Origin of the sequence: Metabacillus dongyingensis (assembly GCF_019933155.2) — a bacterium.
In the GTDB taxonomy this organism is placed as follows: Bacteria; Bacillota; Bacilli; order Bacillales; family Bacillaceae; genus Bacillus_P; species Bacillus_P dongyingensis.
This window is the reverse complement of sequence record NZ_CP082944.1, coordinates 1761962-1819632: the sequence shown is the minus strand read 5'-3', so window position 1 is coordinate 1819632 and position 57671 is coordinate 1761962. Positions and strand designations below refer to the sequence as shown.

The following is a 57671-nucleotide window of genomic DNA, read 5'->3' as shown; positions in this document are numbered from 1 at the left end:
TGTTTTTCACATTGTAAATCAGAATCAAAATGGAATCATCATCAAACAAGCCCTTCCGTATGCAAAAGTAATCGGCGAGAGCTGGCCGCTTACTCTTGACCGCGCCAGAATCGAAAGCAGCGCCCTGCTGAAGCAGGCTGAAGTGGCAAGTGCATATGTGCCAAAGATTTACTACACGGATGAAACTTTAGCGATCACAGCAATGGAGGATCTCTCACATTTGCAGATTGCTAGAGCCGGATTGATAGAAGGCAGAGAATTCCCGCTATTAGGAAGACATATCGGCGAATTTTTAGGAAAGACATTATTCTATAATTCTGATTTTGCACTGAATCCGCAGGCAAAAAAGCAGCTGGTCAAACAATTTTCGAATCCCGAGCTTTGCAAAATAACTGAAGATTTCGTCTTTACCGACCCGTTTTTCGACTCTGATTCAAACAGCTTTGAAGAAGAGCTGAGGCAGGATGCTGAAAACATTTGGAATGATAGTCATTTAAAGCTTGAAGTGGCTAAATTAAAGCATAAATTTCTCACAGAAGCTGAAACGCTTGTTCACGGAGATCTTCATACAGGAAGTATTTTTGCAAGTGAAACGGAAACGAAGGTAATTGACCCTGAATTTGCCTACTATGGTCCGATTGGATTTGATCTTGGACATTTTTTCGCCAATCTTTTAATGAACGCCATTTCCAGAGATGAAGCAAATCAGCAGGTTCTTTTAGATCATATCGAGACCGCATGGGCCGTTTTTGAAGAAGAATTTTCAAAAGCATGGAAGAATGACAGTCTGGAAGCTTTCGCAAAAGTTGACGGCTATCTTTCTTTTATCCTGGAGAAAGCATTTGAAGATGCAATTGGTTTTGCCGGCATTGAAATCATCAGACGCACGATCGGTCTCGCTCATGTAGCGGATCTTGATTCCATCGAGCCTTATGAGCGCAAAATTGAAGCAAAACAGCGTGCGCTTGATTTAGGAAGCAAGCTTGTGAAAAATCGTCAATCGATTAAAACGACTGCCGACCTTGCAGAATCTTTTAAACAAGTACCTGTCAGATAAGGAGAATTCATCATGTCATTTACAAATACAATTATTCCCCGTTCTGTCGAATGGAAAGAAACGTATATCCGCCTGCTTGATCAGCAAAAACTGCCTGCTGTGACAGAGTATATCAAACTTCAGACGATTTCAGACGTTTGGGAAGCGATTAAGGCATTAAAAGTGCGCGGTGCTCCTGCAATCGGAATAACCGCAGCTTTTGGGCTTGCGCTCGCTGCTAAACAGTATGAAACCGAGAATTTAGAGGAATTTCACCTGCTGCTTGACCGCGATCATGATTATCTTGCAAGCTCAAGACCTACTGCTGTTAATTTATTCTGGGCCCTTGGCAGGCTTGTAAAAAGCGTGCAGGGTGCCGTTTCCGTTAACGAAGCGAAAACCGACCTGCTTCATGAGGCCATTCAAATCCAAGTAGAAGACGAAGCAACGTGCCGCAGAATTGGTGAGCATGCCCTCCCGCTTTTTAAAAACGGCGATTCCGTCATGACGATCTGCAATGCTGGATCAATTGCTACTGCACGTTACGGCACGGCTCTCGCTCCCTTCTATCTTGCTAAAGAAAAAAACATCAGTCTATCCGTTTATGCATGTGAAACCCGCCCTGTTTTGCAAGGGGCGCGTCTGACCACATGGGAGCTCCTGCAGGCAGATGTCGATGTGACGCTGATTACGGACAATATGGCTGCACACACGATTTTTTCAAAAGGCATTTCCGCCATCATTGTAGGGGCAGACCGCATTGCGGCAAATGGGGATACTGCCAATAAAATCGGGACGTATAACCTGGCTCTTTTAGCTGGCGCCTTTCAAATCCCGTTTTACGTAGCCGCACCTCTTTCTACTTTTGATACTGAAACGAAAAGCGGTGCAGAAATTCCAATTGAGGAACGGGATCCCAAGGAAATTACGCATTTTGGCGGGCAGCAGATTGCCCCGGATCACGTTAAAGTGTTCAACCCTGCTTTTGACGTAACTCCCCATCATTTGATCACGGGAATCATTACAGAAAAAGGCGTTTTATCCGGTGATTACAGCTCAGAAATTCAGAAAGTATTTAAGGGGGAATTCTAAAGTGAAAGGGTTTAAGCAGGCATTTATTTTACTTACATTGTTTGTCTTTCTTTTAACCGGGTGCACAAGTGAACAGGATGCTGCATCCGATACAGAACCAAAAGCTGCAGAAGAGAAAAAAGAAGAAACGGCTGCGGCTTCCGGCAGCACCGAAGTACCTGAAGCCGTGCAAAAACCGCTGAAAATTGCAGCGATCATGCAGATGTCAATTGGAACATTTTCTTCTCAATACATCTCCGGTGTTCAGGAGCAGGTCAAAAAGTTCGGCGGATCTGTCCAAATTTACAACGCCGATAACGACTTATCAAAAATGGCTACATATGTAGAAACAGCCATCACGCAAAACGTTGATGCTATTTTAATTGACCACGGCCGTGCAGATGCCCTCCAAGGCCCTGTAGAAAAAGCTGCAGCCAAAGGAATCCCTGTAGTAGCCTTTGACAGTGACATCGATGTAGACGGCGTAACTGTCATTGACCAGGACGATTACAGCCTTGCCTGGAAATCACTTAAAACATTAGCTGAAGACTTAAACGGCGAAGGTGAAATCGTTACGGTCTGGGTCGCCGGCTTTACGCCAATGGAAAGACGCCACACCATCTATGAAGCGTTCAAACAGCGTTATCCAAACATTAAAGAAGTGGCTAAATTTGGTACTGCAAGCGCCAATACCGCTTTAGATACTCAAACACAGATGGAAGCCATTTTGAAAAAACATCCTAATAAAGGCGATATTGATGCCGTCTTTGCAGCATGGGATGAATTTGCAAAAGGAGCAACGCGGGCGATCAAGCAAGCCGGCCGTGATGAAATTAAAGTATACGGAATTGACTTAAGTGATGAAGACCTAGAGCTGATGCAGCAGGAAAACAGCCCATGGGCAGCGACTGCTGCCACGGATCCTGCCGAAGTCGGCCGCGTACAGGTTCGCTTTGCTTATCAAAAGATCGCCGGTGAAGAAACACCTAACATTTATTCCTTGGAACCGCATCTTGTTGAAGGATCAGCTCTTCCGGATCAATCTATTAAAATGGACTCTCTCTCAGAATATGTTCCAGGCTGGGGCACTTCAGCGGTAGCCACTTCACCATGGATGAAAACACTTGAAACGAAGGGGGAATAAACATGAGCTCCCTCATCATGGATGACATATACAAATCTTTTGGCGAAGCAACTGTCTTAAAAGGCGTTTCCTTTACTGCCAAAAAAGGCGAGGTTCATGCGCTTCTCGGAATGAATGGCGCAGGCAAAAGCACGCTGATGAAAATCCTGTCCGGTGACTGCAAGCCCGATCATGGAACCATTCTCATAGACGGCAAAGCTTCTGTCTTTCATCATCCTTCTGATGCTAAAAAAGCTGGAATTGGGTTTGTTGTTCAGGAAGTGGACACTGCCCTCTTCCCAACTCTCACAGTCTATGAAAACGTGGCAAACATCCCTGATCAGAAGTCAGCTGCCATTTCTTACAGAAAGCTTAAAGCTGACGCAGAAAACCTGCTGCAGAGGGTTGGCCTCAGCATTAATGTCAGCAAGCTCGTTCAGGAGTGCACTCTGCAGGAAAAGCAGCTGATCTTACTTGCAAAAACCCTTTCTGCATCTGCTGCTTACATCATTTTAGATGAGCCGACAGCTCCTCTCAGCGATACCGAAACCAAGATTCTCTTTAAAATCATCAGGCAGCTGCGCGCAGAAGGTGCAGCGATTATCTATATCTCTCATAAGCTCTCAGAAGTAAAAGAGATCTGCGACAGAGTGACAATTTTACGGGATGGCAGCGTTGTACACAGCGGTGATACCGCTGATATCGAAATTGTAGAGCTCGTAAAGCATATGATTGGCACCGCTTTTCAAATTGAGAAGAAAAAAACTAGAAAAACATTCGATAAACCTTTATTCCATGCAGAAAATATAGTGGTTGAAAAGTTCGGCAGCAAACTAAGCTTCAATGTTCATGAAGGAGAAATTGTAGGAGTAGCAGGTCTTGCAGGAGCTGGAAAAACAGAGCTTGCTGAGGCTTTATATGGCCTAAGCTCCACTAAAGCTTTGATTGAGCTCAGCGGAAAACGGGTTAAAATCACCTCCCCTGCAGCCGCCATTAAATCAGGCATTTGCCTGATTCCTGAAGAGAGAAGAAAACAGGGATTGTTTGTTCATGAACCTGTATCGGTGAATTTGTCGATCCAGTCGCTTCGCTCCATCGCAAGCAGCCTGTGGATTTCAAAGCAAAAGGAACATGCCTTAGCCAACCGGCTGATCAGCAGGTTAAACATTTCTGCAGCATCCCCTTCTATTTCCACAAGTCTGCTGAGCGGAGGAAACCAGCAGAAGGTAGTAATTGGAAAATGGCTTAACACTGATTCTTCTCTCTTTCTTTTCGATGAACCGACAAAAGGGATTGATGTAGGTGCAAAAAAAGAAGTATTTCAGCTGATTCACAAGCTTGCGGCTGAAGGAAAAGGAATTGTCTATTTTTCCGGTGAGTGGGAGGAACTGCTGGAGGTTGCCGACCGCATCATTATTTTAAATAAAGGAAAAGTGGCCAAAGTCCTCACACACGAGGAAGCAACGATTGAAAAGCTCATTTATTATGCATCAGGAGGTGAAGATGATGGAGGAAGCCGTCGTCATCAAGACAAAAAAACAAAGGAGCATTCTGCCCTTTTTGTATAAACACGGCACGATGCTCGTCATTTTAGCAGTTACCATCTACTTCAGCATCGCGGTGGACGAATTTTTAACCTATTCGAATTTCAGTGACATCCTGCGGTCCATTTCAATCGTAACGTTTGTTGCAATCGGCATTACCTTTTCTCTGATTGTTGATGGTTTTGATTTATCTGTGGGCTCCACTGTCAGTCTTGCCACAATTGGAAGTGCGGCTGCTCTCGTATTATTCAGACAGGAATTGCTGGTTGCGCTGATTATCCCAATCGTGATCGGTATCGCAGTTGGATTAATCAATTCTTTTTTAGTCGTAAAAGTAAAGCTTCCGGATCTGCTTGCAACACTTGCAGTCATGTATATAGTAAACGGTATTCACTTGACGTACACAAAGGGGTATTCCATTTATAACAGCATGCCTCTTGAAGGCGGCGGTACTGCAACTGGGAAATTTATTCCGTCCTTTCTGTTCATCGGACAAGGCAGTTTATTTTCCATCCCATTTTCAGCTCTGCTGATGATCATAACTGTCATTCTTGTTCACCTGTTTTTGCAGTATACGAAGCCCGGCCGGCTATTTTATATGACAGGCGGAAACCGGGAAGCTGCAAGACTGTCAGGTATACCTGTTAACCGATATCGTACATATGCCTATGTGCTGAGCGGCGTTTTTGCAGCGATTGCAGGAATTATCCTTGCATCACGTATTGGGACCGGACAGGTTTCTGCCGGTGCCCCGCTTTTAATGGACGGAGTAGCTGCGGCGTTCATCGGCATTTCCGTCTTCGGAGCAGGCAAACCAAATGTCATTGGCACGTTCTTTGGTGCCATCCTAATCGGCATATTGCTGAACGGGTTAACCATGCTGAACGTTCCCTATTATGCTCAGGACATCATTAAAGGAGCAATTTTAGTCGGTGCGCTGGCATTGTCACATTTACAAAAAAAGTAGAGCGAAAACCGCTCTACTTTATTTTTTTCTTATAATGATAGATCGGCCTATTCTCATGCAATCCTTCTTTAAAAGCTGTAAAACCCATCCTCTTCCAGAATGAATTCCCTCGTTCATTATTTGTGAGCACCCCGAGTCTGATTTCACTGAAACCCTCCTCAGCAAGAACTTCTTCTGCCGCTTCATATGCAAGCTTCGCAAGTCCCTTGCCCTGAAAATCACCATGAATGATAAACAAACCAATCCATGGTTTGCCGTCATTCGGATTCAGCGGACAATATTCAATAAGGCCGATGGTTTGCTGATCATGTTTTATCATAAATCGCTTTGCGTTTACTGCTTTTCCTTCTTCACGTTCTTTCTCCAAGTCTTCTTCCGTTACATCCGGTTTTCCGCTTGAAATAATATTAAAATCCGGATTGGAATTCATGATTTCAAGTTCATATTGAAGATGTTCTTTGCCTCTTGGCTCCAGTTTGATCATATTCCCGCTCCTATTCAATTTTCGCCCATAATTCTTTAGGATTAAGTTCATAAATTCCATCTTCCCGGTACATGATGTGATTGATGATAAATTCCCTTCGAAGTGTTGCAAAATCCTCATGAAATCTTTTGATGTATTCATTGATCTCTTTTTCAGGATATTTTTTGCCAGCTTCAAAACCTTTTGCTAAATGATAAAGAACAATAAGCCTTCTTTTCCGCTGAGGCGGAATGGTTTTCAGCTTGCCATCCTTTGTTAAATAATTCCCGAGTATCTTTGTATGCTCCCCTGTTTTTTCTTGATTCATTTCAAGCTCCCCTTTGCCTGTTACGATTTCCATCATGCCGAGTGACAGCTGCTGCAGCAGTTTTTCATTCACTTGAAAATATATGGTATTCTTGACCCTTTTTTCAGATATCAGGCTTATTTCTCTTAGCTTTGTCAAATGATGTGTAATGGTCGGCGGTGTCAGCCCAAGAATACCCGCAAGTGCCTGACCATTTTTAGGACCCTTGGATAAAAGGGCAAGAATTCGGATTCTGGTCGCATCTCCCATGACTTTGTGAAAAGTGACAAGTTTGTTCAGCTGCATTGATTTCCCTCCGATTAGATGTTTATCTAATTAGATGATAATCTAATTGTTAATTAGAAGTCAATCAAATAAGTGGCATTTTTTATATTTTTTCAGACGGATTAAATGGTACAGTTGTGCTGAGCAAAAAGGCAGCAGTAAATGAGGCATTCTTCATGGCTTTTATGTTCCAAATGCAGGCTTGTGAGTTAATTGCCGATTTTTGCGAATAGGATCATATTTTCTGCGAGTTGGAGACTCATTTTTACGAATTGAAACGAGGTTTTTGCAAATTGAACCACTGTATAAGTGTTGGTCCTTATAAATTACAAGTCGTTCACCCTTATTTAACCTGCATATAATAAGTAAATGGCCAAAGGCAGATAGAAATGAGGCATTTTTCATGGCTTTTCTGTTCAAAATGCAGGCTTGTGAGTTAATTGCCGATTTTTGCGAATAGGATCATATTTTCTGCGAGTTGGAGACTCATTTTTACGGATTGAAACGAGGTTTTTGCAAATTGAACCCCTGCATAAGGGTTGGTCTTTATAAATTACAAGACGTTCAGCCTTATTTGACCTGCATATAATAATTAAATGGCCAAAGGCAGATAGAAATGAGGCATTTTTCATGGCTTTTCTGTTCAAAATGCAGGCTTGTGAGTTAATTGCCGATTTTTGCGAATAGGATCATAATTTCTGCGAGTTGGAGACTCATTTTTACGAATTGGAACGAGGTTTTTGCAAATTGAACCACTGTATACGGGCTGGTCCTTATAAATTACAAGTCGTTCACCCTTATTTAACCTGAATATAATAATTAAATGGCCAAAGGCAGATAGAAATGAGGCATTTTTCATGGCATTTCTGTTCCAAATGCAGGCTTGAGTTAATTGCCGATTTTTGCGAATAGGATCATATTTTCTGCGAGTTGGAGACTCATTTTTACGAATTGGAACGAGGTTTTTGCAAATTGAACCACTGTATAAGAGTTGGTCCTTATAAATAACAGGCCATTCACAATCATTTAACCTGCATATAATAATTAAATGGCCAAAGGCAGATAAAAATGAGGCATTTTTCATGGCTTTTCTGTTCAAAATGCAGGCTTGTGAGTTAATTCCCGATTTTTGGCGAGTTGGAGGCTCATTTTTACGAATTGGAACACGGTTTTTGTGAATTGAACCATGATTTCTGCGAATTGGAGCCCCGTGTTTAAACATCGGCAGATGCGAGTCGGATACTCCCTGACTGTGAAACGTTTACTTAATGAAAAATTCCGCCCCGCTTATTAAAAAATGCCCAAATCCAGCTGGAAATGGGCATTTTTTAATCATCTTCAACCTTTACAGCTTCGTCCGTATATCCCAAAGTTCCGGAAAGAATCGGTGATCGAGCACTTTCTTTAAATAGGTGACTCCGGATGATCCGCCTGTTCCTTTTTTGAAGCCAATAATGCGTTCTACTGTTTTCATATGCCTGAAGCGCCATTGCTGCAGCCAGTCTTCGATATCAATCAGTTTTTCTGCAAGTTCGTATAGGTCCCAGTATGCCTCTGGGCTCCGGTACACCTCAAGCCAGGCAGTCTCAACCGCAGCATCACCTTTGTAAGTTACGGTTACATCCCTGTTCAGTGTTTCATTTGGAATGGGCAGGCCTGCTGCTGACAGTGCTTTAATGGAAACGTCATAGATGCTTGGTTTATGGAGAGCTTCCGTCAGCTTGCGGTGCAGGTCTGGATCTTTTTTATAAATTTCCAGGACATGTGTGGTTTTGTACCCCAATGCAAATTCAATCATCCGGTATTGATAAGACTGGAAGCCTGATGCCTGTCCAAGCTTGTCGCGGAACTGGACGTATTCTGATGGTGTTAAGGTAGAAAGAACATCCCAGGCTTCAATAATTTGGGATTGAATTTTTGATACGCGTGCAAGCATTTTAAAAGCCATAGACAATTCCCCTTTTTCAATGGCTTCAATGCTAGCGTTCAATTCATGAAGGATCAGCTTCATCCACAGCTCGCTTACTTGATGGATGATAATGAACAGCATTTCATCATGATGGCCGGATAACCGGTTCTGGCTGCTGAGCAGCGGATCTAAATGAAGATACTCCCCGTATGTCATCCGATTGATAAAATCGGTGTGAATCCCCTTTTCGTCTTTTGGATCTTTCATTTAAACTCCCCTTTTTCAAAATAAAGGAGCTTAAGCTATTGCTTTAACTCCTTTACTTTTTGGTCAAAATCGTCTTTTTTTGATCCTCTGTAATGACATTCATTTTTTGAAATAAATCAGCATAGAATGCGAGTTTATTCGGACGTTTCCACATTCTCATCGTACTCACCCTTTTTGCGCCGAGGCAACTTTTTTAACTATACTAAATAATATGTCGCGCGGGTAAGTATGTGACAAGCAAATTACGCTTGGTAAGAAATTTTTTCAAGATCAAGAAGGACTGCCTTTAGATCTGTTTGTGTGCCTGCATAGCCTGTCAGCATTCCTTTAGCGCCAATCACCCGGTGACATGGGATGAAAATTGGCAGCGAATTTTTCTTGTTTGCCTGTCCGACTGCACGGACTGCTTTTGGTTTGCCGATTCTGACGGCAATATCGAGGTACGTACGGGACTCTCCATATGGAATCTCTTCAAGTGCAGACCAAACATGTTCTTGAAAAGCTGTTCCTGTCTGCTTGAATGGCAGCTGAAAAGAAGTTCTTTTGCCTTCGAAATATTCGGTTAATTGTTTTATTGCATCCTTTAATAAAAGATGATCATCATCTGCTTTCCGTATCGGGTGATTCTGCACATAATCTTCGAATTGTTCCTCTGAGAGAAACAGCCTTGTAATGAAGTGATCATCTGCAGAAATGATCACCTTGCCAATAGGTGTGTGAACTGCTGTATATGAGTGCATAAGGCTTCCTTTCACATGGTTTGTTTGATCGGCAGTGTGATGTGAAACGCCGTCCCATTCCCAACTTTGCTTTCAACCTCCACTTTGCCGCAGTGCTCTTCAATAATTTTATAGCTGACCATTAAACCAAGCCCGGTCCCTCTGTCTTTTGTAGTATAGAATGGTTCCCCCAGCCGCTTGATTTTATCTTCAGGAATCCCGGATCCTTCATCGATAATGGAGATTTTAAGTTCATTTTCATTTTTCAGCATGATATCCACTTGTATGGTGCCTCCGCTTGGCATGACTTCAATCGCATTTTTCAAAATATTAATAAATACTTGTTTTAGCTGGTTTGGCTCACAATAAACAAGCGGAACAGAACCATTATGGTTCAATTGAATCTGGACATTTACCAGGATGGCCTGTGCATTAAGGAGCTCAATCGTTTCCTTCATGATGGTGACCACATCTTTTTCCTGATAGGAAATTGCCTGGGGCTTGGCCAGGATCAGGAATTCAGTAATAATGGATTCAATTCTGCTCAGTTCAGAGGTAATGACATTGAAGTACATTGAGAAATCTTCTTTGACATTCGCTTCAAGAAGCTGAATAAACCCCTTTAAAGCAGTCATTGGATTGCGGATTTCATGGGCAATTCCGGCTGCGAGCTCCCCGACTACACTCAGTGTGTCTGATTTGCGCAAACGTTCTTCCAGTTCTTTCTTTTCCGTGATATCCCGGAAGATCGCGAGATTCATGTTTTCAATAATATTACGCTTTAATGAAAATTCCAGGATTTTTTCTTTATTATTTTGAAGCTTAAACGGGATTTCTTCTGTCGTTTCATCGAGAAAATACATCGAATTCCCTTCTATTTTATCGTAGGAAATCAGTTCATGCAGGTTATATTTGTGAATTTGGTCAAGCGGAATTTCAAGGATATGGCTGGCTGTCGGATTCGCGTCGATAATCGTGTAGCTGTCATTAATCAGCACAATGCCGTCCATTGCACCGTTAAAAATCTTTCTGAACTTCTGCTCGCTTTCTCGAAGCTCTTTTTCCATGCGTTTACGGTCGCTTACATTCCTTAGAATGGTTAAATGATGGCCATCTGTCACGTCCATTTTTGAAGTGAATTCAAGCTGTTTGCATTGGCCGTTTGGCATGTAAAACAATAATTCCTCCCGGATGGCGCCTTTTCGCAAATATTCTTTTTTTGCAGATCTGAACTTCAGATCGCGTAAGTCAATAAAGTCGTAAATACTGCTGCTGATTAAATTCCCGATGGACAATTCAAAAGTTCGGCAGGCTGACTGATTGGCACTGATGATTCTGCCGTCATTGTTCCAGATGATGATGGCATCGATCGCATTTTCAAAGATCTCCCTGAAGCGTTCCTCACTTTTAAAGAGCTTCATTTCCATATTCCGTTTATCGGTAATATCTCTCATAATCGCCATATTGAATCCGCTCAGCACATTTGATGTTGAGGTGAATTCAAATACTTTTTTTCTTCCCGACTGAAGGAGAACAGGCATTTCCCCTTTAGCGCGGCCGCCTTCATTCAGGATCGACCATAGTTTATCGAGTTTAAATTGATTTTCCCCTTCAATAAAATCATCCAGCTTAAACGAACTCAGCATGCTTTTATCGATTTCAAAGTTTGAACAAAATGATCCGTTGGCATCAATAAACTGGCCGCTGCCATCAAAAATGACGATGCCGTCTACAGCCCTGTGAAAAAGATCTTTAAAGAGCTGCTCATTAATCGTCCGTTCCCGCTCAAGCATTTTGTTTGAGGATATATCGCGCATTAATGCTAAATGTTTCGTTCCGAGTGCGTTTTTCTTGATGGAAATCTCGATGAATTTCACTTGTCCATTGTCGAGCTTGATAATCAGTTCATCTGATGTCTGATCATGATCTCTCAGTTCATCCACTTGTTTATGAAGCTGCTGATGAGGAACAAGAGATAAAAAATCACACATTTTCCGCTTCTGCATTTCTTTTTTTGTCAGCTGAAAAAGATGACAGGCTGATTTGTTGCAATCTATAAAATGGAATGTCTCATTAATAATGATGATGGCTTCCATTGCGCTTTCAAAGACTATTTCATGTTGACGGCTGTTTTCCAGAAGGCGTTTATTTTCCATTTCCAGCAGCCTGATCTGCTCCTGCAAAGATGTTATTTCACATTTATTAATAACTTGGCTCATGCTTTTTTCGCTCCTTGCCTCCGGGCAAAATTTCATCCTTTCTAAATTCAACATAAAAATGAATTGTCCTTCATCATTTTCAATTAAGTGTCATTTTTACTCCTAAGGACCTATTCAAAAAGAACGATCAGATAAAAAATGCAAATATTTTAACATTTTACATAATCCTTACATGTTCTTTACAATCCCATTAAAATGGCTTATATTCCATTTTGGCTGTTTTAAACTCTATATAAGATGGGTAAAAGGGTAATTGAGATAGCTTGTGGGGGAAACTAAACTCGGAAGCCTCTTATGACTTCTGTGAAAATGGGTGATTGTATGAAAAATCGTGAGAGCTATTTCGATAATGCGAAGTTTATACTGATCATACTTGTGGTGTTTGGTCATGTCATTCGCTCGTTTATCGATGATAATGAATTTATGCTGAATGTATATAAATTAGTTTATACCTTTCATATGCCGGCTTTTATCTTAATTTCCGGGTTCTTTGCGAAAGGATATAACAAAAAGGGCTATGTGCAGAAAATCTTTAAAAAGCTGATCATTCCTTATTTGATTTTCCAGGGAATTTACTCAGTGTATTACTTCTTAGTAGAATCGGAAAATACGCTTGCAGTTGATCCATTAGATCCTCATTGGTCATTGTGGTTCCTGATGAGTTTGTTCTTTTGGAATCTGTTCTTATTCGCCTATACAAAGCTCGATAAGAGACTTGCGATGGTGATTGCGATCGGTCTCGGCATAGCAATCGGCTATATTGACTCAGCAAGCAATTATTTAAGTGTATCAAGAACATTTGTGTTCTTCCCGCTCTTTTTAGCAGGATTCTACCTGAATAAGTCACATTTCAGGAAATTAACAGCCATAAAGGTTCGTTTAGCATCTATTGCATTATTGCTTGTTACGTTTATTGCTTATTTCTATCTTGACTTTGATTACGAATGGCTGTTTGGCTCTAAACCATATTCTGCTTTTGGTGATGTTGACGCCGCAAATGCATTCATTCGTTTAGGGTTTTACAGTTTGACGTTTGTTCTTTCTTTTAGCTTTCTTTCCCTGATTCCGAAGAGAAACTTTTTCTTCACTCAGTGGGGAACAAGAACATTCTATGTCTATTTGCTGCACGGTTTCATAGTAAGATCGTTCAGAAACAGCGAAGCTCTCGAATGGCTAAAGGATTATCAGAGCATCACACTGATTATTCTTCTGTCCATTCTGTTAACGTTTATCTTATCAACAAATTTTGTCAAAACTGTGACTCAGCCGATCATTGAGCTGAAAGCAACAAACTTGAAGAAATACTTTAAGAACAGAGAAGAGAAGGTTCAATACCGTTAGAAAAAAGGAACCGGCTGTTCAGCGCAGGCAGACAGATAAGGCTCCGCCGTTATAGATGAGGAGCTGGACATCAATGTGAAAAAACCATCACCTGTATCAGGTGATGGTTTTTCCATGTTTTTAACCTCCTTTTTTTATGGGTAAAATATGATAAAATAGATTGATTCAAAAATTAAGATAGAAGTGGTGTTTTAAATGAAAGTTGTACTGAGTACATTAAATGCAAAATATATCCATACAAGTCTTGCCCTCCGCTGTTTAAAAGCACATGCACAGCCTGAATTCGATGTGACTCTTGCTGAGTATACGATTAAGGATCCTGCGATGAATGTCGTAACAGATCTTTTCCGCATGCAGCCTGATGTCGTCGGTTTCAGCTGTTATATATGGAACATAGAAGAAACAATCAAGATTATTAAAATGATGAAAAAAATAAATCCATCTCTCATTATTCTTCTTGGCGGTCCGGAAGTAACGTACGATACAAGAGAATGGATGGAACAGATTCCAGAGGTCGACCACATCGTTATTGGTGAAGGAGAAGAAACATTTAAACAGTTCCTACAGGAGCTGATGGAAGAAAAAAACTTCAAAAACGTTAGCGGGATTGCCTATAGAGAGAACGGCAGCATTATCATTAATCCGCAGCGAAATAAAATCAATCTTGCAGAACTTCCCTCTCCTTTCCGTTTCGAAGAAGATATTCCTCACCTCTCAAAGCGCGTTACTTATATTGAAACGAGCAGAGGCTGTCCGTTCAGCTGCCAATTCTGTCTTTCATCGATTGAAGTAGGCGTCCGTTATTTTGATCGCGAAAAAGTAAAAGATGACATTCGCTACTTGATGAAAAATGGAGCTAAAACGATTAAATTTGTGGATCGCACATTTAATATCAGCAGAAGCTATGCGATGGAAATGTTCCAATTTTTAATTGATGAGCATCTGCCCGGAACCGTGTTTCAGTTTGAAATTACCGCGGACATCATGCGTCCTGAGGTCATTCAATTTTTAAACGATAACGCCCCTAAAGGTTTGTTCCGTTTTGAAATCGGCGTTCAGTCTACAAATGATGCAACAAATGATCTTGTCATGAGACGCCAGAATTTCAGCAAGCTGACACGTACGGTCACAATGGTGAAAGAAGGCGGAAAAATTGACCAGCATCTTGATTTAATTGCTGGTCTTCCCGAGGAAGATTATACTTCTTTCCGCAAAACCTTTAATGACGTTTTTGAAATGCGTCCTGAAGAAATGCAGCTTGGTTTCCTGAAAATGCTGAGGGGAACAGGTTTGCGCCTGAGGGCTGCTGATCATGATTACGTCTATATGGATCACTCTCCATATGAGATTTTGAAAAACAATGTGCTTCCGTTTGAGGACATTGTGAAGATTAAGCAAGTTGAGGATGTATTAGAGAAGTATTGGAACGACCATCGTATGGATGCAACAATTGAATATTTAATTAAAGACGTCTTTGATACACCGTTTGACTTCTTCCAGGCATTTGGAACGTATTGGGACGAACAGGGCTGGGTCCGCATCGGACATCAGCTTGAAGACTTATTTAAACGCCTTTTCACCTTCCTGTCCTCTCATTATAGAGAGCAGGCAGCTATAGCAGAAGGCTTTATGAAGTTTGATTACCTGTCTTCTCAAAAGCATAAACCGCGAAAGCCGTGGTGGGATGATATGCTGTCAAAAACAGAGAGAAGCAAGCTGTATCAAACCATTCTCTCTAATCCAGGCATTCTTGGTGAAGAGTTTGAAAAGAAAGCATTTGCTGAAAAAGATTTATACAAGCACACTGTCCTTGATAAAGTGCCGTTTCAGCTGGATACCTATTTAAAAACAGGCGAGCTGATCATGGGAGAGAGCATTGTGCTTGTGCACTATGATCCAATTACGCTTATAACAACGCCGTATGCAGTTACTGAGCAAGTGCTTGAAGATAAAGTAAGTTAAAACGGAAAGCGAAAAGCGAGAGTTAACACTCTCGCTTTTCGCTTTTTTTAGATTTCTTCGCCTTTTTCTCCGCATAAGCATCGATAAATTTGGCTGAATTGTAATCGCCCATTTCTGTTCCAAACTCTTCTTCAAGAAGACTTGGCTCCATCGGCTTTTTATGCTGCTCGCTGTGTGCGCTTTTGTGTGTGTTTTTTGTCATCTGAATGATCCTCCAGAGCGCCCTTTGCTTCCGTTTTTGCTGTTGCGGTTTGCGCCCTTTGCCGGATTTTCCTGACTGTATGCAGATTCCGCTGCGAACTCGGTATCAGGCAGGCTTTCTTTCGGAGTAAAATTGTTTTTCAGCGCTTGATCTCTTGCAGCTTTTCTTTTCATGAAAATCCCCCTCATCAGAAGTGTGAGAATTTCTCACTGTCTTTAGTGTGAGTCTTTCTCTTCATCTTATGAGAGGGAAAACGAGTCAATTGTGTTCTTGTTTATGCTGATAAGCAATGAGAACGATCTCTTCGCCTGTTTCGGCGCGCAGCTCATTTTCCATTTTCTTCACTTTTTCCAAGTATTCATCCTGAAGCATTGCTACTGGAAATTCCTGATTCATGCTAATCACTCCTTTTTTAGTAGGATAACCAATTCCTGATCAATTCTTTCATATCAAGCACTTTATAAGAACATACTAAAAATGGAGGTGAACAGGATGAGCAAAAAAGATGAGTATTCTTTAGATGAAACCCTTCCCCATCAGGCAGGCGCCCCATCGTGGAAAGGTACAGGCATCAGTATGCAAAAGCCGTTTATAAATGAGCATGGCGTCGTAATTGGCGACAGTTTTTATGAATCCAGACAATCTCCTTTGAATCAGTGGAGCGATGAGGTCGATCCTGCCATCATGTCCGGCGATCAATGGGTTCATCCAACAAACGACATTGGCTGGAATACGAGTGAGAACCGTGAGCTGATTGAAAGCAAAAAAAAGCCCGGGGGCTTCCCATTTATGCATCCCGATAAAGATGCAGGATATGGACAGGACTAGTATATGAATTGGAGTTTACCATTTTTCCCCAAACTGTTTGAATTGGGGAAAAATATTCTCAAAAGAAAATGGTCGTTTTTATTTGAAATACGAAAAATGGTTCTTTTCATTATATTTTTTGTCAAAAAAGAAGCTGCTTAACGCTGCTTCTGAAAAAACATCTATTTATTGATTATCATTCAGATAAACTGAGAGTAGTTCTGATAGTTCAGGGCCCTTTTTGATCCATTCTGTCTGTTTAAACTCTTTAAATCCGTCACCGCCTGATGCAAGATAGTTGCTTGTTGCAGCTGTATAGGTGCGGTTATCCTGAATTAATTCTCCCTGAGCGGTCTTTAAATCACTGATTCTTTCGCCTGCTGGCGCATTTCTATTGATGGAATAAGTAATTCCTTCTGTCTGAAGCAAATTCTCTGCCTTTAAAGCCCACTGCTGTTCCAGGATGCTCTTTAATTCTTTTCCTGTCATCGAAACCTTAACGGCGTAATGGTGAAAAGGAAGAGCGGCAATTAACTGCTGCTTCGTAATAGTTCCCTCTTTTAAGCTTTCACGTATTCCGCCATGGTGTACCATAGATATTTCTGTGTTCATTTCCTCGTTCAGAGCGCTTGCTATGAAGCCTGCTAATGGTGATTCACCTTGATCATTCTTTTTTCTTGATAAATTTTGAGTCAGGTTTCCAATGGATGTGCTGTATTCTTCTCCAAGCCTATCCTGGTATTTCTTAATTAAATCAAGGGCTGCTTGATCAGGCTTGACGGATTTGTGTTCAGTTAAAACGATCTCAGCCTCTTTTTGTACAATTTCCTTCTTTTTTCGGTCAATTGTTACTTTCACGTCTGAGAGAGCTTTTCCGTAGGAGTAGCTTTGAACAATCAGCTTATTATCTACGACCGTGTTGGCATGCTGATGACTGTGCGCTCCAAAGATTACATCGACTTCATCACTTATATATGCCGCCATCTCTGTTAAATCTTCACTAGCGTTCTCCCCGTTTTTATCTGACTTCGCTGCAACATGCGCCAGTACAACGATTGCTTTGATCCCTTCTTTGTTGAGTTGTTCAACTGTCTGATTAATGGCTGCTGCTTCATCGGTGATTTCAATTTGATCCTGATTTTCCGGCAGCAAAAATTGATTGGTCTCTGTTGTAACAACACCTATAAATCCAATTTTGATACCATCAATTTCTTTTATGGAGTATGCGGGAAACATCGGTTTTCCTGTTGCTTTATTGATGACATTTGCTGAAATATAATCCGAATGAGTGCCTTTGAAGAAACCTGTTTTTGGATGGAATCCGCCGTCTATCAGCCGCGTAAGTTCGTTTGCTCCCTGGTCGAATTCATGATTTCCGGGAGTACCGACATCAACACGCAGCTGATTTAAAAATTGAACGGTCGGTTCATCTTGATAAAGAGAAGAAATAGGGGGACTTCCGCCTGTCATATCACCCGCATGAACAAGCATCGTGTGTTCGTGCTCCTGTCTCAGTCTGTTAATATGAGCAGAAAGATACTCTGCCCCGCCGACTTTTTTTCCTGAAAGCACGGAATGCGTATTCAGCTGTCCGTGCAAATCATTCATACCAAGTAAATGAATCTCTGACAGCTGATTTTCATCTGTACCAGCCCGGCCCTGGCTCCCGCCATAGACAGAAGCAAGAAAAAGGATAAAAACGAATAAAAAAAACATGGATGCAATTTTCACAGTATGTTTCAAATCGGCTTCCCTCCTTTTGATGCTTCTAACGTAGCACGCCAGAATGAAGCGCATCTAAAGTACAGGTAAAGGATTGTTAAGTTTTGTTAAGAAAAACATTTATCCCTTAACAGAGGCTCCTGATTCATCTTTCTCTTTTCAGAAAACATGAAATCCTTTACAATAGGATATTGAGGCTGCAATTCATAACATTACCACAATCTAACATCCCCTTTAATCGTAAAAAAGAAGTATACTTTAGTCAGTTCCAATGATTTAAAGAAATGAGGGTAATACATGCGTTCAGATAATCATCTCCAAAAGAAAAAGAGCCGCAAAAAGAATATATTGGTCTTTTTCTCTATCCTGACTCTTCTGTTTGCAGGGTTTGCATGGTTCGCCTACGATCAATTTGTATCAGGCATAAATCAAACAGCAGCAGAAGCAAACATTAAAAAAACTGAATATACATTTAATGGCCAAAAAGATGAAAATGGAAACACAAATGTTCTGGTGCTTGGCAGTGACTCAAGAGGAGAAAAGCATGCCCGCACAGATACAATCATGATTGCTCAGTATAATGAAAACACAAATAAACCAAAGCTGCTTTCCATTATGCGTGATTCCTATGTGGAAATTCCGGGACACGGTCAGAACAAAATAAATGCCGCATTTGCAATAGGCGGTCCCGATCTGCTGCGCGAAACAATTAAGCATAACTTTGATATCGATATCCAGCACTATGCAATCATTGACTTCAAGGGGTTTGAAAGCATGATTGACACAGCATTCCCAGAAGGTGTGGAAATAAATGTTGAGAGTCAAATGTCAGAAAAAATTGGTGTAACGATCGAACCTGGTCTTCAGAAGCTTGATGGTGAGCATCTATTAGGGTACGTGCGCTACCGCGGCGGAGCCGACAGTGATTTCGGCAGAGTAAGACGCCAGCAGGAAGTCATGAATCTTTTAATGAAAGATATGCTCACTATAGAGGGTGTAACCAAATTGCCTAAACTTGCAGGAGTTATCACACCTTATATCAATACAAATGTGGATACGTCTACAGGCATTTTCATTGCAAAAGACATTATCACGAATAAATCCGATTTGGAAACCATGCGCATCCCGGTTGACGGCAGCTTTGAAAATGCCAGATACAATGGAGCCGGATCTGTTTTAGATTTAAATATTGAAGAAAATAGAGAAGCGATCAAAACATTTATGAATTCATAAAAAAAGCTATTGCCGGCGGCAATAGCTTCTTTTTTAGCACAAAAGAGAGTTTTGCTTGTTTCAAGGTACCATAGGCAATCGCCAATTTTTTCGGCACTGCTTGGCAATAAACTCCTTCTAGTTTACTTTTATTTCAGATAGCTTGAAAATACTTGTTTAACCTTCGGTACTACATAGTGACTGCCTCCACGGTCTTTCACGTCCTCAACCATCATCGTTATCAAAAGTTCAGGATTTTCCATGTTCATCCCGACAAACCAGCCATTTTCCTTCCCGATTTCTTCCTTAGTCGTTTTCAGTTCAGCGGTTCCTGTTTTGCCGGCCAGCATAATATTTGGTAATTTCGGCTCATGTGCTGTTCCGGTTGGATCTTCAACGACTTTGATTAAATCAGACAAAATAATGGAGGTATTCTCTGGGCTGACAATCGCTTCTTTCCAAATCTCAGGCGCAGGCTGATCTTTTTTCTCAAGATAAGGCTTCAACATGCTTCCTTCGTTCAAAAAGACAGTATAGGCTGCAGCCAGATGCATAGGGCTCATTTGCACTTCACCTTGTCCATAGCCTGAGTCAGCAAGCAGAATTTCTTCAGCTGCTAAATCTGAAGTTGAAATGGAGGAAGTCGCAATTGGAAATGGATAATCAATCTCTTCACTGAATCCAAATTCCTCCAGGCCCTTTTTAAAGGCTTCAGGTCCGATATCTAAAGCTGCCTGAGCAAAATAAATATTATCTGATGAGACAAGCGCACGTTCGAGATTAACAGATGAATAGGTTTCCGAAACTCTCGTAATCGTATATTTGCCCCATTCAGGTCCTTTTTGCCATGTTGGACCATTAATTTTCTTAACAGCTTCAGGCTCAATGGCCCCGGTCTTTAAACCGACTGCTGCTGTTATTGCCTTAAATGTAGAACCCGGTGAAAAGGTTTTATTAAATTTGGCACTGAGAGGTTTTTGCGGATTCTCAGCCAATGCACTGTACGCAGCACTTGACATGCCAAATACAAATTGATTCGGATTATAGGACGGACTGCTGACCATTGCGAGGGTTTCTCCTGTTTTAGGATGAAGAGCCACCGCTGTGCCTGAGTCCCCTTTCAGCTGATTATACAGCTGCTTTTGCAGATCTGAATCAATTGTCACCGTAATGTCTTCCCCATTTTTCGCAGGCGTTTCAGCAATTGTTTCATTTGAAGAATCAATAAAAATTCTATAGCCCGATTTTCCTCTCAGGCGTTCCTCATAAACATATTCAAGCCCGGCTTTACCGATTTGCGAGGTGCTTGTATACCCTTTATCCTTTAAGTCCTCAAGCTGCTCCGCTGAAATGCTGCCGACATATCCGGATAGATGGGCAGAACTCTCTCCCTGCGGATAATATCTGCTGTCAACATCTGCTTTTTGAAAGCCCGGAAGTGAGGTTACTTTTTTAAGCAGCTCTTTATTCGCTGGATCAACTTTCATGATCGGTACAGAGACATTCGGCTTTACCCAGTTGGCTGAAAGCTTTGAGTCTATATCTTCAACAGAAAGATTCAGCAGTTTCGCAGCTTCAGCCTTTACTTTTTCAGGATTGTCGCCAAGCTGACCGGGAACCACTTGAATTTCAGGAACTTTCGCCTGAATAGCAATTCCATTTCCGTATTTATCAAAGATGCTTCCCCGCAAGGGCTTGATTTCAGAAACACGGACAGCATCTCCTTCTTTCAGCTGCGGAAAAATCATCGATGGATTCCACGCTAAAAACCAATTTTCTTCTTTATCCGCCTCTTCCTGAACAAAAACAGCATCCTGTTTAAATTCAACGGGACCAGCAAGTGTTTCCATCTTTAAAGCATATGGCAGAGAAGCTTTTTTCTCATCTCCCCTGTCTGCTTCCTCTTCCGGTTTGTCATATGTAACTTTCAAATTGCTGACTTCTATGGATTGATAGATTTTTTTGTATCGTTCTGTAAACTCTTTTTCTGTCATTTTGTTTTTTGCGTCTGCTGATAAGAAATCATACATTTCGTTAAACTTTTGCTCATTCCAGAGGCTCACATATTCCTGAAATCTCTCTTCGGGCGTTGGCCCTTTAGAACAGGCGCCTAAAACGATGATCAGCAAGACAATTGCTGCTAAAATACAACTCTTTTTCACTATATCTGATCTCTCCCATTTGTTGATAGTATAAGTATAGCACAGACAAGGGATTATTTTCCTTATAGATGTTTCTTACTCCACAGCCCATAAAAAAGCAGGCACATAATACACGCCCGCTTCTTTTATTTATCCTATAATGACACGTTCTTTCGGATAATGGTAATTTGGTTTTACTTCTTTTGAACCGATAATGTAGATAAAGGTTACAATTCCAATTCTGCCGATAAACATGAGGATCATAATGATGCATTTTCCAATAATGCTCAAATCAGGTGTAATTCCCATTGAAAGCCCTGTTGTCCCGAATGCAGAGCATACTTCAAACAGGATTTCGATGAAGGTGAACCTTTCCGTAATGGATAAGATGAACACGGATGTAAAGCAAAGAACGAAAGCCATCAAAGTAACAACCAGTGACTTTTTCACATCATCCTCGTGCAGCTCTCTTTTGAAGATTTTGATCGTCTTGTTTCCTTTTGCAAAGTGATAAAGCGCCAGTAAATTCAGCGCAAATGTAGTAGTCCGGATTCCTCCGCCGACTGAGCTCGGGGAAGCACCGATAAACATCAAAATACATAAAATCAGCAGAGTTGCCTCTGAAAACAGGCTGACATCCATGGTTGCCAGCCCGCCGCTTCTTGTTGCGGTTGACTGAAACAGCGAGTAGAAAAGGGTTTCATGCCATGATTTGTCCTGAAAGAAAAATTGAAATTCGAGTAAAGCAATCATTATTGTGCCGCCAATAACCAGCAAACTATATGTAACCGTTGTAAGTTTCGTAAAAAGCGTAAAACGGTATTTTCCCTTTTTGCTGAATAAAAAGGTTTTCACCTCTATTAAAACAGGGAAGCCGATAGCGCCTAATGTAATCAAAAGAATAATGACAAATTGTATGAAATAATCATCAGCATATGGAATCATCGAAGCACCCGTAATGTCAAAGCCTCCATTTGTTGTTGCACTTACAGAATTAAAAAAGCCGTGCAGGAAAGCTTCCTGCCATGTTGGATAGTATTTCAGGAAATAGATGCCGAGAATCATGCCGCCGCTGAACTCGATAAGCAGGATTAAAAGCAATATTTGCTTCATCAAATTTACAATTCCCGAAAGTGCATATTGATTTTGATCCGCCATGATCAATCTTCTCTCTCTGAGGCCAATTCGTTTCCCGACTATCAGCCAGATAAAGGTACCGAGCGTCATGACTCCAATTCCTCCGAACTGAAGAACAAACATGAGGATAAATATACCTGGTACGGTTAAAGTATCTGATATATTAACAACACTTAATCCAGTCACGCTTACTGCGCTTACAGCTGTAAAAAGACCGTCCATAAATCCCCATTTCACCCCTTCCTGATGGGCGACAGGAAGGCTCAGCAAGGCTACCGAAACGCTGACTGCGATAATGTAATAGGCTGCAATCAGCTGAAACGGAGTTAATTTTTGCAAGAATAATTTAAATCGTTTCATTGGTTGGTTCATTCCTTAAATAGTGGGGTTAACTGCATGTTCTCTATCATAATGAAAAGCAGGGCATCTGAAAAGGGGTATACGGAAATTTTACGCAGAAAGATTCGGCCTAAGTTCATTTTCAACATGAACTGAATAAATCATACCTGACTGAATTTCAAGAGCAAAAGTGCAGGCGCCTTGGTCAGATCGGACAGGCAGATTAGAATCCGACAGAAAATTTCGGGTTTGACTTTTATTGCTGGTTCGTTCTGAACTAGGATTTAGGCGACGTAGCTGGACACAGATACTTTTTCATTATCCATAATTTGACTTTATGTTCTAAACAACAAAAAAAGCAGATGAGATCATAGTCTCATCTGCTTTTCCCTGTTTATTTGGCTTCTAAACGGCGAATTCTCTCATCTAAGTCAGGATGTGTTGAAAATAGAGCCAGTCCGCGTTTACCGTTGATTTTTAGCGTCGCAACGGAGGATTGTTCGTTGTTAACCCGCTGTGTATATCCTTTTAGAGCACGAAGCGCATGAACCATTTTGTCCTTGCCGGCAAGATCCGCTCCACCATTATCTGCATGGAATTCACGGTGGCGTGAATAAGCAAAAACCACAAGACTGCCAAGAATAGAGAACAGCAGCTGGAAGATAAGGATCGCTATGAAGTGAACAATTGGAGCCATATCTTCTCTGACAAATCTCGATGCTGCCCATGCTGCAATTCTTGCAAGGAACACAACAAATGTATTTACAACACCTTGAAGCAATGTCATTGTCACCATATCACCGTTTGAAATGTGCGCAACCTCATGGGCAAGCACACCTTCAACCGCAGCATCATCCATTTCCTCAAGGAGTCCGGTAGATACGGCTACAAGTGAATTGTTTTTTGAAGGACCTGTTGCAAAGGCATTTACCTCGCGGGATTGATAAACTCCCACTTCCGGCATCTTCGTTATTCCCGCAGCTCTTGATAATCGATGGACACGGTCTACGAGATTTCTTTCATAAACTGAAAGTGATTGATCAGGCTTTAAAACCTTGACCCCCATCATCATTTTTGCCATCCATTTAGACATCAGCAGTGAAATAAATGACCCAGTAAAACCTACGACTGCACTGAAAACAAGCAAGCTTATGAGATCGATTCCACCAGAAGCATTTACATATGATCCAACTCCTAAAAGCGAGAGAACAACGCCAATTGTAATAAGCACAAGAATATTTGTTAAAATAAATAGGAAAATACGTTTAGCCATCTTGCACCTCCATTATTTTGAGTTCAAGTGAACTTGTATTATAATCATATTATAATTAAAATACATAAGAAAAAGCAAATAAAAACACTTTGGAAAACTCAGGAAAAGCGGACTTCTCAAAGGGAACTAAATGATAAGAAAAGAGGTGTGAGGGTGAATACAATTCAGTTAAAGCGATCTGACATGGCCAGACTGCTGCTTGCTTTAAAAGGGGAAAGCGGACATACGCCGCTTGAACTGCTAAACCAGTTAGGCATCCGAAAAGACGGTCCAGACGACGTATTGCCTGATTTTATAAAAAATCATAAACCATTTCCAAGAGGCCTATCAACAAATGAAATTGTCGCACTTGCAAAGCTGTGTGAATTGACGTCTCTGAAGTCAACATCCATTCAGAACTGGATTAAGCGGGATATAAAAGAGTTGATCGGCGCACCTGAACTTGGCAAAAAGTATTCGATTGAACAGGCTGCCATACTGCTGATTGTCAGAGATTTAAAATCGGTTTTTGATTTTGATACAATCAGGCAGCTCTTAATGAGCTTATTTAATACGATATCAGACCGAAGCGATGACTTAATCTCTCCTTTGACTTATTATGCCGCATATGGAGAGATTCTCGAAAGAATGGAGTCCATTACAGTTTTCTCCTTATCTGAGCACGAAATGGAGGAGGAAATCTTAAAAAAGATCGAAGCATCCAGGGATGTTTTTCAAGATCTTTCGAATGAATTATGGATACAGGTAAAAAGCATATTAACGGTTACCGTTCTGTCTGTGCTTGCCTCTTATCTTCAGAGAAGAACAGAGCTTTTTTTTCATCAGCATCTTGAACAGAAATAAAGATTACCTCTGCATATACATCTGCAAGTCATCATTCTGCTTCCCTGTTAAAAGGTCCCGGATGAGGCTTGCGAGCATGTAGCTGTAGATGGTGCCATTTCCGCCATAGCCCAGTAAAAACAGGCAGTGCGGCAGCTCAGGATATTCTTTAATCATCGGAAGCCCGTCATGAGTACTTCCAAACACACCTCCCCAGAAGTATTCAGCCTCAAGCTTCAGTTCAGGAAAGAGCTTTTTTACTTCCATCAGAAGCTGATCTTTTTTATGGATCAGCTTCGCTTCTATTTTCTCTGCTTCTATTGTTTTTTCATCAAGCCCTCCTGCTATAATTCGGTTATCGGCAGTTGTTCTTAGATATAAATAAGGTCTTGCTGTTTCCCATATAAGCGTTTGACCGTGCCATATTTCTTTCTCTTTAAGCCTGTTTGTGGCGATTGCATATGTACTGGACAAAACAGCATTCTTTTCGCATCTGATTTCCTGATTGCGGTATCCGGCTGCCATGATTACCTTCTTGGCTTTAATACTTGCCCCGCCTGCGGTATACATGATGGCATGGCTTTCCTCAAATTTTCTCCCGTTGATCTCAGTCTTTTCAAAAACACGCACACCCCGAGCTGCCGCAGCTTCAATTAGAGAAAGTGCAAGCTTATAAGGGTTAACTTCTGCGTCACCTCCCGACAAAATTGCTGCAGGCTTGTTAAATCCATACATTCTTTTGATATCGGAAGCGCTCAGCCACTCTGCCTGAAAGGAATGCTTCTTCAGCATGTCATATTCCTTTCTCAATGCATCTGCGTCTGCCTCCTCAGATGCATAATAGAGAGTCTCTCTTATTTTAAAGTCAGGATTGATTGATAAGGATGGAACCAGCTTATCTAACCCTTTCAGTGCCTGTTCACAAAGCCGGTAATGCCTGACAGCAGTCTCCCGGCCAAAGGAGTTTGAGCAGGCTGTAAGCATTTTATCATTCGAATATTGCAGCAGTCCGGTATTTGTACTGGAACTTCCGCAGCCGGCCCGATCCATTTCAACTAACACAACATTCAGATCTGTTTCGCTCAGAAAATAAGCACAGTGGGCGCCCGACTCGCCGCCTCCGATAATTAATACGTCACAGCAAATATCCATATCCAATGGTGGGTACGGTTTATGAGTAACTGTTTCAGGCCAAAAAAACGTGCCGCTTCTAATCTCCATCACTTCACCGCCTCTTATAAAGCATAAAGGTAGTTTTTGTAATTCCAAATCCTTTCATTCAGGCATATTCATGCCGTCATACGGTGACAATTGCCAGTATATTATTTCTGCCTGAATCAACACTATAGGAACAGCCATATCAGGCTGACCAATTAAAAAAGGAGTTGAAAACAATGGCACGCAGCAGCAACAAATTACTTGTTCCAGGAATTGAACAGGCACTGGATCAAATCAAATATGAAATTGCCCAGGAATTTGGAGTTTCGCTTGGATCTGACACTGCAGCACGATCAAACGGATCTGTAGGCGGAGAAATTACAAAGCGCTTAGTCGCTCAAGCACAAGCAGGACTCGGCGGACAACCCTCTAAAACTGAATAACATGGCAAAAACCGCCGGGTGCATCCACCCGGCGGTTCTCCTGTTATCAGCTATGTAAAAATACTAAAAAGCGCCAATCCGCTCCAAGTCATACTCTTATTTTGGCACTTTAAGAATTAATCACGATCAAATCTTGACCCCTCGTCGTTATCTTCATCATCATCTCTGTCTCTGTCTCTATTATATTGATCATTGTCCCTATGTCGCCTGTCTTCGTCGTCATCGTCGTCGTCATCGTCTCTGTCTTCCTCACGCTGCCATTTGCCATTTTCCTCTTCACGCCGTTTTTTCTCAGCTTCTTTTTTTGCTTTTTCAGTTTCTTTATTGGTATTTTTTATCGATACCTTATCTTTTGGCGGCTCAGGGGTAATTTTATTCTTCTCCGGAATAGTCTCTTTCAGCTCTTCCTCTTTGTTTTCAGGCTTTTCTTTTTTTTCCGGTATTTCAGAAGGCGGTTGTTTTTCTTTTTCTTCCTCAGGAGGCTTTACAGCTGGAGGCGTTTTCTCGCTGTTTTCTTCATTACCCTGAATGGGTGTCTCTTGCTTTCCTTCTTCTGCCTCGCCATTATTTTCGTTTGAAGGAGCAGTTTCTGCAGGCTGTTTTGCAGGATTTAATTGCATATACTTGCCGGTTGAAATGCCTTGATCTGCTGCTTTATTTCTTGTCTCAACATCAGATTCAACTGCACTGACTTTTACATTTTCGTTTTTATATGAATCCTTTAACTGGGCAACGTCAGCCCGCATTTTCTTTTTGACAGATTCATGTTTGTCATCTGTGGTGACGGTCGTTATGAATATTTCTTTTTCTCTCTTTAAGTAGCCTAAATCTTTGCTTTTGTCGACAATCTTGGAAAAGACGTCTGAGATCTTGCGGTTTTTCCAGTCTTTTATATCACCAAGCATTTTTTTCCCATCTTCATTCATCGGCTCTATCTGCACGACCTGAAGCTTCTCATTCAATCTAAGTTCAAAGCTTGGATTGATATCAATTGTCATGTAAGCATACACTTTGTCATCTTTAAAAACGGGCAGCACTGTAAAAAAAAGAAGAATAAGAGCCATACCTGCCAATAACCCGTTTCTAATTCCGCGCAAATTAAAGATGCTTAACGACTTTGCCCTTTCGCTTGTATCTGAAAGTTGAAAAAAAGTAATTTCCTCACCCAGCTCGTATGAACGTTTTTGTTTATTTGCTTTCAAAAATTGTCCATCGGGGGTAAGTAATGTGACGTAATCATCATTTCGATCAACGACGATCCCTTTTTTCATGATTGAAGCACCCCTCTTATATAGTCTTTCAGATAAATGTAATCCCCAGATAAAATAATTGTCATTGCAATAATATATTTTCTATTTCTCTCTATTGTTTTGCGACTGACAGATACAAGCGTCTCAAGCTGTTTGACCGGCAGCTGTTTTTTTGTGAACAGGATGCGCTTGAGTTCATCATGTTCAATAAGTATTTGCGCCACCTTAATTGCATTTTGTCTTGCGTCCATATGCTTTGGAGATTGCTCCATCAGTTCTGAAAAAGACAAGCCAAATTCCTGCAGGACTTTCTGAAAGTATATAATCTCTTCTCTGCGCTGTTCTTGTTCAATCAGTTTCTGATGCTCTTCAATCGACAGATCCGCCTCGATCTTGCTTTGCGAGGCCTCTCCTTCTTCATGCTCCTGAAGGTCAATGTTCACTGTCTGCGCATTTCTCGCCTCTTTCCGGATATAATCGATCACTTTTCTTTTTATAATCAATTCGGCGAATGCAAGAAGCGAGCTTCCTTTCTCAGTTGAATACTTTTCAATGGCCTCATTAAAAGCAATAAGCCCTATACTGAATTCATCGTCTCTCTCATCAATGTACCTTTTACAAACCGAAGAAACGGTTTTTGCCACGAAAGGTTTATATTGGTCAATTAGTGTGTTCTGCATTTGCTGATCCCCATCTTGTATCTGCAAGACGGTATCTTCTAAAGTTGGTTTCTTTTTGCCAAGTTTAAACAGTAGGCTAAGCACCGGTTCTCACCTCAGTTTCTCCCATATTACTTCGTATAATCATAGCTAATTTGCAAGGAGAGCGCAAAGGAAGAAAATTGGAATTATGCTTGCCCGTCGGATAAATGGAATTGGGAGACGGAAAAAGATTGGAAGCTGTTAGTTGATTTTAAACCGGCGGTTTAACTCCTCTCATTTATTTTTTTCTCACTAAACAGCTACGAAATGAAATCGGATTTTGAGGGTGTGAAAACTCTATTTTTACAAAAAGATTACAAAGTATGTGAAAAAATATAGGGAATTTGGCCGTAATTTGAAAATCCTATCTATTAAAAGCAAGTAATTTCAAATAATTGGTGGAATTCATTTATTTCTTTGCAAAATCAAATGCCCTAAATCACTTGCAAATTTGAAATCCAACTGGCTTTTCATATGAGGTGTGAAACCACAAAAATGGTTGGCATATTGATCCGTTTAGGAGTGCAAAAATACACATTTTGCCCCTGTGATCTGCCTATCCGAAACCGGTGTTCACAACCGCTGGAGTCTTGTAACTATCCGCAAATCCGGTTTCACTACCACAAATCATGTTTTACCTATCTGTTGCTTAAATGAGGTGCGTACGCCATATAAAAAAATGCCGGCAAAATGCTCAATTTCCCAACAAAAAAAACACCCGTAAATTTCGGATGCTGCCTTTTTTATCTGTGTTCCGCTCTTCAATCATGCGCTCTTCTTCTGATTCCGGCATGTTGCTTTCAGCTTTTGACAGGAACCATCCTGCTATGGCCATGCCTGCAAGGACAATCCAGAAGATCAGCTTCCAATTAGCTGATTCTATAAAATGTTTATCTATTCATTCTTTCACACCTCCTAATCGGGTATTTAATCTATATACCCAATATCATTTCACTTCTATCCAAAAAACACCTTTGCCTTATCCGGGCAAAGGTGTTTTATTTAATTCTTATGAGTAAATGTTGAAGGCTTGATTGCTTTCCTTGTCATAAACTTGTACAAAAGAAAAACAATGACAATAACAACACCTGCCGGAAGCAAATAGTCGTTCGCCATTCCGCCTACTTCCTCCCATTTGTCACCAAGTTTAAACCCAAGAAATACGTATAAAAACGTAATGGGAAGCATTGCAGCAAACGTATAAATGGAAAAAATCCAGACGTTCATTTTAGCCATTCCGCACGGTATAGAGATCAGCGTTCTGACTCCAGGCAGGAAACGGGCGGTAAATGCCACCATCGCTCCGTTTTTTTCAAAGAAAGCATCTGCCTTTGAAAGGTTTTCTTCGTTGATAAATATATATTTTCCATACTTTATGAGAAATGGTCTTCCCCCGTAGCGGCCAAGCGCATAAAGCGTAAGCGGACCGATTGTTCCGCCGACCGTTCCGGCAAGAACCGTCCCCCATAAAGTCATATCTCCCTGATAAACCCAGTACCCTGCAAGCGGCAGCACCAATTCAGCAGGCACAAACTCAAAGCACAGTGCAAGGAGCACGCCAAAGTACGAAAGGTCTTTAAAGTATTCAATAAAAGCTAGAATGTAATGTTCCATGTTCAGTACCAAACTCCTTTTCAGTTCTACAAGCTATCATACTACACATACGATTAAAAAGGGACAACTTTACAGATTTTTAATTCTTGGCTTTTTTCGGTCTGATGATGAGAGGGAAGTCACGAAAAGAGCCTATTCTTAAATTGAGGTGAAGAAATGGATTGGCTGCAGGCAATAATATTAGGATTCATACAAGGTCTGACTGAATTTCTGCCGATTAGTTCAACAGGACATCTCTACCTGGGAAGAAAGCTGTTCGGAATGCAGGACGGCGGAATCTTTCTTGATACGATGCTGCACATCGGAACCTTTATCGCGCTCATCGTGTTTTACAGAGATATTTTACTTAAGCTAATAAAAAATCCTTTTACCAAGCTGACATTTTTATTATTTATCGGAACACTGCCTGCTGTTTTCGCAGGGGTGTTTATCAGTGATTTTTTTGATGGTATTTCAAAATCCGGTGTTACCATCGGGTGGGAATTTTTAATTACTGGAGTGTTTTTATGGTTTGCCGATTCCATAAAGAAGGGTTCAAAAAAACTGGATGATTTAACTGCAGGCGACGCTTTGTTTATCGGCTGTTTTCAGGCTCTTGCTATATTTCCCGCGATTTCAAGGTCAGGGATGACGATTGTAGGAGCATTGATGCGAAAAATCGATAAAGAAACCGCAGCTTACTTTTCATTTTTGCTCTCCATTCCGGCCATATTTGGGGCTATCGTGTTTCAATCAGCTGATCTATTCTCAGGGCATGCAGCGGCAATCGGCTTTATCCCTTTGCTCCTAGCAACTTTAAGCGCTGCATTTACCGGCTACATCGCAGTAAGATGGATGATCGGCTATGTAAAAAAGCACTCTTTAAAAGGATTTGCCGTTTATGTTTGGGCGCTTGGTGTGTTAGTCATAGTCATTCAATCTATTTAAATTCAACATAAAAATTAGCCGCCTCAAGAGGTACGGCTACTTTTTTTTGATTTTTTCCTGAACAGCAGTTTTAGAAATGATCGGATTTTAGGATATTTATTCTGATAGGGATACCATTGAATCTCTGTATTTTTCTTTCCCCGATCAAGAAAAACAGATTTTTCATGACAAAACACACGTAAACCCTGCTTACCGTGGTACTTTCCTATTCCGCTGTGCTTCACTCCGCCGAATGGAAGATGATGGTTGACAACTGATATCATCACATCATTGATAACCGCATTTCCGGTAACAAGCTTTGAAACAACACGTTTCGCTTTCTTTAAGTCTTTGCTCCAAACGCTGGCATTTAATCCGTAGATGGAGTCATTTGCAAGTTCTATTGCCTCTTCCTCAGATTGAAAGGGCATGACTGTTACAACAGGACCAAATGTTTCTTCCTGTACTAGCTTCATTTTTTGGTGAACATCAACGACAATGGTTGGCGGAATGAAAAGGCCCTGAGACAAATCCCAATCACGCGGAATTGAACCGGTAATTAACCTGGCGCCTCCTGCAATTGCCTCTTCCAGTTGTTCTTTCATAACGTCTATCTGGCCCCGGTAAGTCATGGATCCAATATCATCATTTAAGTCTGTACCCTGTTTGAGCATTAGCGTTTCACTTTGAAGTTTTTCAAGAAATTCTTCATAAATACTTTGTTCTACGTAAATTCGCTCAGAGCTCATGCACACTTGACCGCTGTTAGTAAAAGCTCCCCAAGCTGCACCTTTTGCAGCCCGGTCCAGATTGGCATCTGCGAAAATAAGGATTGGATCTTTCCCTCCAAGTTCAAGCGTCGTAGGTATTAGTGCTTTTGATGCTTCTTCCTGAATTTTTTTTCCCGTCGCAGCAGATCCAGTAAAAAAAATATAATCAGGTTTTTCTCTAGTAAGCGCAGCTCCTACGTCTTTGCCTCCATGGGCGACTTGTACAAGCCCTTTTGGAAACTCAGCTAACATAAACAAATGTTCAATGTATTTCCCTACTAACGGCGTAACTTCGGATGGTTTCAGGATAACAGAATTGCCGGCAATAAGAGCATTCAGCACCGGGACCATCGCCAGCTGAAGCGGATAGTTCCATGGTGAAATGACAAGTACAGTGCCTCTTGCCATATATTCTATGTAGCTTTTCTTTCCCCAGAAAGTGGCCGGCGTCTGCACCCGGCGCGCAGCAAGACTATTTTCCGCCGTCTTTTCTAAAAAAGCAATCGCATCCAAAACCGGCATAACATCCGCTGTGACAGCTTCTACTTTCACTTTACCCGTATCATTTGCTATCACTTCAATGATTTCATCCATTCGGTCGAACATCACGTTTTTTAATTTCCGGATGAAGGAAAGCCGCTCCTTTACACTTTTTTCTTTCCATGTGTCAAAGGCTGATTTTGAAAGCTCATATATTTGCTGAATTTGATATATGGGCGTTTCATCAATATTTTCAGCACTGTTTAATGTAGCTGGGTTCAGGACGGTCATAGACTGATTTCGAGACATTGCAGCCCCTCCTTTTTGCCATCGCTATTTTCTAAAGATATTCCCACAAAAAAAGATCATAAACTTTTCACCTTAAAAAACGCATCTAAATATACGATCGTTTTTTACTGAAAAAATTAACAAAGTTTTAGCTAAAACCATTTTTTTCTGTACATCATCCCTGCGTAAAAGCAGAAACTAAGAAAAAAAGGAAAGCAGGAAAAAAAAATCATGCACACAATGTGGAAAGGCTCCATCAGCTTCGGACTGGTGAATATCCCAATCAAATTATATGCAGCAACTGAAGATAAAGATGTAAAGCTCAGAAATTTGCACAGTAAATGTCATACCCCCATTCAATATGAAAAAAAATGTCCCAACTGTGATGAAACAGTCGGGAATGACGATATTGTCAAAGGCTATGAATATGTGAAGGGGAAGTTTGTCATTTTAGATGAGGAAGAATTGAAACAGCTTAAACAAGAGCATGAAGATAAAGCAGTCGAAATTATCGATTTTGTAAACTTGGAAGAAATCGATCCCATCTATTTTAACCGATCATATTTTGTCGGCCCTGGAGAAAATGGAGGAAAAGCCTATTCGCTGCTTCGTGAAGCCCTTTTAAAATCAGGAAAAATCGGAGTTGCCGAAATGACCATCCGCTCTAAGCAGCAGCTGGCTGTTCTCCGTGTGTATCAAAACACAATTGTAATGGAAACCATTCATTATCCGGATGAAGTCCGGAATACTTCTGATGTTCCAAGTGTTCCTGAAAAAACAGTGCTTGGTGAAAAAGAGCTTGAAACAGCGATTATGCTGATTGATCAACTAACAACAACCTTTAACCCTGAAACTTACAAAGATGACTACCGGGAAGCACTTCTTGGCCTCATTCAAAAGAAAGCAGGCCAAAACGAAGGGAAAACACCGGCTGATGCGCCGCGTGAAAATGTCGTTGACTTAATGAGTGCTTTGCAGGCAAGCATTGACCGCTCAAAAGAAAAGCCTGCAAAAAAAGAGACTGCTCCCAAAAAAACTGAGACTGCCAAAGCGCAGAAAAAAACGAAAACCGCCCGCAAAAAAGCGTAGTCATAAAGAAACCCTCGTCAGGTCAAACGGGGTTTTCTTCTTTCTTTATGATCCAACAAGCCGCTTCAAGAAGCGTATCAAAACAATAATCCGCACCGTGATCAGCTGAACCGATTAAAATTGTTTTTGCACCAGCGCTTTTCCCTGCGAGGATATCGACATCACGGTCGCCGATCATGTAACAGTGTTCTAAATTGATCTCATATTTCTCAGCAAGTGTTGTAATCATGCCAGGCTCGGGTTTTCTGCAGCTGCAGCCGGCGTACGGAGCATGAGCGCAATAAGCAACCTCATGTATGCGGCCGCCTTCTTGTTCAATTTCCTTCATCATCTTTTGATGAATCCTCTGCAGCATCTCCTCCTTCATATATCCAAGCCCCACACCTCCCTGATTCGTCACGACAAAAATAGTAAACCCTTTATTATAGAGAAGGCTTACAGCCTTTGCTGCCCCTTCTAAAAGATATAGCTGAGATGGATGATTGACGAATTTGACACGGTCAGACAAAACTTCATTTATGACGCCGTCGCGGTCTAGAAAAACTGCTTTATTCAAGTTGAAACGCTCCCTTTCATAAATAGAATCGGTATGAGAAATAGTAAGTAAAAAAGAATGAAAAAGGACGATTGCCATGTATGTTAAACCAATGCTTCCAACACTTTCAGCCGGAATACCTGAAGGAGAAAAGTGGAGCTATGAAGTCAAATATGATGGATTCAGGGCAATTTTGTCCATTTCAGAAGAAGGCATCACGTTTACAAGCCGAAATGGGAAAGATTTAGGTGCTCTTTTCCCCGAAATCATGAACGCTGTCCAATCTATCTTTGACAGGCTGAAAGATTTTATGCCGTGCATATTTGACGGCGAGCTTGTCTCATTAAAAAATCCATATAAAGCATCCTTTGAAGTCATTCAGCAGCGCGGAAGGCTGAGGGCAAAAGACAAGATCAATCAAGAGGCAGAAACAAATCCATGTCAGTATTTAATCTTTGACCTTCTTGAATGCAAACAGGAAAAAACAGCTTTTCTTGACTATCTTTCACGAAAAACGCTCTTGTCTAACATCGCTTCATCATGCGGACTGCCTCTTGAACCACGTAAAAGCAATCAGCTCATCCAATACGTTCCTTCCTTTGCGGGCCATGAGGCTTTATGGAGCGGCATTCGAGCATTAGACGCGGAAGGCATGATTGCAAAAGAAAATAAAAGCAAGTGGGAGGCCGGAGTGCGCACGAAATCCTGGCTGAAAATAAAAAATTACAAATATGCTTTGTTTTTCATTATAGGATATGACAAGAAGAATGGGTATTTTAAAGCGGGTGTTTTCAAAGGAGAGAATGTGATAGACACGGGTGTTTTTTCTCATGGGCTGGAGGGATCTGACCGAGACTCTTTAATTAGGATTCTAAAGGAAAATAAGGAGAGCGAGGATTCACAATGGATCACGATTTCCCCTGCGATCTGCGTAGAGCTGCAATTTTTGGAGCTCTATAAAAATCAGCTGCGTGAGCCCTCTTTTTCTGCTTTCAGGTTCGACCTGTCCCCGCATGAATGCACCTGGGAGCAGCTGAAGCTGAAGGCTGTTTCATTTCACGAAGAAGTTCAGATCACACACCCTGATAAACCGCTGTGGGAAAATCCACTGCGGACAAAAACTGACTATCTTGCTTATTTAGTGGAGGTTTCTGACTATATGCTTCCTTTCTTGAAAAATAAATCTCTCACGGTTATTCGATATCCGCACGGAACCTCTGATGAAGCCTTTTATCAAAAAAATTGTCCGGATTATGCGCCTGAGTTTGTGGAAACCGCAAAGCAGGATGGAATTGACTATATCTTGTGCAACGACATCTCAACTTTGATCTGGCTTGGAAATCAGCTTTCCCTGGAATTTCATATTCCTTTCCAGACTTATGATTCTTCCTGTCCGAATGAAATTGTCTTTGATTTAGATCCGCCATCGAGGGCTGATTTTCACATGGCTGTCTCAGCAGCGCTCGAAATGCGCAAACTCTTTGACTCATTCGGACTTGCTTCATTCCCAAAATTATCAGGCGGAAAAGGAATTCAAATTCATATTCCCATTACCAATAATCGGTTTTCATATGACCAGACAAAAAAGTTTACATCCTTTATTGCTGCATATTTAGTGAATGCATACCCAGAAATGTATACGATCGAACGGCTCAAAAAGAACCGCGGAAACCGGCTGTATGTCGACTACATTCAACATGCTGAAGGAAAAACAATCATTGCGCCCTATTCTGTCAGAGGGAATCCCGAAGATGCATATGCAGCGGCCCCTTTATTCTGGGATGAAGTGGTGCAAGATTTGAAGGTTAATCAGTTTACTATGGATTATGTAGCAGAGCGGATTAAAAAGGGCTGCCCATTTCAAGATTACTTCTCTTCACCTCAGGACGAAGTGATTCAGCAGGTGTTAGATTTTATAGAGAAAAATAAGCAGTAACACCTCTTTCATTTGGCGATCAAAGGAAACAAGACAGCAAACTTGCTCCGGCAAGTAACCAGGGCAAACCAAATACGTAAGGGTGATCCAATTCGGAACACCCTGAACATATTTATTGTCATCTATCTCTTTTACAAGCTTTGTAATCTGTTTCACCAGAACGACCGTTTCTTGTATGGCATCGTCGGGTAAAATCAAAATTTCAAAAACTCAAACTCCCTTGTGATGAATCATTCTTTTGTATTCGGAAGACAGCCAAGCAGAAAAAAGCCCAAGGCATAATTCGGGAGGCAGCGGTCAAAAATAAACCATACCCTTACATATTTGGAGCCCACCTATGACTAATTTCACTTGGTTTTTCCTGCTGTTTATTATAAGCCTGTTCCTTGCCGCTGCAGCCGCAAAAAAAGACCGGAACATGCTGATTCCTTTATGGTTATTCAATGCAGGTCTTGCATACCTGTTTGAAATTCTCATTTTTGTTTTTTTACATTCATACATGTATAAGCCTGAGGTTTTCGCAGACCCCTTCTTCGACAGCACATTTGGCTCGCTTTTCAGCCAATTTATGATTGTGCCGATGACCGCTGTCGTCATCGCCTTTTACAGATTAAGTGTTCCGGTCATGCTGCTGGCCAGTTTTTGCATATCCGCTATAGAAGTCCTGTTTTTACAATTAGAAATATACGAGCACCACTGGTGGAAAACTTATTTTACAACCTTTTTCCTTCCGGTTGCTTTTTATATTTCTTCCGTGTGGTACAGATTGTTAAAAAAAGGGAACCTCCTTGAAAAAATGGTATCCCTCTACTTAATAAATGTATCTATTTCCCTTTCCCTGACATGGGCAGCAACCGTTCCTCTCTCCATGTATCATTTTCAGCCTGGCTGGTTTTCGGATGCAGCAAGGGATCATATCGCAGGCAACTCCCTCTTTTTTAGCTTTGCAAGCTTAATTTATTCATTTATAACAATCTTGAAAAAAAAATCATATAAAGCCTTCTTATTCGGAGGCTTGCTGATTGTTCAGCTTCTCCTGCTTCAGGAAGACTTTATTATATCGTTTCAAGGTTTTTTTTCATTTGCAGCGCTTCACTTATTTTTTGCGGGAGTAAGCAGTCTTGTATGGATTTCTTTCTTGCAAAAAAAGAATAGAAAAAATAAAAAAGACTGCCATGATTAATCGGCATTCTTTTAACTTATGACCAATTTTCAACACCTGGCATCCTCTGCTGCAAGGCGTTTTTATAGCATGAATTTATTGATCAACTGAAAACACAATGAACTCCCCGAACCCGAATATGCATTCTCATAAAATCCAAAAAAAATCCCGTCATCAGCGGGATTTTAACGAAATAATAAATGCTGGCTATGAACGCCTGCTTTTTTCAGCAAGGCCATGAGCTGGTGCTGTTCCTCTGTTGATAGTCCAGAAAATGCGCGAGCCATTCTTAGCGTGTGAATCGGATAGATTTCGTCCAGGTAGGTTTGTCCTTTTTCAGTCAGCTTAGCATAGACAGACCGTTTATCTTTAGGGTCTTGTTCACGGTAAATAAATTCATTTTTTTCAAGCTTATCAATCACGTAGGTGACATTGCCGCTTACAAGCAGCAGTCTTGAACCGATTTGCTGAAGCTTTTGCGGGCCCTTCGTGTAAAGCAGTTCAAGCACTGAAAACTCCGTCGGATTAAAGCCATGTTCTTTGCTGTCGCGAATGGAGTGCTCTGACACGCTTTTAAAAGCTCTTGCAAACGTTTTAAATAAATTCAGTGCAAGTTCAAGTTCTTCATCTGTATAAGACATCATTCTCATCGCCCTCTTACTTTAACATTCTTAAAATGTCTTAATATTCACACAGTTATACTGTTTATTCTACTATCAATCCTGTGTTTTTTGAAGTAGTTTCTTAATTGATTTACCAGATTCATAGGATTCAACAGGGCCTATAATTACTGAATTTCTAAATTTGGACAGACCTGAGGATTCATTCAGTCCCAAGATTACCCCATTCCTGGATTTGACTTTTTATGTGACTGCTCTCCTAAAATCATTAAATCTTCTCTTCGATTCATATTGGCAAAACGGCCGGAATTCTTAAAATTCGATTCATTTAAATAGACGGGATTTAACTGGTCCATCAGAGTCATCATTTTTAATTCTCTGAGATCTAATAATCTCTCAATTTCAGGTAAAACAGTGCAATGATACAAGGCACAGAGAGGATGATATTTTCCATCAATGACAGGAATAACAGCAGGCTGTTTTTCATTTATGCCAGATAGCAGAGCTGACAGAATATCCTGATCAATAAGCGGCATATCGCATGCCAGTACAAGATACCATTCTGCCTGAACCTCTTTCATTGCTGTATAGAGTCCAGCGAGAGGGCCCATTCCCCTGTATTTTGCATGATCTCTGATAAATTGAACGTTTTCAGCAGAATAATCCGTTCGTCCGATGACTGCCACAACGTCTGTTACCGCTTTCAAATTATTTAGTGCAAGCTCTAAAAAAGTGCTGTTTTTATAAGGTTCCAGGGCTTTATCTGACCCAAACCGGCGTGATTGCCCGCCGGCTAAAACGATACCTGCAAGTTTCATACCCATTTAGCTCCTGCCTTCATATCTTTTCATTATCTTAACACACAATGATAAAGGGAGGCTATTTTCTTCAAGCGAAATGACGCAGAAGAATGTGGAAGAAATAATTCGATAATGATGATAAAGAATAATTCATGGGTTGCTGCCTTGGAAAGTCACCCCAATTATAACGACTGTATTGTTCGCTTTATTTAAATATGAAGGAAAAATTGATTTTTGCAGATTAGTGAAGGCATTTTATTGAGGGGAATAAAGATGGATTTACAATAAACAGCAAGGATAGGATACGCTGAAGCTGCCTAGATCATATTCGCAGTGCAGAATATAGTGATGCCTTTTTCCCGCAAGAAAAAAAGCCGGAGAAGAACTCGACTTTGAACCGAGGCTTACCTATTTATTGAATTTATCGAAAACAGCAGGCACGAGATTAATCTGCCTCCGAAAAAGTTCCTCCTAGCCCCAATAAAGACAAGGTCACATGCAGACTGAACGGCTATCTTTATAAGCACTTTGAACTCAGGCTTATACAGACTTTTTATGTGAAAGCTTGATTAAAGGGATATTGTTAAAAAAATAATGATATTCCTTTTTTAATTCTGACAGCGTCATGCTGCTCAAAACTTCTTGATTATAGATGCCAAGAGATAATAGTTTCTTGCAGTAAAAGGCTCTTTGATCTTCCAATGCTTTTTGAAATAATTTACTCATTTTCTCATTTCCCCTTTCCATTTGTCCTCACTTCACTCTACCCGTTAAATGTTGTTCTTCAATTAAGACCGTGTAAAATTTCACTAACATGTGTTAAAAATCTGTAAATGGTCGACACTAGTTTCTAAAACGCTCTGGGAGATGATGAAACAGTGAAACACATTCGGCCGGCAGCATTCCGAAGAAATCAGCATAATCAAGACATTTACTTCCTAAATACACTTGAACCAAAGCATGAACAGCTCTTTTTCGCACGCCTTTCAATTCCTGATAAAAAGCTTCTTTTTATATGTGCTTATGAAACAAATCAGGATCGCTTCGGTGATGTGACCTCTTTATTCACAGAGGAGTATATCAATGAGCTGAATCAATTTTTGGCAGGCTATTCCTCCTATCCACTCAGCAGTCAATCAGGATGATTTTTTCAAGAAGCCGTTTTGCACAAAACGCAGAAATTCCTGAGCATCTTTCCCGATAACAGTCTGGAGATCCTCAAGCATCTCATCCCTCCTTACATCTAATTCCACAATTTTTTTGGCAATTTCAGCTGCCTTCTTCATGTCCATGCTGTCTCCTCCTTCAAACTCTTACTGTTAGTTTAATAAGAATCAAATGAAATATCAGTACTTTTGTCAATAAACCTTACACGTTATTTTCTTTTTCTTACAAACCATGTTAGATTTTCTCACAAAACTTCACTTTTTCCGGTGTGGGTGAGGTATAATTGGAAAAAGAATCTAATGTGCGGGGTGGAAAAATGGAACAGCACGACCACTCATATAAAGACAAAAAAGTCATTTCAATTGGAATTGTCAGCGAACTAACAGGCTTATCTTTAAGACAGATCCGTTATTATGAGGAAAGACGTTTAATTTCGCCTCAAAGAACAACAAGGGGTACAAGAAAATATTCATTTTCTGATGTGGAAAGGCTCATGGAGATTGCAAATAAACGGGAAGATGGCGTACAAACAAATGAAATCTTAAAAGAAATGAGAAAAAAAGAAATGCGCAGCAATCCCGATTACCGCAAAAAAATGCTCGAAGGCCAGCTAAATGCACAATTTCATTTTCGCAATAAAAAATGAGGGGCGATTGTCAGCCCCTCATTTTATTGGTGTTTAAAATTGAAAACGATTGACGAGCCTGCTCAGTTTTCCGGACAAGTCAAGCAAGGAATCCGCATTGCTTGAGATTTCTTCCATAGACTGACTGGACTGCTCTGCGGATGCTGCTGTTTGTTCAATTCCTGCAGCTGCTTCTTCTGATACAGACGCAATGCTTGAAATCGAGTCGTTCATCACTTCACTATTTTTCATAATCTGAGTTAAATCTGTCTGAATGGTTACAATTCTTGTTGACATTTCTTCAATAAAACCTTTAATTTCAGTAAAGCTTTTCCCTGTTTGATGGATGGATTTTGCACCTTTTACAATCTGCTCATAGCCGTGTTCCAGGTTTTCAGCTACTTCTTCCGTTTCTTTTCTGACATTGCCTACAATTTTATTAATATCCACAATCGACCTTGATACCTGTTCTGCAAGCTTTCGGACTTCATCTGCCACAACCGCAAATCCCCTTCCATGTTCTCCGGCACGTGCAGCTTCGATTGCTGCATTCAGCGCCAGAAGATTGGTTTGATCTGCGATGCTTTGAATCACGTCCACTAAAGTGGAAATCTGTCCCGACTGTTCATCAAGACGCTTCACCTTAAGCACGGTATTTTCCATTAAATCATTGATGCGGTTCATTTGACTGACCGATTCGCTCATTAATGTATAACCTGTTTGTGATTGATTCAGCACTTCCGCAGAAGCCTCGGCAACAGCCTGTCCATTTTGGTTGGCAATATAAATGGAGTCCATCAGCTTGCCCATTGTTTCAGCCAGATCGGAAGCTGAATTTGCCTGGGTTTCTGCTCCTGAAGACAGCTCCTGCATAGTTGAGGCAATCTGCTCGCTTCCTGCTTTCAGCTCTTTCGAAGAAGACTGCAGCTGTTCACTCTGCTCTGCCACTGACAAGGAAGCCCCGGAAATATCCTTTACAATGGCTTTCAGCTGCTTATTCATTTCATTTACAGAATGAACAAGCTCGCCTATTTCATCCTGTGATGCAGATAAAAGAGGCTTATGATTCAGCTGGCCATTTGAAATGGCTCTCATTCTGCTGACAATCGTCAGAATCGGCTTAGTGAAAGCGTTTGAAATCCGGATGGCCAAGAAAACACCGATTGCGACTATCACCACTGAAAGGACAATACCAAGCATATTGATAAACCGTCCTTGATTAATAATCGCATCTCCATCTTGCATAATTGATTTTTCACGCTCGCTGGCGAGAGAATCAAATCCTTCTGTAAGCTCATCCGCAAGATTCTGCACATCTCCGCGGAGCGTCTGGTTCGCTGTTACCCTCATTCCAGAATCAAAGCTTTTAATGACTTCATCTTCTACGATTTCTTCCCATTCAGCACTTTTTTTCATTAATTCGCGGCTCTTCGGGTTATCACTTTGAGCAAGCAGTTTTTTCTGAAGTGCCTGACTTTCTTTTGTCAGCTCATAATACTGATCTTTATATTCATCTTTCCCATAAATAAAATATGCTCTGATTAAAGATACGCGCTGTGTAATATTATCACTGAGCTTTCCTTCCGCTAGAAGCGACTGCATGTCCTTTTGCACAATCTGCTTCGTCTGGCTGTTAACCATGCTGAAACCGATCATACTAAACGCCGCCATCAAAAGACTGAGCACAATAATAACCGAAAAACTGCCCAGCAGCTTCCCTTTTAAAGAAAATGATGCAAAGCGCTTTTTTTCTCTAGGCTTCCTTTTTTTTAATCGCTTCATCTTTTAAGTGCCCCCTCCTTATATGAAAAATAGACAATATTCCTCACACAGCCTGATTTCCAATGTGAAATAAGGCTCATATATTGTTCATCGGCTATTTTGACTGAATATTTAGCGAAAAGTTGAATCGACTGTTTACCCAAAGAGGAAAAGTGTTTTGTTCACAGTTGTGCGGAAATAATTTTGAAAGTCTCGTAATTATTGTTCAAAGTCCCGGAATTAATCCGGAATGTCTCGGAATTATTGTTCAAAGTATCGGAATTAATCCGGAATGTCTCGGAATTATCTTGCAAAGTCTCGGAATTAATCCGGAATGTCTCGGAATTATCTTGCAAAACATCCGCAAAAAAAGCAATGCACCTTGTCAGATGCACTGCCTTCAAAATTTTATTTATACAATTTTCGGATGATCTGGTTCTGAAACGATTTTCGGATGGTCTGGCTCTGATACAATCTTCGGATGATCCGGCTCAGAAAACAATCCAACTCCCGCTGCAAATGCTAATGAAAAAATCCCTGCAGTGATGCCCATAACTATTTTTTTCATGACTAGCTCTCCCTTGTTAATTAATTTGCATATGTTTTTTTCAAAGCGCTACAAACGATTTGATAATATTGAACGGCTGATTTGTATTTGTGGCGATCTTCGAAGTATGATGCCATAAGTTCTGAATACTCGATAATATACTGCTGTTTTTCGTGCTCGATAAAGTAAGGGATAACGACCTCCATCATAAAATATTCAAATTCAGATGATAGATTATCCTGCAGCAAATATTCATAGATTTTAAAATGATAATGATATTCCTGATTAGGGTTATTTTCTAAAATGTGTTTGCCTTCTATTATCCACTTCCCAGCTTCTTCTTTATTTTCTAATTGATAATAGGCATACAGGATAGAAAAAATAGTGCTTAACGATTCATTCTTATCTTTAAATTGCAGAGCCTCATTGTATCGATCGATTGCCTGTTCATATTTTTTTGTAATTGAACTGAGGTACCCCATATTATGATAGATCATTCCAAGCAGACTTTTATCATTCAGCTGCTCAGCAATCTTCCTTGCCAGCAAATAGCTTTCTTCTGACCGGGTATGCTCCTCACACCGCAAATAATTAATCCCAAGCAGAATCTGACACTCTGCGCATCTCATTAAATCGTATCTTGATTGATATATATTTAAAGCAAAGTGAGTGTACTGGATAACCAGTGCCGCTTTTCTTAATTGACTCAGAGTCAGGGCAATTGAATAATAGAGATCCGCTTCTTCCCACTTTTCAAATGGGAGGTGTTTTGTCAAAAACCGCTCCGCTCCTTTGAGGTGCAGAAGCGCTGTAGAATATTTGCTTTGAAGATAGTGATGAAGGCCGACAAATTTCTCGTAATAGTAGGTCATCTTTTCTTCAAAGATGTCTTTGTACAAATTGATTTTTTTAAGCTTCGAATCCGCTTCTGCAAACTCTCTTTCTGTCAGCAAATACCTGAATTCAAACAGAACAAAGTAGATCATGGCCGTTGTATCGCTTGATGAAAGGATTTCTTTCTGCAGGTCAATGTACCTTTTTTTCAGATGATCGTGCTTGCGGTGAACGATATCATGATACCAGTCAAATAAGGATTTCATCAGAGGAATTTCTTCTTCTTCGATGAGGTTGATATCAAGCCTGTTGCATAAGTAATCAAGGACTTCGATGCTTGCAGTCGTCTGATTGTTTTCGATTTTCGATAAGTAAGAAGTGGAAATGATGCCTCGTGAAAGTTCCTCCTGCGTCTTATTTTGCTGAATGCGATAGAACCTTATTCGACTTCCTATTTCCATATGCAGCACCTCATCTATACTAATCTGTATGTTTAGTTCTCTCTTTATTATGCCGAATCCTTTTGCGTTCGTATTGGGAAAATAGCCTCAATTTTTCTGAATAATACATAAAATAAAGACCCATATTTCCCAATCTGCAAAAATCCCCAGGAAACATCCCTCCTATTTCTCCCTATTATTCGGAAAAAAGGCCCCATCTTTCCCAATACCAATGACTCTATTAAAATGGTAGCATAATTGATAGAATAGTCAAACTTTTTGACTCTATGATTATTCTATACTATTTTAGGGGGTTTATTCATGAAAAAGTGGAAGGCTCTGAGTATTTTATTTGCTTTTGTCCTGTTTTTCTCCATGATTTTCACCTCTCCGTCTGCTGAGGCTATTTCGGGAAAGAAAGATTATTTAATAGGGATTAAAGCATCTGTCAAAGATTTTAAAGTGAAAGCGAATCTAATCTCGAGTGCCGGCGGTAAGGTCAAGCATCAATATAAATATATGAACGTGGTGCACGCCTCTCTGCCGGATCATGCAGCAGCGGCTCTTCAAAAAAATCCGAATGTCACATTTATTGAAGAAGATTTCGAAGCGAAAGCCACCAGCCAGACCGTTCCATACGGTATTCCTCAAATTAAAGCAGATGCTGTTCAATCTTCAGGCATTAGAGGGAACGGTGTAAAAGTTGCTGTACTTGATTCAGGAATTGACTCCTCTCATGAAGATTTGAATGTGACAGGAGGAGCAAGCTTCGTGGCGGCTGAACCGAATCCATTCATAGATGGTAACAGCCATGGAACTCACGTAGCCGGGACTGTTGCTGCATTAAATAATACCATCGGTGTTCTGGGAGTTGCTCCGGATGTCACTCTTTATGCTGTAAAAGTACTTGATTCCTCAGGAAGCGGCACCTATAGCGGAATTGCTCAAGGCATTGAGTGGGCTGTTGACAATGGAATGGATGTTATTAATATGAGTCTTGGCGGCAGCCAGGGTTCTACCGCCCTCCAGCAGGCTGTCGATCAAGCTTATAATAAAGGCATTGTTGTTGTAGCAGCTGCAGGCAACAGCGGGTCAAAAGGCAAGCGGAACACAATCGGCTATCCGGCCAAATACAGTTCTGTTATTGCGGTAGGTGCAGTTGATTCCTCGAACAATCGGGCATCTTTTTCAAGTGTCGGCTCAGAGCTTGACGTCATGGCTCCGGGTGTCAATACATTAAGCACCGTTCCGGGCAATAAATATGCTGCTTTTAATGGTACTTCCATGGCATCGCCGCACGTAGCCGGTGCAGCCGCTTTAATTCTTTCTAAATATCCGGGCATGTCAAATATCGAAGTGATTAACCGCTTAAAAAATACAGCTGTTCCTCTTGGTGATCCATTTTATTATGGTGCCGGAGTCATCAATGTTCAGGCTGCCATTCAATAAAAAAAGAGCTCAGTCCTTTTGGACATGAGCTCTTTTTCCATGTATTAGACAACTTTCAATTCAACCTCGATATTTCCTTTTGTTGCTTTTGAATATGGACAAACGTTATGAGCCTTTTGAACAAGCTCTTCAGCTCTTTCTTTTGTTACATCCGGAATGTGAACTTCAAGGATAACAGATAATCCGAAGCCTGTATCATCCTTTCCAATTGATACATGTGATGTAACCATTGTTTGGCCGATTTTTTCACGTTCTGTTCTTGCCACCAAATTTAATGCGCTATCAAAGCAAGCGGAATAACCCGCTGCAAACAATTGCTCTGGATTCGTTCCTTCTCCGCCTCTTCCGCCAAGAGCTTTTGGCATATCAATAGCTAAATCTAGTTCTTTGTCTTTCGTTTGGACTCTTCCTTCTCTTCCGCCTGTCGCTGTTGCAGTTGCTGTGTAAAGTTTTTGCATGATAGCATCCCCATTTCATTTTATAAAATTAAATTGCGCACAATTTGTTTTTGCAAAACTAATATAGCAAGCGTATAATGGGTTTGTCAATAAATAAATGTCGGGAGTAAATAACCAATGCCTTCAGATAAACACCCTCTCAGTCTGGAACAGCAGCTTTGTTTTTCCATTTACGCGTGTTCCAGGGAAATGACAAAAATGTACAGACCCATTTTGCAGGAGCTTGAGCTGACATACCCGCAATATTTAGTCATGCTCGTTTTATGGGAGCATGAAAAAATGAACGTGAAGGATTTAGGCAAGGAACTTTTTTTAGATTCAGGCACACTCACCCCCTTGCTGAAAAGACTTGAAGAAGCTGGTTTGGTTGAGCGCATTCGTTCTAAAGCAGATGAGCGCAAAGTAGAGATCAGTTTAACGGCCCAGGGTCAAAACCTGAAAGAAGAAGCGCAGCGTGTCCCAGAATTCATGCTGAAAACAAGCGGGCTTTCACGGGAAGATTTCGAGAGATTGAATCAAGAATTTCGAAGTCTGCTTAAAAAACTGACTTCTCTATAAATGTTTTTTTAAATGATCAAAGCGTTTAAAACAGAAAAAAATTACGATATATAAACGATTCAGGGATATTTTGCAATGAAATGCGAGGTGATTCTCTTGAACATGATGGATGTTCTTATTGAGAAATATCGGCAGGAAATGTTTGAAAGCGCAAAAAAAGACGGACTTAGTTCCATCACTACCATAAAAGCAAGCCAGCAGCTGGACCGTATTCTGAATATCGGAATGCAAGCAGAACCATCAAAGTGGCTGGAAAGAAAGAATCAAGTATTGAATTAATCGAATATGTAAAAAAGCTTGTATGAATCAGTAAACATTAATCCTTGTTTAGTCTAATTAACATACGAAAAGAATAGGTTAAAATATGTTGTTCCACATTATATCTATAGGGTTGAATCTTTAACAGGGATTTATCCCTATTTTCTTTATGTAAAAGACTACTTACAAAGACACTTTACTGCAACAAACTAAAGCGATTACCGCTACATGGTAATGTTGCGTTAAGTTGAATAAACGACTTAAGGTTAGGCTGGCTGCCTGAACATATAAATAATTTCCTTTACTGGTCCATCGTATAAAATCAGCATAGTAAGTAATACACCATTCAGCACACTGATTAGCAGCCTAATCGGTGTGTTTTGTTGTTGTTAAATAACGAGTTCACCGATTTTTTTGTGATAAAATGGAAATGTCGGTTATTCACTTAAAGAGCAGTATTCTTGAATAAGGGTTATGCAATTTTAATCTCCTCATTTTTTGTTTTAAGACCAGCAATTTACCAATATAAAAATGGTTTACATCCCAAAAATACACTTTATTTGGGGCAATAAGAAAAATAAAAAAAGATGGGAAGAAATCCAAAATGAATACAATTAATGACATGATTATGAAGATTTCATCTGTATTTTCTCAGTTAGAAGAAGTGGAAGGTGTTGTACTCTCTGGTTCTCTTTCAACAAATACCCAAGATGAACATTCTGATATAGATTTGTATATTTATAGTGATCAAGAAATCCCTGCCGGCACTCGCAAAAAATTGTTACAGCCATTTTCGGATTATATGGAGATTAATAACCAGTATTGGGAAACAGAAGATGATGGAACGCTAATTGAACCCAATATTGGTATAGAAATTATATATAGAAATTATGCTTGGATTGAAAACGAACTTATGAAAACGGTAGTGAATTTCCAGGCTCAAGTCGGTTACACTACATGCTTATGGAGTAATTATTTAAATTCAAAAATACTATATGATCAAAATGGTCAATTAAAGAAGCTGCAGGATAAAATTAACGTAGCCTTTCCAAAAGAATTAAAAGAGAATATCCTCAATAAAAATTACCCTTTATTACGAGACAGTGTTGCATCCTACTATTGTCAAATCGAGAAAGCCCTAAAAAGAAAAGACTACATAAGTGTCAATCATAGGGTTGCTGCGTTACTTGCAAGTTACTTTGATATCTTATTTGCGATTAACGAGCTGCCGCACCCTGGAGAAAAGAAGTTAATGAAAATCGCTCAAAAAACATGCAAATATCTTCCAGACAAGATGGAAGAAAACATAATCATGATTCTTAGCAACAATACCATAACACTATTAAGCGATATAAATGATCTGGTTGATAATTTAGATGATTTGTTAAAAAAGAATAACTCATAACCTTATCCAGCTGAAGTTCCAGTCCTTAAATAATCAATACAAAGAAAAAAACCTGGCTGTTAAAACCGAGAATCGATTGAGTTTAAAGGCAGCTAATAGAAGCTTCATAGTTATTCCATTATCGGAGGCGATTGCTTAACGAAGTGTCGCCTCTTCTTATTAAGGTAAAAGGGCAGGATTGTGGAACAATCTTTTGAACGAAGGGGATGAAATTAATGAAAGAAGAATTATATAAAGCAATTGAATTACGAAAAAGTGGAAAGAACAAAGAATCTAACCAATTACTACTAAAACTTGCACAAGATTTTCCCGAAGAAGCTTCAATTAACTATCAATGTGCGTGGAGTTTTGATTTATTAGGTGAAGAATCAAAAGCAGTTCCATTTTATGAAAAGGCAATCAATTTAGGATTGTCTTCCAAAGAGTTAGAAGGAGCATTACTAGGGTTGGGAAGTACATATAGAACGTTAGGAGAATATGAAAAGTCAAAGAATACATTTCAGAGGGGAATTGAAGCATTTCCAAATAATAGAGCGATCCAAGTGTTCTATTCAATGACCTTATATAATTTAAACAAGCATAATGATGCAATGGAAATACTCTTAAAATGCTTGATAGATACGACATCAGACAATGAAATATTAAATTACAAAAGAGCAATCGAATTCTATTCCAATAAATTAGAAAAAGTTTGGGGATAAATGGTTCTAAGCAAACGGAAGCATTTATTCAATATAAAGACATAAAAGATGGGAGAGAGCAATATGTTTTGCACTCTTCACTATGTGATGTAGGCATTTACTAAACAATCGGTGGCGATTGCAGCACAGTGTGAACACTCTTTCTTTAAGGTTTGGGAGCAGTCTACATAGTACGAAATTAAACCTTAAAGAATATCTCGAACGGTGGGAATATGATGAATACAAGTATCAGTTAGATAAGTTATTCATTGGAAAGATCGTCAATCGCTTGAACAGCTAGTTCCAATGCTTTAATTCTTCTTTCTAAAAGCGTTCTTTGAGGACTACCTGCCTTTGACTTAGCATAAACGTTCTCAATTGATGGGAATAAACCGGTAAGAACATTGCTGGCTTCTGCTAAATCTTCCTGGGTGTAATGATGGGGTCTTTGATTCCAAACGTTTTCTAGCATGGCTAAGCCAATGTAAAGAGCTTTGAGCCGTTTCTTTAATAAGGCAGTATTTGCGCCTTTCTGAGTCATCTGAGCCAAGGCCTTTTCGGATTTACTGATTGTCGATTGGAAGGATTTTATTGATTCCAATTTATCTGCATTTGATACGTTTTCCATGTTCATGCTGTCCTCTCTTCGTCTCTGAATTATTTTGCTTGATACTTGATAAAATCGTTAAGAACCTGATTTCACTCGCTCTGTAACCCCTCAATCATGAATATCATTTTATGTTACTTAGAAGGATTGACCAGGTTTTTATCCGCTGTCAAAAAGAAAAAAATCACTAGTGCACACCTAGGATTAGCATTTCTCTCTCAAACGTGCTGGGTCTGGCGTCATAATCCTATCTCTAATTTTGGACTATCAAACTAACTTACACACTTTATTTGACAATCCCCACTAAAAAGTCAGTTTTACCACAACATTTATTATAAAATGTTGTGGTATTAAAGAGTATTTAGCATTCTACCTAAATTACAAAAAGGGATAGATTTCTATCCCCTTTGTATACAAGTATAAATGTTTAACATCATATAGAAAACTCAACTGTATTGCTCATAGAGCGAATATCAGATGGAATTACATTTATGAAATCATAAAGCTTTTTACTGATTCTTTTTTTCTTCAACCACCTGATCCACATAATCCACGATCAGTTCATCTTCATCTGTCTCCCTAACACGAAAGGCAATGGCTTTGCTTTTCTTTTGATCATCCTGATCATAATAGGCGCGGAAGACATAAAAGCTTTCTTCCTTTATCTCAAAATCTTCGAGTTCCAGGTTATCTATCTTCCATTCTTTTTTTAAGGAGATCAGCTCTTGCGGTGAGTGGTAGGCTCCTTCTAAGTAAATGCCTCTCATATCTCTTTTATCTTCCTCAAGAATTGCCTCAAGCATATCTTCTACCACAACGAGTCTCCTGTCTCTCCCCTCGTCTTCATCCTTGCATGCAGACAGGAAAAGAGAAAAAAGACAGAGAATGAAAATCTTATGTATGTTTTTCACTGGTTTCCCCCCGTACAAACTGAAACCGGCCCAGTTTCGGCCGGCTGATCAGCTGGATAATTTATTTGAACCTCTCATGTCATCAGGAGGAACAAAAGTAACTTTTTGCCCCTGTTCATTCCATTCAATTTTCAATTTTTCTCCCACATCAATTTCGCATATATTTCTTATTTCACTCGGTATCGTTATAGTTCCCTTGCTGCTTAAGGTTGTTTCGTTTTCAAAGGCATTGTTATCATCCACGATCAAATCGATCGTTTTCCCATCGGTTTGAACGACGACCCGCTCACCTGTTTGTATGTTTAGTTTTTTTCGAATGTAGGAAGGAATCATCACTTGACCATTTGACCAGATTTTCACGAAAAATGGACCTTTTTTCAAAGATATCACTCCATTCCTTCTAAAGATACCTTCTATTATATCATGAAAGGCGGGAATTTCATTGTTAGACGCATTAATAAGGCCATTTGGCAAACAGTGCAAAAATCAAAAAAACAATCAGAGCATTCTGATTGCTTTCATGCCTCCATCTTTTTGGACGCGCTGGTCGATTTTCTTAGGACAAGCTCTGTCGGCAGAATGTAATCCTTCCCTTCAATCCCTTCATTTAAAGCCTGATAGATCAGGTGAGCTGCAAGAGATCCGATTTCATAATTCGATTGCTTTACCGTCGAGAGCGGAGGCGAAATATATTGGGATATTTCAATATCGTCAAATCCGATGATGGAAAGATCATTCGGGATATGCAAACCGGATTCTTTAAAGGCTTTTAAAGCCCCTACAGCCATTTCATCATTTGCACAAAAGACAGCAGACGGCGCATTTCCCTGCATCATGAGGATTTTAGCAGCGGAATAGCCGCCTTCCCTCGTATATTGCCCCTGGAGGATCCAGCTTGGATGCAGTGTAATTCCGGAATCCTTAAGGGCCTGTTTATACCCTTCAAATCGAAGCTGATTATCCCGATTGTGAGAGGGGCCTCCAATGTATGCGAGCTCCTTGTGGCCAAGGTCAATTAAATGCTGTGTTGCCTGATAGCCTCCCGAGAAGTTATCGACAAGCACATGGATAATCGAATCGCTGTCAAGCTTTCGGTCAAGGACGATGATCGGAAAATCCTCTCTTACTGATTGAAGAATCAATTCATCCGGAAGGCTTTCAGCTAATATAATGACGCCATCAACACGGCGTTCCTGCAAAAACTTTGAAGCTGTTGTCACATTGCCTCCAATGGAACTGCAGGCGATAAGGCCATATTGATGAGTGAGCAGGGTATCCTGAACACCGCGCATCAATTCAGAATAAAAAGGGCCGGAAAGATCCTGAACGATAATCCCGATTGTTTCGGTTTTGCTTCGTTTTAAGTCTCTCGCAATTCCGTTCTTTTGGTAGTTTAACGTTTTTGCAGCTTCTAATACACGCTTAGCGGTTTCTGCATTCACTCTTGATTTATGATTTAACGCATAGGATGCTGTTGAAACAGCTACCCCTGCCAATTTTGCAACATCTTTGATTGTGGCCATACGATTCTCCACCTTACTTTCATTGCTTCATTCTGGTTGATGAGATGACATAACGGGGGATCTTCCCGGGGAGTATAGTTTGTGGGAAACGGTCTATTGCCATTCAAACCGGCCGGTAAATAGCCGGTTTGAATGTAAAATAGAACCGATCTTACCTTATATTGCAGCTTAAGCCCACCACATATTCGTCGGCTGTTCTTTAATTAAGACACTTTTTAAGTTTGTAACCGCACGCTGAAAACCTTCTTCAACCGACATGATCGGATCTTCATGCTCAATGCTTACAACATAATCATAGCCGTACGTTCTGAGTGCGCTGATCATATCAGACCATTCCTGCATGCTGTGTCCGCAGCCGACAGATCGGAAATTCCATGCTCTTGATTGGATTTCGCCGTAAGGCTGCATGTCTGTTAAGCCGTACATGTTAATGTTGTCCTGATCCAGATAAGTATCCTTTGCATGGAAATGATGAATGGCACCCGCTTTACCAAGGATTTTAATCGCTCCGACAGGATCAATTCCCTGCCACCACAAGTGACTTGGATCAAGGTTTGCTCCAATTGCATCACATGTTTCTTCTCTTAGCTTCAATAAAGTATAAGGAGTATGAACAAGGAATCCGCCGTGAAGCTCTAAACCTATTTTTACGTTTAGGCTTTGTGCCAGCTCGCCGACTTCTTTCCAGTAAGGTATCAGTTTTTGCTCCCACTGCCATTTTAAAACGTCATTGTATTCATTAGGCCATGGTGCTACCGGCCAGTTTGGATATTTTGCATCCTCATGGTCGCCGGCAGTTCCGGAGAAGCAGTTCACAACAGGAACGTTCATTTCATTGGCAAGCTTAATCGTGCTGACCAGCGTTTCATGAGATTCAGCAGCAAAAGCAGCATCCGGTGAAATCGGATTTCCATGGCAGCTGAACGCGCTTATTGTGAGTCCGCGTGAAGCGACTTTTTCCAAAAACTCATTTTGCTTTTCTTTATTGCCTAATAATTCTTCTAAAGAACAATGTGCATTTCCAGGATAGCAGCCTGTTCCAATTTCAACAGCTTCAACACCTGATGCTTTTACGTAATCTAACATCTCATCGAGATTTTTATCTGAAAATAAAACAGTAAATACTCCAAGTTTCATCTTAATCTTCCTTTCTATGCTTTTAATAGTTCGTCCATTTTTTTCGAGTTAAGCGCAACTGCTTCCATCAAATCACCTTCAAAGTGCTCTTGTTCAACTATAAACCATGGAAGCTCAAGCTCTTTTCCAAGATTCAGCAAGGATTTCATGTCAAGCTGTCCAGTGCCGATGACTGTACTCTGCTTCTCGCCATTTGTTTCTTTCATATCTTTAATATGAAGCGTAACTACACGTTCCCGCTGCTCTTTGATCAGCGCCAATGGATCAAGACCCGCATAGGAAACCCAATAGCAGTCGAGTTCGAACTTTACAAGCTTTTCATCCGTTTCGTTAAGCAGAACATCAAAAGGTGTCTGCTCTCCGAATGTATGAAATTCGAAATCATGATTGTGGTAAGCAAGCTGCATGCCTTCCTGCTTAATGACTGCGCCTGCTTTGTTCAGTTCTTCTGCAATGCGCTTATAGTCATCAAGACCTGTTCTTTGCTCTTCTGTCAAATAAGGCATGATAATCAGATCATTCCCGATTTCCTGATTATAAGAAATGACTTGTTTAAGCCCATCCCCTGTAATTTGGTCATATGGTACATGACTCCCTGCTGCCTTCAGTCCATACTCTTTTAATGCTTGATTCAGACGATCTGCAGGCGTGTCAAAATAGCCTGCAAACTGTACCCCTTCGTACCCAAGATCCGCCACTTTTTTCAAAGTGCCGAGAAAATCCTTTTCGAGCAGCGTTCTGATTGTATAGAGCTGAAGTCCTTTTTTCGTCATGATTTTTCCCCCTTATGAAAGTTTTACGATTGTTTTGCTTTCATTTGACTCTAATGCGCCAAGAACAATTTTCAGAGATTTGTAGCCTTCTTCACCGGAAACAGCCGGCTCTGTATTGCCGATAATGCTGTCTATGAATTTATCAATGACTTTTGAAGAAGTTTGTCCGCCTTCATCGTTTGATTGAATTTTGCCTAATTCATAGTTTACAACTTCACCTGTTTTATATTGAGCAATTAATGAGTACTCTGGATGATCTTCTAAACGAAGAACCCCTTTTTCACCGTAAATGACTGTTGCGTTATCTTCTTTGTTGTAAGACCAGCTTGCTGCAAGGGATCCCATAATGCCGCTTTCTGTTCTTAAAACGCATACTGCATTGTCATCTACATCTGCGCCTTCTTTAGCAACTGTATCAACGAATGCTGCAACTTCAGTCACTTCTTCGCCAAGGATGTAGCGCATTAAGTCCGCTTTATGAACACCAAGGTCTCCCATTGCTCCGATAAATGCGTCTTCTTTCTTGAAGAACCAGCTGTCGCGTCCGTCAGCACTCCAGCCTTCAGGACCGCCATGGCCAAATGCTGTGCGGAAAGAAAATACCTTGCCGATTTCTCCATTTTTAATAAGCTCTCTAGCTTTTTCATGTGATGGCACAAAACGCTGGTTATGACCGATCATCAGCTTGCGGTTATTTTCTTTTGCAGCTGCGATCATCGCTTCTGCTTCTTCTTTTGAAGTTGCCATTGGCTTTTCGCAAAGAACATGCTTGCCTGCATTTAAAGCATCAATTGAAATTGGGGCATGAAGCGCATTTGGAGTACAAACGCTTACAGCGTCGATCTCTTCAAGTGCAAGAAGCTCTCTGTAGTCTGTGAATGCTTTAGCTTTGTATTGCTGTGCAGTGAGGTTCGCACGGTCTTCATTAATATCGCAGACTGCTGCTATTTCCACATACTTGTTGCCTGCATATTCTGGTAAATGTCTGTGCTTTGAAATGCTTCCGCAGCCGATAACGCCGATTTTTAAAGTTTTCATGATTTTTTTCCTCCTGAGGATTAAGTTATGAAATCGATTCCTGCATCAAAAATCTACTCTTTTTTTTCAAAATAAACAGGTTCGCCTGTTTCTGACGATTTATAAATCGCTTCCAAAATTTCGGTTACGATAAGGGCTTGTTCAGGTTTTACAACCGGATCTATATCTTCAATAATTGCTTCAATCCAAAGTCTTGCTTCAATATCTGCTTCACTTTCAAGCTTGCCGTCTTCGACAGATGCACCTGATTCGTCTAAATCCACCATTGTCGTATAAAGCTTGCCGTGCCGCTCGCCATTGATGCGCAGGCCATTTTCCATATCAGCTCCGCCTTCTGTTCCCATCAGGGTGCATTTGCTTTCCCCGACGTTCAAAGAATTCAGCGCCCAGCTTGATTCAAGGAAGATTGTTGCACCGTTTTGCATGGTAATGTAGGCAAACGCGGAATCTTCGACTTTAAATTTTTCAGGATCCCAAGGGCCCCAGATGTTTGCTGCATTTTCTCTTGTGCCAAGTTTATGAAAAGCGGTTCCGACAACCATTTTCGGCTCATAATTATTCATCATCCATAACGTCAGATCAAGTGCATGAGTGCCGATGTCGATCAATGGACCTCCGCCCTGCTTTTCTTTATCCAAAAACACCCCCCAAGTCGGGACTGCACGTCTTCTGATGGCATGAGCTTTTGCAAAATAGATATCACCAAGCTCGCCTTCTTCGCAAAGTGATTTTAGATGCAGGCTGTCCGCCCGGTAGCGGTTCTGGTAAGCAACTGATAATTTCTTCCCCGTGCGCTTTGCCGTCTCAAGCATTTTTCGAGCTTCAGCAGCAGAAGTAGCCATCGGCTTTTCGCACATCACGTGCTTCCCTGCCTCCAATGCTGCTATTGAAATGTCTGAATGCGAATCATTCGGCGTACAAACGTGGACAACATCCACTCCCGGATTTGCAAGCAATTCTTTAAAGTCCGTATAATGTTCGGCCATCTCTGATCCATATTGCATTTTCGCTTCAATGGCTCTTTCTTCCACAAGATCAAAGAAAGCCACCATCTGAACATTCTTAAGTCGTGCGAGAGCAGGCATATGCTTTCCGGTCGCTATTCCCCCGCACCCGATAATTCCAACTCGAACAATCGTACTCATTGTCCACCTCCGAGTTATTTCCGATTTATGAATGAAACGTTTCACATCAAATTAAAAAATATGTAATAATTCCTTTATTTAATAAGCGGAATTCAATGTGAAACGTTTCGACAAATTCATTCTATCATGAAAGCGCTTTTAATTAAATAAAAATTTAAAAATATTATTCAATAAATTTATTTTTCATGTAATCTGAAAAAAGTTACATGTTTTTAAAACTTTTTTGGAAGATTGAAGTCTAATGATTAGAGGCAGCAAATGCCGTTTTTAATAGCGGGAATTAAACTTTTTCTGATACTTTTTCAATTTTCATTGCCGATTATAACAGGCAATCGGATTCTGCTACCCGAATTTTTATAGAAAAAAAGACAAGAATTCAAATAAAATGAGAAAATGCCCGCTGACTGTCAGCGGGCATTTAATATTAGTTCCGGCGCAGCTTGGCAAGCAGGCGGAGAATCTCAAGATACAGCCAGACTAGTGTGACAAGAAGGGCAAATCCCGCATACCATTCCATATGCTTTGGAAGCCCTGCCTTCGAACCATTTTCAATAAAGTCGAAGTCCAGAACCAGATTCAGTGCCGCAACGATCACGATGGCAACTGAAATTAAAATGCCAATCGGAGAGGCATCATGCAAAAATGGAACCGTTACTCCGAAGAAGCCAAGTACAAAAGACAGCAAATACATGATCAGAATTCCGCCTGTAGCAGCGACAACCCCTAATCTGAAATTGCGTGTTACTTTGATTAACCTTGAACGGTAAGCAAGCAGCAAGGCAAGGAAAACACTTGCTGTAAGAAGCACGGCCTGCATGACGATTCCTTCATACAGGGATGAATAGTAAGCCGATATTCCTCCAACAAACATCCCCTCAAGCACTGCGTAAACAGGTGCCAGCACAGGTGCCGTTTTAGGAACAAAGCTGACAATCAGCGCTACGATAAATCCTCCAATCGCCCCTCCAATCATAATGGCCGTCACATCCTGGCCCTGTGCACTGTAATACCAGGCTGCACCGGCAGCAGTGATTAAAATAAACAGCAGCAAAAATGATTTATTAATCGCTCCCATCAGCGTCATCGGCTTGCTGGAGTAGGACCCTTCCCGTTTTGTAAAAGCTTTTAAAGCTGGATTTGAAGTTCTCAAGCAGTATCTTCCTCTCTTTTGAGTTTGAATGTAATACGTTCTATCGGCCAAAAGGTTTCATGAACGAAATAGTTTACTAGTTTTAGTATATCTCATTTCTTCGCAGGATATGAAAATCTTCTTAGCTGACATTAAAAAGAGAAATATAGTATGAGTATCAGAAGTATGAATCTTTTTCTTTTTTCATTCTTTTTAAATTCTTTCTATATAATCTTTCTATATTTGAGGCACTTTTTCTGCTCCATTCACCTGTTTTGACGCACTTCTTTCTACAGTGAGGCACTTTTTCTGTTCCATTCACCTGTTTTGACGCACTTCTTTCTACAGTTAGACGATTTTTCTGCTCCATTCACCTGCTTTGACGCACTTCTTTCTACAGTGAGGCACTTTTTCTGCTCCATTCACCTGTTTTGACGCACTTCTTTCTACAGTTAGACGATTTTTCTGTTCCATTCACCTGTTTTGACGCACTTCTTTCTAGAGTTAGACGATTTTTCTGCTCCATTCACCTGTTTTGACGCACTTCTTTCTAGAGTTAGACGATTTTTCTGCTCCATTCACCTGCTTTGACGCACTTCTTTCTAC

General features: G+C 40.6%; 59 protein-coding genes (1 of these 59 cut by a window edge). 22 read left to right on the top strand and 37 right to left on the bottom strand.

The window, feature by feature from the left end; genetic code table 11:
• The 5 genes in view from mtnK to K8L98_RS08950 are tightly spaced (at most 12 nt apart) and all read left to right on the top strand, a layout consistent with a single transcriptional unit that may run on beyond the window.
• Window positions 1–1057: the 3' portion of an S-methyl-5-thioribose kinase gene (gene mtnK / locus K8L98_RS08970; protein ID WP_223441454.1), read on the top strand. Its footprint begins 134 nt before the window's first position; 1057 of the gene's 1191 nt are visible here — the last part of the coding sequence; its start codon lies off the left edge, out of view; the stop codon is at window positions 1055–1057.
• Window positions 1058–1069: 12 nt separating this feature from the next.
• Window positions 1070–2128: an S-methyl-5-thioribose-1-phosphate isomerase gene (mtnA, locus tag K8L98_RS08965; RefSeq protein WP_223441451.1), complete on the top strand. Its 1059-nt coding sequence runs from the start codon at window positions 1070–1072 to the stop codon at window positions 2126–2128.
• A 1-nt stretch (window position 2129) separates the two neighbouring features.
• Complete coding sequence (locus K8L98_RS08960; protein ID WP_223441448.1) at window positions 2130–3251, top strand: sugar ABC transporter substrate-binding protein; 1122 nt, start codon at window positions 2130–2132, stop codon at window positions 3249–3251.
• Window positions 3252–3253: 2 nt separating this feature from the next.
• Window positions 3254–4798, top strand: a complete 1545-nt coding sequence (locus K8L98_RS08955) for a sugar ABC transporter ATP-binding protein (RefSeq protein WP_223441445.1) — start codon at window positions 3254–3256, stop codon at window positions 4796–4798.
• A complete protein-coding gene (locus K8L98_RS08950) occupies window positions 4734–5741 on the top strand; it encodes an ABC transporter permease (RefSeq protein ID WP_223441441.1) in 1008 nt (335 codons plus the stop codon). The genes K8L98_RS08955 and K8L98_RS08950 overlap by 65 nt, the downstream gene beginning before the upstream one ends.
• A 13-nt stretch (window positions 5742–5754) precedes the next feature.
• Here the strand turns inward: K8L98_RS08950 and K8L98_RS08945 are convergent, their stop codons facing one another.
• The 5 genes from K8L98_RS08945 to K8L98_RS08925 all read right to left on the bottom strand — a co-directional run bounded on the left by K8L98_RS08945 (window position 5755) and on the right by K8L98_RS08925 (window position 11910).
• Window positions 5755–6225, bottom strand: coding sequence for a GNAT family N-acetyltransferase (locus K8L98_RS08945; RefSeq protein ID WP_223441437.1), 471 nt, complete (start codon window positions 6223–6225; stop codon window positions 5755–5757).
• 10 nt (window positions 6226–6235) lie between these two features.
• Window positions 6236–6817, bottom strand: coding sequence for a DUF2087 domain-containing protein (locus K8L98_RS08940; RefSeq protein ID WP_223441434.1), 582 nt, complete (start codon window positions 6815–6817; stop codon window positions 6236–6238).
• Between the two features lie 1324 nt (window positions 6818–8141).
• Window positions 8142–8972 (bottom strand): tryptophan 2,3-dioxygenase, encoded by an 831-nt coding sequence (kynA, locus tag K8L98_RS08935; RefSeq protein WP_223441431.1) that lies wholly within the window; start codon window positions 8970–8972, stop codon window positions 8142–8144.
• A gap of 242 nt (window positions 8973–9214) precedes the next feature.
• On the bottom strand, window positions 9215–9712 hold the full coding sequence (locus tag K8L98_RS08930; protein ID WP_223441427.1) for a methylated-DNA--[protein]-cysteine S-methyltransferase: 498 nt from the start codon (window positions 9710–9712) through the stop codon (window positions 9215–9217).
• 11 nt (window positions 9713–9723) lie between these two features.
• Window positions 9724–11910 carry a PAS domain-containing sensor histidine kinase gene (locus tag K8L98_RS08925; RefSeq protein WP_223441424.1) on the bottom strand — a complete coding sequence of 729 codons (2187 nt, stop codon included), beginning with the start codon at window positions 11908–11910 and terminating at the stop codon, window positions 9724–9726.
• Window positions 11911–12231: 321 nt separating this feature from the next.
• On the opposite strand from K8L98_RS08925, the gene K8L98_RS08920 reads away from it, so the two are divergent.
• A complete protein-coding gene (locus K8L98_RS08920) occupies window positions 12232–13251 on the top strand; it encodes an acyltransferase family protein (RefSeq protein ID WP_223441421.1) in 1020 nt (339 codons plus the stop codon).
• A 195-nt stretch (window positions 13252–13446) separates the two neighbouring features.
• Complete coding sequence (locus K8L98_RS08915; RefSeq protein ID WP_223441419.1) at window positions 13447–15213, top strand: B12-binding domain-containing radical SAM protein; 1767 nt, start codon at window positions 13447–13449, stop codon at window positions 15211–15213.
• Window positions 15214–15235: 22 nt separating this feature from the next.
• Here the strand turns inward: K8L98_RS08915 and K8L98_RS08910 are convergent, their stop codons facing one another.
• The 3 genes from K8L98_RS08910 to K8L98_RS08900 all read right to left on the bottom strand — a co-directional run bounded on the left by K8L98_RS08910 (window position 15236) and on the right by K8L98_RS08900 (window position 15811).
• Complete coding sequence (locus K8L98_RS08910; protein ID WP_223441417.1) at window positions 15236–15415, bottom strand: hypothetical protein; 180 nt, start codon at window positions 15413–15415, stop codon at window positions 15236–15238.
• Window positions 15412–15588 (bottom strand): hypothetical protein, encoded by a 177-nt coding sequence (locus K8L98_RS08905; protein WP_223441415.1) that lies wholly within the window; start codon window positions 15586–15588, stop codon window positions 15412–15414. Before K8L98_RS08905 ends, K8L98_RS08910 begins: the two co-directional genes overlap by 4 nt.
• An 85-nt stretch (window positions 15589–15673) precedes the next feature.
• Window positions 15674–15811, bottom strand: coding sequence for a hypothetical protein (locus tag K8L98_RS08900; protein ID WP_223441413.1), 138 nt, complete (start codon window positions 15809–15811; stop codon window positions 15674–15676).
• A gap of 96 nt (window positions 15812–15907) precedes the next feature.
• Between K8L98_RS08900 and K8L98_RS08895 the strand changes: the two genes are divergently transcribed.
• Window positions 15908–16243 (top strand): DUF3905 domain-containing protein, encoded by a 336-nt coding sequence (locus tag K8L98_RS08895; protein ID WP_223441411.1) that lies wholly within the window; start codon window positions 15908–15910, stop codon window positions 16241–16243.
• A gap of 165 nt (window positions 16244–16408) precedes the next feature.
• Here K8L98_RS08895 and K8L98_RS08890 read toward each other — a convergent pair whose 3' ends face one another.
• A complete protein-coding gene (locus K8L98_RS08890) occupies window positions 16409–17965 on the bottom strand; it encodes a bifunctional metallophosphatase/5'-nucleotidase (protein WP_223441409.1) in 1557 nt (518 codons plus the stop codon).
• Window positions 17966–18241: 276 nt separating this feature from the next.
• Between K8L98_RS08890 and K8L98_RS08885 the strand changes: the two genes are divergently transcribed.
• A complete protein-coding gene (locus K8L98_RS08885) occupies window positions 18242–19177 on the top strand; it encodes an LCP family protein (protein ID WP_223441406.1) in 936 nt (311 codons plus the stop codon).
• A gap of 128 nt (window positions 19178–19305) precedes the next feature.
• Here K8L98_RS08885 and K8L98_RS08880 read toward each other — a convergent pair whose 3' ends face one another.
• From K8L98_RS08880 to htpX, 3 genes are all read right to left on the bottom strand, one after another.
• Window positions 19306–21318 (bottom strand): penicillin-binding transpeptidase domain-containing protein, encoded by a 2013-nt coding sequence (locus tag K8L98_RS08880; protein WP_223441403.1) that lies wholly within the window; start codon window positions 21316–21318, stop codon window positions 19306–19308.
• A 129-nt stretch (window positions 21319–21447) separates the two neighbouring features.
• Window positions 21448–22794: a TrkH family potassium uptake protein gene (locus tag K8L98_RS08875; protein WP_223441401.1), complete on the bottom strand. Its 1347-nt coding sequence runs from the start codon at window positions 22792–22794 to the stop codon at window positions 21448–21450.
• Between the two features lie 373 nt (window positions 22795–23167).
• On the bottom strand, window positions 23168–24046 hold the full coding sequence (gene htpX / locus K8L98_RS08870) for a protease HtpX (RefSeq protein ID WP_223441399.1): 879 nt from the start codon (window positions 24044–24046) through the stop codon (window positions 23168–23170).
• A 153-nt stretch (window positions 24047–24199) separates the two neighbouring features.
• Between htpX and K8L98_RS08865 the strand changes: the two genes are divergently transcribed.
• A complete protein-coding gene (locus K8L98_RS08865) occupies window positions 24200–24889 on the top strand; it encodes a DUF1836 domain-containing protein (RefSeq protein ID WP_223441397.1) in 690 nt (229 codons plus the stop codon).
• Between the two features lie 3 nt (window positions 24890–24892).
• Here K8L98_RS08865 and K8L98_RS08860 read toward each other — a convergent pair whose 3' ends face one another.
• Window positions 24893–26089: an NAD(P)/FAD-dependent oxidoreductase gene (locus K8L98_RS08860; RefSeq protein WP_223441394.1), complete on the bottom strand. Its 1197-nt coding sequence runs from the start codon at window positions 26087–26089 to the stop codon at window positions 24893–24895.
• Window positions 26090–26262: 173 nt separating this feature from the next.
• Between K8L98_RS08860 and K8L98_RS08855 the strand changes: the two genes are divergently transcribed.
• Window positions 26263–26469 carry an alpha/beta-type small acid-soluble spore protein gene (locus K8L98_RS08855; RefSeq protein WP_223441390.1) on the top strand — a complete coding sequence of 69 codons (207 nt, stop codon included), beginning with the start codon at window positions 26263–26265 and terminating at the stop codon, window positions 26467–26469.
• Between the two features lie 116 nt (window positions 26470–26585).
• Here the strand turns inward: K8L98_RS08855 and K8L98_RS08850 are convergent, their stop codons facing one another.
• From K8L98_RS08850 to K8L98_RS08840, 3 genes are all read right to left on the bottom strand, one after another.
• Window positions 26586–27740, bottom strand: a complete 1155-nt coding sequence (locus K8L98_RS08850) for an anti-sigma factor domain-containing protein (protein WP_223441387.1) — start codon at window positions 27738–27740, stop codon at window positions 26586–26588.
• Window positions 27737–28483, bottom strand: coding sequence for an RNA polymerase sigma factor SigI (gene sigI / locus K8L98_RS08845; RefSeq protein WP_223441384.1), 747 nt, complete (start codon window positions 28481–28483; stop codon window positions 27737–27739). The genes K8L98_RS08850 and sigI overlap by 4 nt, the downstream gene beginning before the upstream one ends.
• A 939-nt stretch (window positions 28484–29422) precedes the next feature.
• On the bottom strand, window positions 29423–30034 hold the full coding sequence (locus K8L98_RS08840; RefSeq protein WP_223441381.1) for a DedA family protein: 612 nt from the start codon (window positions 30032–30034) through the stop codon (window positions 29423–29425).
• Window positions 30035–30190: 156 nt separating this feature from the next.
• On the opposite strand from K8L98_RS08840, the gene K8L98_RS08835 reads away from it, so the two are divergent.
• On the top strand, window positions 30191–30961 hold the full coding sequence (locus K8L98_RS08835) for an undecaprenyl-diphosphate phosphatase (protein WP_223441378.1): 771 nt from the start codon (window positions 30191–30193) through the stop codon (window positions 30959–30961).
• A gap of 23 nt (window positions 30962–30984) precedes the next feature.
• Here K8L98_RS08835 and K8L98_RS08830 read toward each other — a convergent pair whose 3' ends face one another.
• Entirely contained in the window at window positions 30985–32499 is a 1515-nt protein-coding gene (locus K8L98_RS08830; protein ID WP_223441375.1) for an aldehyde dehydrogenase family protein, read from the bottom strand.
• 210 nt (window positions 32500–32709) lie between these two features.
• Between K8L98_RS08830 and ku the strand changes: the two genes are divergently transcribed.
• Window positions 32710–33567, top strand: a complete 858-nt coding sequence (gene ku / locus K8L98_RS08825) for a non-homologous end joining protein Ku (RefSeq protein ID WP_223441371.1) — start codon at window positions 32710–32712, stop codon at window positions 33565–33567.
• A 22-nt stretch (window positions 33568–33589) separates the two neighbouring features.
• Here ku and K8L98_RS08820 read toward each other — a convergent pair whose 3' ends face one another.
• On the bottom strand, window positions 33590–34123 hold the full coding sequence (locus K8L98_RS08820) for a D-glycero-alpha-D-manno-heptose-1,7-bisphosphate 7-phosphatase (protein WP_223441368.1): 534 nt from the start codon (window positions 34121–34123) through the stop codon (window positions 33590–33592).
• Between the two features lie 76 nt (window positions 34124–34199).
• Here K8L98_RS08820 and K8L98_RS08815 point away from each other — a divergent pair, with 76 nt between their 5' ends.
• Complete coding sequence (locus K8L98_RS08815) at window positions 34200–36038, top strand: DNA ligase D (protein ID WP_223441365.1); 1839 nt, start codon at window positions 34200–34202, stop codon at window positions 36036–36038.
• Here the strand turns inward: K8L98_RS08815 and K8L98_RS08810 are convergent.
• Window positions 36009–36236, bottom strand: coding sequence for a hypothetical protein (locus K8L98_RS08810; protein ID WP_223441362.1), 228 nt, complete (start codon window positions 36234–36236; stop codon window positions 36009–36011). The two genes, K8L98_RS08815 and K8L98_RS08810, sit on opposite strands and share 30 nt — an antisense overlap.
• A 139-nt stretch (window positions 36237–36375) precedes the next feature.
• Here K8L98_RS08810 and K8L98_RS08805 point away from each other — a divergent pair, with 139 nt between their 5' ends.
• Window positions 36376–37221 carry a hypothetical protein gene (locus K8L98_RS08805; protein ID WP_223441360.1) on the top strand — a complete coding sequence of 282 codons (846 nt, stop codon included), beginning with the start codon at window positions 36376–36378 and terminating at the stop codon, window positions 37219–37221.
• A 164-nt stretch (window positions 37222–37385) separates the two neighbouring features.
• Here the strand turns inward: K8L98_RS08805 and K8L98_RS08800 are convergent, their stop codons facing one another.
• The 3 genes from K8L98_RS08800 to fbpA all read right to left on the bottom strand — a co-directional run bounded on the left by K8L98_RS08800 (window position 37386) and on the right by fbpA (window position 39346).
• Window positions 37386–37844, bottom strand: a complete 459-nt coding sequence (locus tag K8L98_RS08800) for a MarR family winged helix-turn-helix transcriptional regulator (RefSeq protein WP_420828839.1) — start codon at window positions 37842–37844, stop codon at window positions 37386–37388.
• 194 nt (window positions 37845–38038) lie between these two features.
• Window positions 38039–38638, bottom strand: coding sequence for a molybdenum cofactor guanylyltransferase (gene mobA / locus K8L98_RS08795; RefSeq protein ID WP_223441354.1), 600 nt, complete (start codon window positions 38636–38638; stop codon window positions 38039–38041).
• 522 nt (window positions 38639–39160) lie between these two features.
• Window positions 39161–39346, bottom strand: coding sequence for a Fur-regulated basic protein FbpA (gene fbpA, locus K8L98_RS08790; RefSeq protein WP_223441351.1), 186 nt, complete (start codon window positions 39344–39346; stop codon window positions 39161–39163).
• A 152-nt stretch (window positions 39347–39498) separates the two neighbouring features.
• Between fbpA and K8L98_RS08785 the strand changes: the two genes are divergently transcribed.
• Window positions 39499–39765 (top strand): hypothetical protein, encoded by a 267-nt coding sequence (locus tag K8L98_RS08785; RefSeq protein WP_223441348.1) that lies wholly within the window; start codon window positions 39499–39501, stop codon window positions 39763–39765.
• Here K8L98_RS08785 and K8L98_RS08780 read toward each other — a convergent pair.
• Window positions 39757–39912 (bottom strand): hypothetical protein, encoded by a 156-nt coding sequence (locus K8L98_RS08780; RefSeq protein ID WP_223441346.1) that lies wholly within the window; start codon window positions 39910–39912, stop codon window positions 39757–39759. The genes K8L98_RS08785 and K8L98_RS08780 overlap by 9 nt on opposite strands.
• A gap of 191 nt (window positions 39913–40103) precedes the next feature.
• On the opposite strand from K8L98_RS08780, the gene K8L98_RS08775 reads away from it, so the two are divergent.
• A complete protein-coding gene (locus tag K8L98_RS08775) occupies window positions 40104–40433 on the top strand; it encodes a MerR family transcriptional regulator (RefSeq protein ID WP_223443279.1) in 330 nt (109 codons plus the stop codon).
• Between the two features lie 33 nt (window positions 40434–40466).
• On the opposite strand, the gene K8L98_RS08770 is transcribed toward K8L98_RS08775, so the two are convergent.
• The 3 genes from K8L98_RS08770 to K8L98_RS08760 form a co-directional block, all read right to left on the bottom strand.
• Window positions 40467–42194 carry a methyl-accepting chemotaxis protein gene (locus tag K8L98_RS08770; protein ID WP_223441344.1) on the bottom strand — a complete coding sequence of 576 codons (1728 nt, stop codon included), beginning with the start codon at window positions 42192–42194 and terminating at the stop codon, window positions 40467–40469.
• A gap of 391 nt (window positions 42195–42585) precedes the next feature.
• A complete protein-coding gene (locus K8L98_RS08765) occupies window positions 42586–42741 on the bottom strand; it encodes a hypothetical protein (protein ID WP_223441341.1) in 156 nt (51 codons plus the stop codon).
• 20 nt (window positions 42742–42761) lie between these two features.
• A complete protein-coding gene (locus tag K8L98_RS08760; protein ID WP_223441340.1) occupies window positions 42762–44015 on the bottom strand; it encodes a helix-turn-helix transcriptional regulator in 1254 nt (417 codons plus the stop codon).
• Window positions 44016–44315: 300 nt separating this feature from the next.
• Between K8L98_RS08760 and K8L98_RS08755 the strand changes: the two genes are divergently transcribed.
• Complete coding sequence (locus K8L98_RS08755) at window positions 44316–45443, top strand: S8 family peptidase (RefSeq protein ID WP_223441337.1); 1128 nt, start codon at window positions 44316–44318, stop codon at window positions 45441–45443.
• A 44-nt stretch (window positions 45444–45487) separates the two neighbouring features.
• Here K8L98_RS08755 and K8L98_RS08750 read toward each other — a convergent pair whose 3' ends face one another.
• Window positions 45488–45901, bottom strand: coding sequence for an organic hydroperoxide resistance protein (locus K8L98_RS08750; RefSeq protein ID WP_223441335.1), 414 nt, complete (start codon window positions 45899–45901; stop codon window positions 45488–45490).
• A gap of 117 nt (window positions 45902–46018) precedes the next feature.
• Here K8L98_RS08750 and K8L98_RS08745 point away from each other — a divergent pair, with 117 nt between their 5' ends.
• From K8L98_RS08745 to K8L98_RS08730, 4 genes are all read left to right on the top strand, one after another.
• Window positions 46019–46459, top strand: a complete 441-nt coding sequence (locus K8L98_RS08745) for a MarR family winged helix-turn-helix transcriptional regulator (RefSeq protein ID WP_223441333.1) — start codon at window positions 46019–46021, stop codon at window positions 46457–46459.
• 75 nt (window positions 46460–46534) lie between these two features.
• Window positions 46535–46738 (top strand): aspartyl-phosphate phosphatase Spo0E family protein, encoded by a 204-nt coding sequence (locus K8L98_RS08740; protein WP_223441329.1) that lies wholly within the window; start codon window positions 46535–46537, stop codon window positions 46736–46738.
• A 583-nt stretch (window positions 46739–47321) separates the two neighbouring features.
• Entirely contained in the window at window positions 47322–48122 is an 801-nt protein-coding gene (locus K8L98_RS08735; RefSeq protein WP_223441326.1) for a nucleotidyltransferase domain-containing protein, read from the top strand.
• 215 nt (window positions 48123–48337) lie between these two features.
• The gene (locus K8L98_RS08730; protein ID WP_223441324.1) at window positions 48338–48823 is read left to right on the top strand and encodes a tetratricopeptide repeat protein; all 486 of its coding nucleotides are present in this window, start codon (window positions 48338–48340) and stop codon (window positions 48821–48823) included.
• A gap of 241 nt (window positions 48824–49064) precedes the next feature.
• Here the strand turns inward: K8L98_RS08730 and K8L98_RS08725 are convergent, their stop codons facing one another.
• The 10 genes from K8L98_RS08725 to K8L98_RS08680 all read right to left on the bottom strand — a co-directional run bounded on the left by K8L98_RS08725 (window position 49065) and on the right by K8L98_RS08680 (window position 57435).
• Window positions 49065–49430: a hypothetical protein gene (locus tag K8L98_RS08725; protein WP_223441321.1), complete on the bottom strand. Its 366-nt coding sequence runs from the start codon at window positions 49428–49430 to the stop codon at window positions 49065–49067.
• Window positions 49431–49918: 488 nt separating this feature from the next.
• Window positions 49919–50320: a hypothetical protein gene (locus K8L98_RS08720; protein ID WP_223441318.1), complete on the bottom strand. Its 402-nt coding sequence runs from the start codon at window positions 50318–50320 to the stop codon at window positions 49919–49921.
• Between the two features lie 48 nt (window positions 50321–50368).
• On the bottom strand, window positions 50369–50701 hold the full coding sequence (locus tag K8L98_RS08715) for an AbrB/MazE/SpoVT family DNA-binding domain-containing protein (RefSeq protein ID WP_223441316.1): 333 nt from the start codon (window positions 50699–50701) through the stop codon (window positions 50369–50371).
• A 137-nt stretch (window positions 50702–50838) separates the two neighbouring features.
• Window positions 50839–51843 (bottom strand): LacI family DNA-binding transcriptional regulator, encoded by a 1005-nt coding sequence (locus K8L98_RS08710; protein ID WP_223441314.1) that lies wholly within the window; start codon window positions 51841–51843, stop codon window positions 50839–50841.
• 168 nt (window positions 51844–52011) lie between these two features.
• The gene (locus K8L98_RS08705; protein WP_223441312.1) at window positions 52012–52980 is read right to left on the bottom strand and encodes a sugar phosphate isomerase/epimerase family protein; all 969 of its coding nucleotides are present in this window, start codon (window positions 52978–52980) and stop codon (window positions 52012–52014) included.
• Between the two features lie 14 nt (window positions 52981–52994).
• A complete protein-coding gene (locus K8L98_RS08700) occupies window positions 52995–53753 on the bottom strand; it encodes a sugar phosphate isomerase/epimerase family protein (RefSeq protein WP_223441310.1) in 759 nt (252 codons plus the stop codon).
• Between the two features lie 12 nt (window positions 53754–53765).
• The gene (locus K8L98_RS08695; RefSeq protein ID WP_223441308.1) at window positions 53766–54791 is read right to left on the bottom strand and encodes a Gfo/Idh/MocA family protein; all 1026 of its coding nucleotides are present in this window, start codon (window positions 54789–54791) and stop codon (window positions 53766–53768) included.
• A 53-nt stretch (window positions 54792–54844) separates the two neighbouring features.
• A complete protein-coding gene (locus tag K8L98_RS08690) occupies window positions 54845–55936 on the bottom strand; it encodes a Gfo/Idh/MocA family protein (RefSeq protein WP_223441306.1) in 1092 nt (363 codons plus the stop codon).
• Window positions 55937–56360: 424 nt separating this feature from the next.
• Entirely contained in the window at window positions 56361–57086 is a 726-nt protein-coding gene (locus K8L98_RS08685) for a Bax inhibitor-1/YccA family protein (RefSeq protein ID WP_223441304.1), read from the bottom strand.
• A gap of 157 nt (window positions 57087–57243) precedes the next feature.
• Window positions 57244–57435, bottom strand: coding sequence for a hypothetical protein (locus tag K8L98_RS08680; protein ID WP_223441301.1), 192 nt, complete (start codon window positions 57433–57435; stop codon window positions 57244–57246).
• Window positions 57436–57671: the final 236 nt, after the last annotated feature.

Bases quoted from the DNA above. Each gene is read 5' to 3' on its own strand.
- K8L98_RS08915 (WP_223441419.1), top strand. From the start codon at position 13,447: ATGAAAGTTGTACTGAGTACATTAAATGCAAAATATATCCATACAAGT.
- K8L98_RS08705 (WP_223441312.1), bottom strand. From the start codon at position 52,980: ATGAAACTTGGAGTATTTACTGTTTTATTTTCAGATAAAAATCTCGAT.
- K8L98_RS08780 (WP_223441346.1), bottom strand. From the start codon at position 39,912: ATGGACATGAAGAAGGCAGCTGAAATTGCCAAAAAAATTGTGGAATTA.
- K8L98_RS08800 (WP_420828839.1), bottom strand. From the start codon at position 37,844: ATGATGTCTTATACAGATGAAGAACTTGAACTTGCACTGAATTTATTT.
- K8L98_RS08840 (WP_223441381.1), bottom strand. From the start codon at position 30,034: ATGGAACATTACATTCTAGCTTTTATTGAATACTTTAAAGACCTTTCG.
- K8L98_RS08860 (WP_223441394.1), bottom strand. From the start codon at position 26,089: ATGGAGATTAGAAGCGGCACGTTTTTTTGGCCTGAAACAGTTACTCAT.
- K8L98_RS08680 (WP_223441301.1), bottom strand. From the start codon at position 57,435: ATGGAGCAGAAAAATCGTCTAACTGTAGAAAGAAGTGCGTCAAAACAG.
- K8L98_RS08885 (WP_223441406.1), top strand. From the start codon at position 18,242: ATGCGTTCAGATAATCATCTCCAAAAGAAAAAGAGCCGCAAAAAGAAT.
- K8L98_RS08850 (WP_223441387.1), bottom strand. From the start codon at position 27,740: ATGAAAAAAGGGATCGTCGTTGATCGAAATGATGATTACGTCACATTA.
- K8L98_RS08730 (WP_223441324.1), top strand. From the start codon at position 48,338: ATGAAAGAAGAATTATATAAAGCAATTGAATTACGAAAAAGTGGAAAG.
- K8L98_RS08725 (WP_223441321.1), bottom strand. From the start codon at position 49,430: ATGGAAAACGTATCAAATGCAGATAAATTGGAATCAATAAAATCCTTC.
- K8L98_RS08760 (WP_223441340.1), bottom strand. From the start codon at position 44,015: ATGGAAATAGGAAGTCGAATAAGGTTCTATCGCATTCAGCAAAATAAG.
- K8L98_RS08955 (WP_223441445.1), top strand. From the start codon at position 3,254: ATGAGCTCCCTCATCATGGATGACATATACAAATCTTTTGGCGAAGCA.
- K8L98_RS08835 (WP_223441378.1), top strand. From the start codon at position 30,191: ATGGATTGGCTGCAGGCAATAATATTAGGATTCATACAAGGTCTGACT.
- K8L98_RS08710 (WP_223441314.1), bottom strand. From the start codon at position 51,843: ATGGCCACAATCAAAGATGTTGCAAAATTGGCAGGGGTAGCTGTTTCA.
- K8L98_RS08750 (WP_223441335.1), bottom strand. From the start codon at position 45,901: ATGCAAAAACTTTACACAGCAACTGCAACAGCGACAGGCGGAAGAGAA.
- K8L98_RS08925 (WP_223441424.1), bottom strand. From the start codon at position 11,910: ATGAGCCAAGTTATTAATAAATGTGAAATAACATCTTTGCAGGAGCAG.
- K8L98_RS08815 (WP_223441365.1), top strand. From the start codon at position 34,200: ATGTATGTTAAACCAATGCTTCCAACACTTTCAGCCGGAATACCTGAA.
- K8L98_RS08910 (WP_223441417.1), bottom strand. From the start codon at position 15,415: ATGACAAAAAACACACACAAAAGCGCACACAGCGAGCAGCATAAAAAG.
- K8L98_RS08770 (WP_223441344.1), bottom strand. From the start codon at position 42,194: ATGAAGCGATTAAAAAAAAGGAAGCCTAGAGAAAAAAAGCGCTTTGCA.
- kynA (WP_223441431.1), bottom strand. From the start codon at position 8,972: ATGAAAGATCCAAAAGACGAAAAGGGGATTCACACCGATTTTATCAAT.
- mobA (WP_223441354.1), bottom strand. From the start codon at position 38,638: ATGAAACTTGCAGGTATCGTTTTAGCCGGCGGGCAATCACGCCGGTTT.
- K8L98_RS08830 (WP_223441375.1), bottom strand. From the start codon at position 32,499: ATGTCTCGAAATCAGTCTATGACCGTCCTGAACCCAGCTACATTAAAC.
- K8L98_RS08855 (WP_223441390.1), top strand. From the start codon at position 26,263: ATGGCACGCAGCAGCAACAAATTACTTGTTCCAGGAATTGAACAGGCA.
- K8L98_RS08740 (WP_223441329.1), top strand. From the start codon at position 46,535: ATGAAATGCGAGGTGATTCTCTTGAACATGATGGATGTTCTTATTGAG.
- K8L98_RS08945 (WP_223441437.1), bottom strand. From the start codon at position 6,225: ATGATCAAACTGGAGCCAAGAGGCAAAGAACATCTTCAATATGAACTT.
- K8L98_RS08930 (WP_223441427.1), bottom strand. From the start codon at position 9,712: ATGCACTCATATACAGCAGTTCACACACCTATTGGCAAGGTGATCATT.
- K8L98_RS08805 (WP_223441360.1), top strand. From the start codon at position 36,376: ATGACTAATTTCACTTGGTTTTTCCTGCTGTTTATTATAAGCCTGTTC.
- K8L98_RS08900 (WP_223441413.1), bottom strand. From the start codon at position 15,811: ATGAATCAGGAATTTCCAGTAGCAATGCTTCAGGATGAATACTTGGAA.
- K8L98_RS08755 (WP_223441337.1), top strand. From the start codon at position 44,316: ATGAAAAAGTGGAAGGCTCTGAGTATTTTATTTGCTTTTGTCCTGTTT.
- ku (WP_223441371.1), top strand. From the start codon at position 32,710: ATGCACACAATGTGGAAAGGCTCCATCAGCTTCGGACTGGTGAATATC.
- htpX (WP_223441399.1), bottom strand. From the start codon at position 24,046: ATGGCTAAACGTATTTTCCTATTTATTTTAACAAATATTCTTGTGCTT.
- K8L98_RS08940 (WP_223441434.1), bottom strand. From the start codon at position 6,817: ATGCAGCTGAACAAACTTGTCACTTTTCACAAAGTCATGGGAGATGCG.
- K8L98_RS08905 (WP_223441415.1), bottom strand. From the start codon at position 15,588: ATGAAAAGAAAAGCTGCAAGAGATCAAGCGCTGAAAAACAATTTTACT.
- K8L98_RS08735 (WP_223441326.1), top strand. From the start codon at position 47,322: ATGAATACAATTAATGACATGATTATGAAGATTTCATCTGTATTTTCT.
- K8L98_RS08700 (WP_223441310.1), bottom strand. From the start codon at position 53,753: ATGACGAAAAAAGGACTTCAGCTCTATACAATCAGAACGCTGCTCGAA.
- K8L98_RS08775 (WP_223443279.1), top strand. From the start codon at position 40,104: ATGGAACAGCACGACCACTCATATAAAGACAAAAAAGTCATTTCAATT.
- K8L98_RS08695 (WP_223441308.1), bottom strand. From the start codon at position 54,791: ATGAAAACTTTAAAAATCGGCGTTATCGGCTGCGGAAGCATTTCAAAG.
- fbpA (WP_223441351.1), bottom strand. From the start codon at position 39,346: ATGAGTAAATTATTTCAAAAAGCATTGGAAGATCAAAGAGCCTTTTAC.
- K8L98_RS08920 (WP_223441421.1), top strand. From the start codon at position 12,232: ATGAAAAATCGTGAGAGCTATTTCGATAATGCGAAGTTTATACTGATC.
- K8L98_RS08765 (WP_223441341.1), bottom strand. From the start codon at position 42,741: ATGAAAAAAATAGTTATGGGCATCACTGCAGGGATTTTTTCATTAGCA.
- K8L98_RS08950 (WP_223441441.1), top strand. From the start codon at position 4,734: ATGATGGAGGAAGCCGTCGTCATCAAGACAAAAAAACAAAGGAGCATT.
- K8L98_RS08745 (WP_223441333.1), top strand. From the start codon at position 46,019: ATGCCTTCAGATAAACACCCTCTCAGTCTGGAACAGCAGCTTTGTTTT.
- mtnA (WP_223441451.1), top strand. From the start codon at position 1,070: ATGTCATTTACAAATACAATTATTCCCCGTTCTGTCGAATGGAAAGAA.
- K8L98_RS08690 (WP_223441306.1), bottom strand. From the start codon at position 55,936: ATGAGTACGATTGTTCGAGTTGGAATTATCGGGTGCGGGGGAATAGCG.
- K8L98_RS08875 (WP_223441401.1), bottom strand. From the start codon at position 22,794: ATGAAACGATTTAAATTATTCTTGCAAAAATTAACTCCGTTTCAGCTG.
- K8L98_RS08895 (WP_223441411.1), top strand. From the start codon at position 15,908: ATGAGCAAAAAAGATGAGTATTCTTTAGATGAAACCCTTCCCCATCAG.